General features: G+C 60.8%; 52 protein-coding genes, 1 other RNA gene and 1 pseudogene (2 of these 54 cut by a window edge). 36 read left to right on the top strand and 18 right to left on the bottom strand.

All coding sequences use genetic code 11. From position 1 onward, the window contains the following. Positions 1-231 carry the start of a hypothetical protein gene (locus tag APH28_RS11485; RefSeq protein WP_034023893.1) on the bottom strand. The gene continues 444 nt to the left of window position 1, outside the view, so 231 of the gene's 675 nt are visible here — the first part of the coding sequence; the start codon lies at positions 229-231; its stop codon lies off the left edge, out of view. A 219-nt stretch (positions 232-450) separates the two neighbouring features. On the opposite strand from APH28_RS11485, the gene APH28_RS11480 reads away from it, so the two are divergent. The 12 genes from APH28_RS11480 (at position 451) to APH28_RS11425 (ending at position 16700) form a co-directional block, all read left to right on the top strand. Continuing rightward, positions 451-1758, top strand: coding sequence for a hypothetical protein (locus tag APH28_RS11480; RefSeq protein WP_034023891.1), 1308 nt, complete (start codon positions 451-453; stop codon positions 1756-1758). Between the two features lie 69 nt (positions 1759-1827). Further along, the gene (locus APH28_RS11475) at positions 1828-2058 is read left to right on the top strand and encodes an AlpA family transcriptional regulator (protein WP_009683504.1); all 231 of its coding nucleotides are present in this window, start codon (positions 1828-1830) and stop codon (positions 2056-2058) included. Positions 2059-2395: 337 nt separating this feature from the next. Then, positions 2396-3403: an inovirus-type Gp2 protein gene (locus tag APH28_RS11470; protein ID WP_034023890.1), complete on the top strand. Its 1008-nt coding sequence runs from the start codon at positions 2396-2398 to the stop codon at positions 3401-3403. A gap of 67 nt (positions 3404-3470) precedes the next feature. Next, positions 3471-4310, top strand: a complete 840-nt coding sequence (locus tag APH28_RS11465) for a DUF2950 family protein (protein ID WP_079279884.1) — start codon at positions 3471-3473, stop codon at positions 4308-4310. Positions 4311-4451: 141 nt separating this feature from the next. Beyond that, complete coding sequence (codB, locus tag APH28_RS11460; protein ID WP_023101490.1) at positions 4452-5717, top strand: cytosine permease; 1266 nt, start codon at positions 4452-4454, stop codon at positions 5715-5717. Beyond that, entirely contained in the window at positions 5714-6931 is a 1218-nt protein-coding gene (locus APH28_RS11455) for a PucR family transcriptional regulator (protein ID WP_023101489.1), read from the top strand. The genes codB and APH28_RS11455 overlap by 4 nt, the downstream gene beginning before the upstream one ends. Before the next feature lie 4 nt (positions 6932-6935). Further along, positions 6936-8177, top strand: a complete 1242-nt coding sequence (codA, locus tag APH28_RS11450; RefSeq protein WP_023101488.1) for a cytosine deaminase — start codon at positions 6936-6938, stop codon at positions 8175-8177. A gap of 210 nt (positions 8178-8387) precedes the next feature. Continuing rightward, complete coding sequence (locus APH28_RS11445; RefSeq protein WP_009683511.1) at positions 8388-9644, top strand: beta-ketoacyl synthase N-terminal-like domain-containing protein; 1257 nt, start codon at positions 8388-8390, stop codon at positions 9642-9644. A gap of 120 nt (positions 9645-9764) precedes the next feature. After that, positions 9765-11090 carry an MFS transporter gene (locus APH28_RS11440; RefSeq protein ID WP_009683512.1) on the top strand — a complete coding sequence of 442 codons (1326 nt, stop codon included), beginning with the start codon at positions 9765-9767 and terminating at the stop codon, positions 11088-11090. A gap of 117 nt (positions 11091-11207) precedes the next feature. Continuing rightward, positions 11208-13298: a hydantoinase/oxoprolinase family protein gene (locus APH28_RS11435; protein WP_023101487.1), complete on the top strand. Its 2091-nt coding sequence runs from the start codon at positions 11208-11210 to the stop codon at positions 13296-13298. A 17-nt stretch (positions 13299-13315) separates the two neighbouring features. Then, entirely contained in the window at positions 13316-15076 is a 1761-nt protein-coding gene (locus APH28_RS11430) for a hydantoinase B/oxoprolinase family protein (protein WP_009683515.1), read from the top strand. A 142-nt stretch (positions 15077-15218) separates the two neighbouring features. Then, a complete protein-coding gene (locus APH28_RS11425) occupies positions 15219-16700 on the top strand; it encodes an NCS1 family transporter (RefSeq protein WP_023101486.1) in 1482 nt (493 codons plus the stop codon). Here APH28_RS11425 and APH28_RS11420 read toward each other — a convergent pair. Next, complete coding sequence (locus tag APH28_RS11420) at positions 16691-17602, bottom strand: LysR family transcriptional regulator (RefSeq protein ID WP_052161962.1); 912 nt, start codon at positions 17600-17602, stop codon at positions 16691-16693. The genes APH28_RS11425 and APH28_RS11420 overlap by 10 nt on opposite strands. A gap of 124 nt (positions 17603-17726) precedes the next feature. Between APH28_RS11420 and APH28_RS11415 the strand changes: the two genes are divergently transcribed. Further along, positions 17727-18416 carry an isochorismatase family protein gene (locus tag APH28_RS11415; RefSeq protein WP_009683518.1) on the top strand — a complete coding sequence of 230 codons (690 nt, stop codon included), beginning with the start codon at positions 17727-17729 and terminating at the stop codon, positions 18414-18416. A gap of 151 nt (positions 18417-18567) precedes the next feature. Continuing rightward, positions 18568-18752: pseudogene (locus tag APH28_RS29475) on the top strand (transcriptional regulator); the annotation flags it as partial. 329 nt (positions 18753-19081) lie between these two features. Here APH28_RS29475 and APH28_RS11405 read toward each other — a convergent pair. From APH28_RS11405 to APH28_RS11385, 5 genes are all read right to left on the bottom strand, one after another. Beyond that, positions 19082-19270 carry a hypothetical protein gene (locus APH28_RS11405; RefSeq protein WP_009683519.1) on the bottom strand — a complete coding sequence of 63 codons (189 nt, stop codon included), beginning with the start codon at positions 19268-19270 and terminating at the stop codon, positions 19082-19084. Positions 19271-19326: 56 nt separating this feature from the next. Then, positions 19327-20220, bottom strand: coding sequence for a hypothetical protein (locus APH28_RS11400; protein ID WP_009683520.1), 894 nt, complete (start codon positions 20218-20220; stop codon positions 19327-19329). An 87-nt stretch (positions 20221-20307) separates the two neighbouring features. Continuing rightward, entirely contained in the window at positions 20308-21312 is a 1005-nt protein-coding gene (locus APH28_RS11395) for a YqaJ viral recombinase family protein (protein ID WP_034023887.1), read from the bottom strand. Positions 21313-21387: 75 nt separating this feature from the next. Next, positions 21388-22356 (bottom strand): DUF932 domain-containing protein, encoded by a 969-nt coding sequence (locus APH28_RS11390; RefSeq protein WP_033959465.1) that lies wholly within the window; start codon positions 22354-22356, stop codon positions 21388-21390. A 94-nt stretch (positions 22357-22450) separates the two neighbouring features. Then, complete coding sequence (locus tag APH28_RS11385; RefSeq protein WP_009681987.1) at positions 22451-22780, bottom strand: hypothetical protein; 330 nt, start codon at positions 22778-22780, stop codon at positions 22451-22453. A gap of 255 nt (positions 22781-23035) precedes the next feature. Here APH28_RS11385 and APH28_RS28050 point away from each other — a divergent pair. After that, a protein-coding gene (locus APH28_RS28050) for an IS3 family transposase (protein WP_099814507.1) occupies positions 23036-24186 on the top strand; the annotation gives its coding sequence in 2 pieces (ribosomal slippage) (positions 23036-23270 and positions 23270-24186; 1152 coding nt in all). Here APH28_RS28050 and APH28_RS11375 read toward each other — a convergent pair. After that, positions 24125-25069 carry an RES family NAD+ phosphorylase gene (locus tag APH28_RS11375; RefSeq protein WP_225317930.1) on the bottom strand — a complete coding sequence of 315 codons (945 nt, stop codon included), beginning with the start codon at positions 25067-25069 and terminating at the stop codon, positions 24125-24127. The genes APH28_RS28050 and APH28_RS11375 overlap by 62 nt on opposite strands. 171 nt (positions 25070-25240) lie before the next feature. Between APH28_RS11375 and APH28_RS11370 the strand changes: the two genes are divergently transcribed. The 10 genes from APH28_RS11370 (at position 25241) to APH28_RS11325 (ending at position 34821) form a co-directional block, all read left to right on the top strand. Continuing rightward, positions 25241-26383, top strand: coding sequence for a hypothetical protein (locus APH28_RS11370; RefSeq protein ID WP_052161961.1), 1143 nt, complete (start codon positions 25241-25243; stop codon positions 26381-26383). A gap of 151 nt (positions 26384-26534) precedes the next feature. Then, positions 26535-27452: a LysR substrate-binding domain-containing protein gene (locus tag APH28_RS11365; RefSeq protein ID WP_009681612.1), complete on the top strand. Its 918-nt coding sequence runs from the start codon at positions 26535-26537 to the stop codon at positions 27450-27452. Between the two features lie 245 nt (positions 27453-27697). Next, entirely contained in the window at positions 27698-28729 is a 1032-nt protein-coding gene (locus APH28_RS11360) for an ABC transporter substrate-binding protein (protein WP_009681611.1), read from the top strand. A 40-nt stretch (positions 28730-28769) separates the two neighbouring features. Beyond that, positions 28770-29840 carry an ABC transporter ATP-binding protein gene (locus tag APH28_RS11355; RefSeq protein WP_009681610.1) on the top strand — a complete coding sequence of 357 codons (1071 nt, stop codon included), beginning with the start codon at positions 28770-28772 and terminating at the stop codon, positions 29838-29840. Then, entirely contained in the window at positions 29833-30702 is an 870-nt protein-coding gene (locus APH28_RS11350; protein WP_009681609.1) for an ABC transporter permease, read from the top strand. Before APH28_RS11355 ends, APH28_RS11350 begins: the two co-directional genes overlap by 8 nt. 11 nt (positions 30703-30713) lie before the next feature. Next, positions 30714-31508 carry an ABC transporter permease gene (locus APH28_RS11345; protein WP_197844851.1) on the top strand — a complete coding sequence of 265 codons (795 nt, stop codon included), beginning with the start codon at positions 30714-30716 and terminating at the stop codon, positions 31506-31508. A 92-nt stretch (positions 31509-31600) separates the two neighbouring features. Continuing rightward, entirely contained in the window at positions 31601-32737 is a 1137-nt protein-coding gene (locus APH28_RS11340) for an FAD-binding oxidoreductase (RefSeq protein WP_034023886.1), read from the top strand. Further along, entirely contained in the window at positions 32727-33062 is a 336-nt protein-coding gene (locus APH28_RS11335; RefSeq protein ID WP_009681606.1) for a (2Fe-2S)-binding protein, read from the top strand. The genes APH28_RS11340 and APH28_RS11335 overlap by 11 nt, the downstream gene beginning before the upstream one ends. After that, positions 33055-34425 carry an FAD-dependent oxidoreductase gene (locus tag APH28_RS11330; protein ID WP_009681605.1) on the top strand — a complete coding sequence of 457 codons (1371 nt, stop codon included), beginning with the start codon at positions 33055-33057 and terminating at the stop codon, positions 34423-34425. Before APH28_RS11335 ends, APH28_RS11330 begins: the two co-directional genes overlap by 8 nt. Positions 34426-34461: 36 nt before the next feature. Next, positions 34462-34821, top strand: coding sequence for a RidA family protein (locus APH28_RS11325; RefSeq protein ID WP_009681604.1), 360 nt, complete (start codon positions 34462-34464; stop codon positions 34819-34821). A 249-nt stretch (positions 34822-35070) separates the two neighbouring features. Here the strand turns inward: APH28_RS11325 and APH28_RS11320 are convergent, their stop codons facing one another. After that, positions 35071-35373 (bottom strand): DUF3077 domain-containing protein, encoded by a 303-nt coding sequence (locus APH28_RS11320; RefSeq protein WP_009681603.1) that lies wholly within the window; start codon positions 35371-35373, stop codon positions 35071-35073. Between the two features lie 200 nt (positions 35374-35573). On the opposite strand from APH28_RS11320, the gene APH28_RS29150 reads away from it, so the two are divergent. Beyond that, positions 35574-36173: a hypothetical protein gene (locus tag APH28_RS29150; protein ID WP_225317809.1), complete on the top strand. Its 600-nt coding sequence runs from the start codon at positions 35574-35576 to the stop codon at positions 36171-36173. A 185-nt stretch (positions 36174-36358) separates the two neighbouring features. Here the strand turns inward: APH28_RS29150 and APH28_RS11310 are convergent, their stop codons facing one another. From APH28_RS11310 to APH28_RS11285, 6 genes are all read right to left on the bottom strand, one after another. Then, entirely contained in the window at positions 36359-37615 is a 1257-nt protein-coding gene (locus APH28_RS11310) for an integrase domain-containing protein (RefSeq protein WP_009685259.1), read from the bottom strand. Between the two features lie 184 nt (positions 37616-37799). Beyond that, positions 37800-38191: a transfer-messenger RNA gene (ssrA, locus tag APH28_RS11305) on the bottom strand. 102 nt (positions 38192-38293) lie between these two features. After that, on the bottom strand, positions 38294-38587 hold the full coding sequence (locus APH28_RS11300) for a hypothetical protein (protein WP_060509394.1): 294 nt from the start codon (positions 38585-38587) through the stop codon (positions 38294-38296). A 201-nt stretch (positions 38588-38788) separates the two neighbouring features. Further along, a complete protein-coding gene (locus APH28_RS11295; protein WP_060509392.1) occupies positions 38789-41599 on the bottom strand; it encodes an FAD-binding and (Fe-S)-binding domain-containing protein in 2811 nt (936 codons plus the stop codon). 75 nt (positions 41600-41674) lie between these two features. After that, the gene (lldD, locus tag APH28_RS11290) at positions 41675-42820 is read right to left on the bottom strand and encodes an FMN-dependent L-lactate dehydrogenase LldD (RefSeq protein WP_060509390.1); all 1146 of its coding nucleotides are present in this window, start codon (positions 42818-42820) and stop codon (positions 41675-41677) included. Positions 42821-42881: 61 nt separating this feature from the next. Beyond that, positions 42882-44552, bottom strand: coding sequence for a lactate permease LctP family transporter (locus APH28_RS11285; RefSeq protein ID WP_060509388.1), 1671 nt, complete (start codon positions 44550-44552; stop codon positions 42882-42884). Between the two features lie 255 nt (positions 44553-44807). On the opposite strand from APH28_RS11285, the gene APH28_RS11280 reads away from it, so the two are divergent. Next, positions 44808-45575, top strand: a complete 768-nt coding sequence (locus APH28_RS11280; protein ID WP_060484221.1) for an FCD domain-containing protein — start codon at positions 44808-44810, stop codon at positions 45573-45575. A gap of 124 nt (positions 45576-45699) precedes the next feature. Here the strand turns inward: APH28_RS11280 and smpB are convergent, their stop codons facing one another. Beyond that, positions 45700-46182, bottom strand: coding sequence for an SsrA-binding protein SmpB (gene smpB / locus APH28_RS11275; RefSeq protein ID WP_027917703.1), 483 nt, complete (start codon positions 46180-46182; stop codon positions 45700-45702). Positions 46183-46345: 163 nt separating this feature from the next. Here smpB and APH28_RS11270 point away from each other — a divergent pair, with 163 nt between their 5' ends. Together APH28_RS11270 and APH28_RS11265 are read left to right on the top strand one after the other, a co-directional pair. Continuing rightward, positions 46346-46786, top strand: a complete 441-nt coding sequence (locus APH28_RS11270) for a type II toxin-antitoxin system RatA family toxin (protein WP_060509387.1) — start codon at positions 46346-46348, stop codon at positions 46784-46786. Beyond that, positions 46773-47063, top strand: a complete 291-nt coding sequence (locus APH28_RS11265; protein WP_256249162.1) for an RnfH family protein — start codon at positions 46773-46775, stop codon at positions 47061-47063. The genes APH28_RS11270 and APH28_RS11265 overlap by 14 nt, the downstream gene beginning before the upstream one ends. 61 nt (positions 47064-47124) lie before the next feature. Here APH28_RS11265 and APH28_RS11260 read toward each other — a convergent pair whose 3' ends face one another. Then, positions 47125-47658: an outer membrane protein assembly factor BamE gene (locus tag APH28_RS11260; RefSeq protein ID WP_060509383.1), complete on the bottom strand. Its 534-nt coding sequence runs from the start codon at positions 47656-47658 to the stop codon at positions 47125-47127. 97 nt (positions 47659-47755) lie between these two features. Between APH28_RS11260 and fur the strand changes: the two genes are divergently transcribed. After that, entirely contained in the window at positions 47756-48160 is a 405-nt protein-coding gene (gene fur, locus APH28_RS11255) for a ferric iron uptake transcriptional regulator (protein WP_008096237.1), read from the top strand. A 65-nt stretch (positions 48161-48225) separates the two neighbouring features. On the opposite strand, the gene recN is transcribed toward fur, so the two are convergent. Next, entirely contained in the window at positions 48226-49899 is a 1674-nt protein-coding gene (recN, locus tag APH28_RS11250) for a DNA repair protein RecN (RefSeq protein ID WP_060509381.1), read from the bottom strand. A gap of 191 nt (positions 49900-50090) precedes the next feature. On the opposite strand from recN, the gene grpE reads away from it, so the two are divergent. The 6 genes from grpE to carB all read left to right on the top strand — a co-directional run. After that, positions 50091-50645, top strand: coding sequence for a nucleotide exchange factor GrpE (gene grpE / locus APH28_RS11245; protein WP_060509379.1), 555 nt, complete (start codon positions 50091-50093; stop codon positions 50643-50645). A 104-nt stretch (positions 50646-50749) separates the two neighbouring features. Then, entirely contained in the window at positions 50750-52675 is a 1926-nt protein-coding gene (dnaK, locus tag APH28_RS11240; RefSeq protein ID WP_060509377.1) for a molecular chaperone DnaK, read from the top strand. Between the two features lie 197 nt (positions 52676-52872). Further along, positions 52873-53991, top strand: a complete 1119-nt coding sequence (dnaJ, locus tag APH28_RS11235) for a molecular chaperone DnaJ (protein WP_060509376.1) — start codon at positions 52873-52875, stop codon at positions 53989-53991. Between the two features lie 14 nt (positions 53992-54005). Further along, positions 54006-54809, top strand: coding sequence for a 4-hydroxy-tetrahydrodipicolinate reductase (dapB, locus tag APH28_RS11230; RefSeq protein WP_060509374.1), 804 nt, complete (start codon positions 54006-54008; stop codon positions 54807-54809). A gap of 224 nt (positions 54810-55033) precedes the next feature. After that, positions 55034-56170: a glutamine-hydrolyzing carbamoyl-phosphate synthase small subunit gene (gene carA, locus APH28_RS11225; RefSeq protein WP_060509372.1), complete on the top strand. Its 1137-nt coding sequence runs from the start codon at positions 55034-55036 to the stop codon at positions 56168-56170. A gap of 106 nt (positions 56171-56276) precedes the next feature. After that, positions 56277-57020 carry the beginning of a carbamoyl-phosphate synthase large subunit gene (gene carB, locus APH28_RS11220; protein ID WP_060509370.1) on the top strand. It continues 2478 nt past the right edge of the window, so only the first 744 of its 3222 coding nucleotides appear in the window; the start codon lies at positions 56277-56279; the stop codon falls past the right edge of the window.

The following is a 57020-nucleotide window of genomic DNA, read 5'->3' as shown; positions in this document are numbered from 1 at the left end:
CCGCCTTTGTCTGATGGCGTTTCTCAATCGCTCGATGAGCTTTACACCTTCAGCCTCGGATTCGAGGGCATGGATCGATCTGACCAGATGGCTGAAACCACTGTCGGCAAGGAAGCTGATCTTGCCTTGCAGCGACGGAGAGCACCGGCTCGATAGGTAACTTGCTGCCCATTGCCACTCTCCTCTGTCCTTCTCGTTCAGCCAGCCTGGTGCTGCTTCGGTCTCGCTCATTTTCGAGTTTCCTTCTCCGTCGCCATATTCAGGGTGCGATCAGTCGCCTCACTACTGGACGGTGTTACATGACCTGATGGTAGGTCTGTTGATCAGAATTTTTGTAAATGTTAGCGGTCATGTTATCGACGTAGTTAACAGATACGTTACATGATATTGATAAGCTGATTTTATAGGGTATAAAACGTGATCTAAATTTCCAGTTTTTCGGTAGGTGAAATGGCTAATCTTCTGGCTTTTTATGAAGACCTAGAGGTTGGTGCAGAGTCTAGGTTTTTCCTGCAAGCCCTGATATGCCGAGAGCAGGCACTCTTGACCGCCTCGTTCAAGGTCAAACCAGTTGCGAGACTCCTCTGCTTGACGGATAGATTGGTCAGAGACGCAGTGCGGGAGTTAGCCGAAGCTGGGCTGTTAGTGGCCAAAAAACAGGCTGACAAGGTGGGTCGTCCGGGGCAGGAATATGAGGCGTCGCAATACCTCCTCGATCTGCTTGCCCAGCCAAGAGGTAGTTCGCTTACTCATCGGGACCTGGTCCTGCGTCTCTTTAATGAGCCGGAGATTTATGCCGAGGGACCTCGGCCTGAAACAGATATCGGGAGCGAGAAGGTTGCGCGCAAACAGGTATGCAAGGACGGGCGGCCGGCAGCACCTGGGGCTTGTGGACGCCTGGGGACAGCCACGAGAGTGCTTTTGGCTGCCCTTTTAACCTTTGCCGATCAGTGCGGGGTTGTGGCCGGGGTGGGGGAGGCGAAGCTTCGTGCAATGACGGGCCTGAATCCGATTGCGCTCAAACATCAGGTGAGGCGACTAGTCAGCCTGGGCTTCATACGTGTTCATGTGCCGGGTGTATCCAATGGTTTCTTCGTTGGAGCCAAGGTTCCCAGTACCTACTACCTGAACCTTGACCACACGCAGATGGGGGCGCGGCGCCCTCATTGCGCAGTGCTGGTTTACGCGGAAGCTAAGCAGTCCCGTTATGAACGGTTGACCAGCGGGCTTACGCAGCCTGATGTAGCAAGAGCTCTTCTCGCTTTGGGACCTGCTGCGCTGGATGTCCTCTATCACAAGCTGGCCTGGTACACGTCGCATCTGCTGTCCCTGACATGGGGAAGGCCAGGCGAAAGGTACGGCGAAATTCCTGCTTCTCTGGAGGGCATGATTGGTCGAGAGTTAGATCAACTGAAGGTCGGTAAGCCGGGGCAGGACGAGGCTGGCTACTACTGGCCTGGAGTGCTCGATCACTTTTTTGAGGTGGCGTTTGAGTGGGCCGAGCATTTGAAGCAGAAGTTCAATGGCAAGGCATGGTCGGGGTACCAACCCCAGGTGATTAGGCTGATACCTGTGCCAAAGCCAGAAGGGCGCGATGATGCCTTGGAGGTCGTTTCTCTGATCGTCTATCCGGCTCCCGAGAATCAGAACTGCTGCATTGTGTACAAGGATGTCCGGGGCGGGTTTCTTCGTGAGTTCGACAGCGAGGCTGACCTGGATGTGTGGAACCGCTATGAGTTTGGCTTGCTAACCGAGTAGGTGACGGGGCTTCAGGTTATTTCTTACTGCTCCTGCAGATCCTCTGAACGAATATGAGGAGCCCCGTTCATGAGGATCATTCGCCTGAAAGAAGTCATCGATTCGACTGGTCTTGCCCGATCGACCATCTACAAACACATCTCGGAAGGTACCTTCCCGAAGCCGGTCTCGTTGGGCGACCGCTGTGTCGGCTGGGTCGATAGCGAGGTGCATGACTGGATCCTGGCAAGGATCGAGGAGCGGGACCTGGCAGAGGGGGCTGCGGTGCGCCCCACCGGCCACCTGAGTATGGCTAGCTAGAACTATCACCTACGCCATGACCGGCTAAGGCTGGTCATGGCGTTTATGCCGCTTGGAAAGTCCAGCGCTCTCAGCTAACTCTCCCAGGATGCGATTGGGTGAATCTCTCGGCAGGCTCGGTAATGTTGCTCCCCATTGCCAGGCCAGCCTGGGGTGATCGCTGAGTCTTGGAGCGGGATCTAGTTATATAGTTCTAGGCTATCACCGTGTCAATACTCGATAGGCTGAGTTTTTAGTAACCACACCGGCACTATCACCCTGCCTCCGGGTTAGGTCATCGGTTAATAAATACACATCCCGTACCTGGTATGCGAAACCACTCACCAGGTACAGAGCCATGACCAAACAAAACGCCAACACCCTCCAATCCCAGTCCGATATCGCAATTCGAATTGAGCGCCTCATCAACGCCATCCAGCGTACAGATAGCCAGGCCTGCCGAATCTCATATTCAAAGCATGGAGATGAACAGGTCAGAGAAACCATGCTTTCAAAATACTTCGATGGGATCGTGCAGATGGTCGCGCTGCTCGACGGAGATGTGGCGTATCAGTACAGCTGGCACTTGAGCCTTCTTCAGGAAGCCTGCCAGGCCATTGGGATTGAGCGCAGCCCCTTTGGCATCACCTGCTTGAACGAGGGTGAAACGCGCTATCTGAGCACCAGTGACACGCTGAACGAGCTGACCAAGTGCATCCGTACACTCCTTGCCCAAAAGAGATTCAAGCGTAGGGAGCACGATCAGCGCTACCAGGCGATTCAGCAAGAGGTCGAAGTCGATCGCTACGTTGATGCCATGTTTGATCGCTACGCCCGGATCTGCGTGATCAGGGTTGATCTGTATTACCGTGCAGAGGTCCAGGCGAGGTTGCGTGTGGAGCGCGTATTCGACGATCTGAATCGGCTGATAGCTGAGCGTGAACGCAACCTAATTTTCGACCATGAAATTGGCTACATTTGCAGCGTCGAGCAAGGCGAGGACCGGGGCTATCACATCCATGCAGCGTTCTTCTTTAACGGTGCTGAAGTGAGTGCCGATATCTACAGGGCTCAGCGGATCGGTGAGCTATGGGAGCGTATTACCCGTGGTCAGGGCTACTTCCACAACTGCAACCTCGAAAAAGATAAATACCAAGACAGGCTGGGGCTTGGCCTGATCCACAGGCGGGACCTGAATGGGCGGGCTAACGTGCTTTGCGCCATGCGTTACCTGGTCAAGAATGATCAACATCTGCGGCTCAAACCGGTAGGAGCTCGTTGCTTGCGCAAGGGTCAGGCAAGGAAGGTTTCCGGGATTCCTAATCGATCCATTCCCCTGCGAGGTGCCGAACAAACATGTCGATGAGCCCAGCCTGCCGGCCGATCACCCGTTCAGCGAAACCAACCTGAACCCTGGCCTAAATGGTCGCGACATGCGCAAGGTGTCCGACACAGATGCTGGGACAGTGGCTGCACTCGCTTTGAAACGGTCATTGGAGACGATTCGCGCTGAGGCAAGTACTGTCGGCCGCATTCGGCCGCTACTGGATGCTACGGTCGGGAAGCTAGCTGAGCGTGCATCTGATGCAGAACTGGTTCGGCTGACCAAGGCTACCAACGGCTGGCGCTTCGACCGCAAGGCCGGCAGCGCCGAAATCCACGCCCGGCGCATCGGCCGTAACGAGCTGGCTGCATTGCAGTCGGTCCTAGCCTATCACGACGCGCAGATGGACTACGCCTCGAAGGACCGCAACAGCAACGGCGCGCTGGAATATGCCCAGCAGATCTTCAGCACGCCCGGCAAGCATGACGGCCTGTTCTGGGAGGACGAAGAGGGCGGCGAGATCAGCCCGCTGGGGCCGCTGTTCGGCAAGGATGTGGTGGGCGATGCCTGGTACGGCTACCACTTCCGCATCCTTGATGGCCAAGGCTCGTCGGCCCCGGGCGGCGCCTACAGCTACCTGATCGGCAACCAGATGAGCCGCGGCTTCGCCCTGGTCGCCTGGCCGGCGAAATACAACGATAGCGGTGTCATGAGCTTCATGATCAGCCACGACGACCAGGTGTTCGAGAAGGATCTGGGGCCACAGGGCGACAAGATTGCCAAGGCCATGAAACGCTTCGATCCGGATGACAGCTGGAAGAGGTGGATGTCAGCGCCAGCGAATGACGGCCGGCGCGCACCGCCGACGGCAGGCTGCGTGGAAACTATCCAGTGCTGTTCCGCGTTGGTGCGCGCCCGCATCAAAACAGGTCTTAACGCACAGGTTTAATTCATCAATTCGGCAAAATAGTGTGCAAGGTGAACAGGTAAAGTTGTGCCGATTGCCCGCAAATTTCCTGTTTTTCGCGCTTGGCAAAAGCGGCCCGCATATTGCTCCCCTAGTCGCAACGACAACCCGGAGCACCGTGCCATGAGCTCACCTACCGAATTCCCGCTTTGCGAAGCCCCGCCATCCTCGCGCAAAGGGCTGCTGCCCATTGCCATGGTGTTGTTCAGCTTTACCTTCTTCACCGGCACCATGTTCGCCGGTGGCAAGCTGGGCATGGCCTTCAACTTCGTCGACATGCTGTGGGTCGCCGCCATCGGCAACACGCTGCTGGCGTTGTACGCGGCGGCCTTGGCCTTCATCGCCTCGCGCAGCGGCTTGAACAGCGTGCTGATGGGGCGCTTCTGTTTCGGCGAGGCGGGCAGCCGGCTTTCCGACTTCATCCTGGGCTTCGCCGAACTTGGCTGGTACGCCTGGGGCACCGCGACCGTGGCGATCGTGCTGGTCAAGTTGCTGGGCCTGGCGGGTGGTTTCACCGTGCCGCTGATGGTGCTGTTCGGCCTGGGTTTCAGCATTACCGCGATCATCGGCTTCAAGGGCCTGGACCTGCTGTCGCGGGTGTCGGTGCCGCTGATGTTCGCGCTGCTGCTGGTTTCGATGTATATCGCCACCGCCGATGCCGGGGGCTTTGCCGGCCTGGCGGCGGTGGTGCCGCATGAAACCATGACCTTCTCGGCAGCGGTGACCATGGTCTTCGGCACCTTCGCCAGCGGTGCCACCCAGGCCACCAACTGGACCCGGTTGTCGAGCAGCGGGCGGGTGGCGGTGGTGGCCAGCATCGTCGCCTTCCTGCTCGGCAACGGCCTGATGGTGGTGGCCGGGGCCTGGTGCGCGATGGTCTACCAGCAGGCCGACATCGTCGAAGTGATGATGCTGCAAGGCCTGTCGTTCGCGGCGGTGGTGATGCTCTGCCTGAACCTCTGGACCATCCAGGGACCGACCATCTACAACGTCTCGGCAGCGGCCTGCCACTTGCTGCGCAGCGAGCGTCGACGCATCGCCACGCTGGTCGCGGCAGCGGTGGGCATCGTGCTGGCGATTGGCGGGATGTATGAAATGCTGATCCCGTTCCTGGTGCTGCTGGGCTCGATCATTCCGCCAGTGGGTGGGGTGATCATGGCCGACTTCTGGTACCGCCACCGCGGCAAGTACCCGGCGCTGGCCTCGGTGCAGCTGCCGCGCTACAACTTCTTGGGCCTCGGGTCCTATGCGCTGGGTGCGGTGCTGGCCTACGCCTCGCCGTGGGTCGCGCCGCTGGTGGGCATTGGCGCCTCGGCCCTGTGCTACATCGTCATGCTTGAACTGAGCGGCCGGCGCCGGGCGCTGGGCCAGGCGGGTGTCGAACCGTGAGCCTGGCGCTGGACGAAATCCTGCACCTGCCCGGCCTGCAGGACATGACCGTCCGGGCCGGCGCGCGCAACCTGCAGCGGCGGGTGCGCTGGCCGTATGTGGCCGAGAACGAAGGCATTGCCGAGTGGGTGATGGGCGGCGAGCTGGTGTTCGTCACCGGCATCAACCACCCACGCGGCGAGGCCAACCTGCTGAGCCTGGTGGAAGATGGCGACGCCGTGGGCATTGCCGGCATGGTGATCCTCACCGGCGGCACGTTCATCCACGGCATTCCGCCTGTAGTGATCGAGCGCGCCGAGCAACTGGGGCTGCCGCTGATCGAGCAGCCGTATGCGCTGAAAATGGTGGTCGTCACTCACCTGATCGGTACGGCCCTGGTGCAGATGACCCAGGTGCGGCGCTCGCGCAATGACATCCTCGGCCAGTTGCTGACCGGCGACTACCCGAGCCTGGCCATCGCTCGGCAGCGGGCCGCGCACCTTGAGCTGGCGCTGGACGAGCCACGGCGCCTGGTGACACTGCGGCTGTCTGGCGTCGATGGATTGTTCGAGCGCCATGGGCTGGCCCAGGGCGAGCGCGTGTGGCAGGGCATTCGCCAGGCGCTGGAAGATCAGCTTGAGGCCTGGTGTCGTGGCAGGCCGGGGACTGTGACCGCGCAATTGCCGGGTGACCTGTTCGTGTTGTTACTGGCCGATGCCCACGGCCTGCACGCCACCCTGGCCGCGCTGCACCGGCAGTTGGCGGGCGTGGTCGGTGAACTGGGCCTGTTCATGGGCCTGTCGCGCCTGGCCGAGGATTGCGCCCACTACCGCCAGGCGCTCAATGAAGCGCGCCAGGCTTTGGAAGTGGCGCAGAACCTGCGCCCGGCCACCGGTTTCTGCGACTTCAGCGAGTTGGGCGTGCTGCGCCTGCTGCAAGGCATCGTCGATCGCTCGCTGATCGACGACTTCGTCGCCGAAACCCTTGGCCCACTGATCGCGCCCGGCCGCAAGCACCCCCATGTGCTGGTGCATACCCTCGACGCCCTGCTCAAGGAAAACGGCAATGGCCTGAAGGCCGCCCAGCGTCTGGGCCTGCACCGCAACACCATCAACCAACGTATTCAACGTATCGAACAACTGAGTGGGCAGTCACTCGACGACCCGCTATTTCGTATGAACGCTTCGGTCGCCATGCTGGTATGGCGCATGAGCGAAGCCCAATGCAAGGAGTAACAGCATGAACATCATCAACGCCCGTCTGCGTGGCAAGTCGGGCCTGTTTCGTATCGAACTGAACGGCGACCGTATCGCCGCCATCGAGCCCCAGGCCGATGTGGCGGTGCTGGCCAACCCCGACGACCTGGACGCCCAACAGAACCTGGTGGTGGCGCCCTTCGTCGAGCCGCACATTCACCTGGACGCCACCCTCACCGCCGGCGAGCCGAAGTGGAACATGAGCGGCACCTTGTTCGAAGGCATCGAACGCTGGGCCGAGCGCAAGGAAATCACCACCCACGACGACATCAAGCAGCGCTCGAAGAAGACCATCGACATGCTGGTGGACCATGGCATTCAGCACGTGCGAACCCATGTGGATGTGACCGACCCCAAGCTCACCGCGCTCAAGGCCATGGTCGAGGTGCGCGAGGAAGTACGCCACCTGGTTGACCTGCAAATCGTCGCCTTCCCCCAGGAGGGCATCGAGTCGTTCGCCAATGGCCGGGCCCTGATGACCGAAGCGGTGGCCATGGGCGCCGATGTGGTCGGTGGCATTCCGCATTTCGAGAACACTCGCGATCAGGGTGTGTCGTCGGTGAAGTTCCTGATGGAGCTGGCTGAGCGCACCGGTTGCCTGGTGGACGTGCACTGTGACGAAACCGACGACCCACAGTCGCGCTTCCTCGAGGTGCTGGCCGAAGAGGCCCGGGTACGTGGCATGGGCGCTCGGGTCACGGCGAGCCACACCACGGCCATGGGCTCTTATGACAACGCTTACTGCTACAAGCTGTTCCGCCTGCTGAAAATGTCGGGCATCAACTTCATCTCGTGCCCGACCGAGAGCATTCACCTGCAAGGGCGCTTCGACACTTACCCCAAGCGCCGCGGGCTGACCCGCGTGGCCGAGATCGACCGCGCCGGGATGAACGTGTGCTTCGGCCAGGACTCCATCGTCGACCCGTGGTACCCGCTGGGCAACGGCAACATCCTGCGCATTCTCGAAGCCGGGCTGCACATCTGCCACATGCTCGGCTACGAAGACCTGCAACGCAGCCTGGATCTGATCACCGACAACAGTGCCCGCACCCTCAACCTTGGGGAGCGTTATGGCATCGAGGTCGGGCGGCCGGCCAACTTGCTGCTGCTGTCGGCGCCGGATGATTACGAGATGGTCCGCAGCCAGGGCCACGCACTGGTTTCGGTGCGCAACGGCAAGGTGTTGATGCGCCGCACGTCGGCGCAGGTCGAACGCTTTGCCTGACGCCACCCTCTAGCAACGGCATTCATCATGCCCCGCCGGCTTTGGCCGGGCGGGGTGCTTTGCCATGGGCGCAGGATAATTACTGATGCCAAATTCGGTATCAATGGCTAACGAAATACGAATTATCAGAATCAAAGCCGCCCCTTAGACTCGAGTCCATGGCAACCCAGCCAGGTTGCCCGGACAGTTCTGAACCTGTGGAGTCAGTGCATGTTATCGAAGCAGACAATCGGGCTACGCCGCGTGGTCGTGACCGGCATGGGCATCGTCTCATGTCTGGGCAACAGCCCTGCGCAGGTCCTCCAGGCATTGCGCCAGGGGCGCTCGGGAATCGCCTTCAACCTGGCCTATGCGCAAGCGGGGCTGCGCAGCCATGTCAGCGGCCGGCTGGAGGTCGACTTTCAGCGCATCGACCGGCGCCACCGGCGCTTCATGGGCGATGCCGCAGCCTATGGCTACCTGGCCATGGCCGATGCCATCGCCGATGCACGGCTGACGCCCGAGCAGGTGGCCGACACCCGCACCGGCTGCGTGATGGGCTCGGGTGGCGGCTCCAGCGAAGACATCGTCGAGGCCAACCAGCTGCTGCACAGCCAGGGCGTACGCAAGGTGGGGCCGTACCGTGTACCCCGTACCATGACCAGTACGGTCTCAGCGTGCCTGGCCAGTTTCTTCGGCATCAAGGGCCTCAACTATTCCATCGCCTCGGCCTGCGCCACCAGCGCCCATTGCATCGGCCACGCCTTCGAGCAGATCCAGTTCGGCAAACAGGATGTGGTGTTTGCTGGCGGTGCCGAAGCCGAGCACTTCAGCCAGAGCTGCATGTTCGACGCCATGGGCGCGTTTTCCACCGGCTACAACGACCGGCCGGCCACTGCCAGCCGCCCTTATGACGTGGCCCGTGATGGCTTCGTTATCAGCGGCGGGGCAGGGGTGCTGGTGCTGGAGGCGCTGGAGCATGCCCAGGCGCGCGGGGCGACCATCCTCGCCGAAGTGATCGGCTATGGCACTGCCTCCGATGGCCAGGACATGGTTTCCCCCAGCGGCGACGGCGCACTGCGCGCCATGCAGATGGCCCTGGCCAGTTGCGCCGAACCGGTGGATTACCTCAATACCCATGGCACCAGCACCCAGGCCGGCGACCTGGTGGAACTGCAGGCGGCACTGGCTGCCTTCGACGGTGAACTGCCGCCGTTCAGCTCGACCAAGTCGCTGAGCGGGCACGCGCTGGGGGCGGCCGGGGTGCACGAGGCGATCTATGCGTTGCTGATGATGCGCCACGGTTTCATGGCGGCTTCGCACAACATCGAACAGCTCGACCCGCAGGTCGAGGGGCTGCCCTTGGTACGCAGCGTGCGCGAAGGGCAGCAGGTGAATTGCGTGATGTCCAACAGCTTCGGTTTCGGCGGGGCCAATGCCTCGCTGGTGTTCAGCCGTCGGGGGCTGGAGGCGCAGGGCGCACATTGACGGTGACGGCCCACCAGAGGCCCGCCCGGACTGAGCTTGAGGGCTGCGCCTGCAGCCCACTCGCTGCGTGAAGGTTTCGAACTGCCAATCGCTTGTTCTCCAACAGACAGTGAGGTGGATATGTCGGGTACGTCGCAGCAGCCGGTCGCGCCGGAGCAATTGAAACGCGTGGTCTGGGCCGCGTCCATCGGCAACTTCGTCGAGTGGTTCGACTTTGCCCTGTATGGTTTTCTGGCGACCACCATCGCCCAGTTGTTCTTCCCCTCGGGTGACAGCACCACGGCGCTGCTCAAGACCTTTGCCGTGTTCGCCGTTGCCTTTGCTTTCCGCCCGCTCGGCGGGCTGGTGTTCGGCATGCTGGGGGACCATTTCGGGCGGCGCCGGGTGTTGTCGATCACGATCCTGCTGATGGCCGCAGCCACCACCCTGATCGGGCTGCTGCCGACCTATGCCAGCATCGGCCTGGCCGCCCCGTTGCTGTTGACGCTGATCCGCTGTGTGCAGGGTTTTTCCGCCGGTGGCGAATACGCCGGTGCCTGCATTTACCTCATCGAGCACGCCCCGGCCGGGCAGCGCGCCCGCTATGGCAGTGCCGCGCTGGTGTCGACCTTCGCCTCGTTCGCGGCCGCCGCCATCGTCACCTATGCCCTGAACCGCTGGCTGACAGCCGAGCAGATGGCAACCTTCGGTTGGCGCCTGCCCTTTCTGATCGCCGCGCCCCTCGGGCTGGTGGGCCTGTACCTGCGCTGGCGCCTGGACGAGACGCCGGCGTTCAAGGCGCTGGCTAGCGCCGAGCGTGCCGTGCATGCACCGCTGGGCCAGACATTGCGCGAGCAGGGCGGGGCGATGTGCTGCCTGGCGGCGTTCATCTCGCTGACCGCGCTGTCGTTCTACATGTGCACCACCTACTTCGTGACCTACCTGCAACTGCAAGGCGGCCAGCCGCAGCCCACAGCGCTGTTGATCTCTTTGCTGACCTTGCTGTTCGCCGCAGCCTGCTGCCCCTTTGCCGGACGCTTTTCCGACCGCGTTGGCCGGCGCCCGACCATGGTCACGGCTGCCGCCTGGCTGGTGCTGACCATTTACCCGGCGTTTCTGCTGGCGCGCTCCGGGTTGTTCTACCCAGCATTGGCGGGGGCATTCCTGTTGGCCATCGGCGCGGTGCTGTGCGGTGTGGTCACGGCCGTGCTGTTGTCGGAAGTGTTCCCCACCCGCAGTCGCTACACCGCCTCGGCCATCACCTACAACATGGCCTACACGCTGTTCGGCGGTACCGCGCCGCTGATCGCCACCTGGCTGATCGAGCGCAGCGGTGACCCGCTGTCGCCGGCCTATTACCTGGCCGGTATCGCCCTGTTCGCCCTGGCGGGCGGGCTGTCGTTGCCGGAGACGGCGGGGCGCCCCTTGAGCCACGCCGCCGATCAACCCGCCAACCCCTTGGCATAAAAAAAACAGGCCCCGCTTGGGGCCCCCGCACCTCAACAACAACCATAAGACCCACGTGCGAATCGGCTCGGCGGCGCAGTTGCCGAGTGCATTCGCGATCACCAGGAGTGACGCAGAATGGCCCGTATAGGCGTAGATGTCGGCGGTACCAACACAGACCTGATCCTGGAAACCACGGAGCGCGACTCCATCGGCCGGCGGATCTTTTCCCACAAGGTCCCCACCACCCTCGAAGACCAGTCCATCGCTGTGATGCGCGGGATTCTCGAGCTGTGTGCCAAGGCCGGAATCGGCGCCGAAGAAGTGGACCTGATCGTCCATGGCACTACGGTGGCGACCAACATTTCCATCGAACACAATGGCGCCGAGGTGGGCATGCTCACCACCAGGGGCTTCCGCGACATTCTGCACATTGGCCGGCACAAACGGCCCTACAACTTCTCGCTGCAGTTCGATGTGCCATGGCAGAGCACACCGCTGGTGCGTCGGCGTAACCGCATCGCCATCAACGAGCGCATCCTACCGCCCCATGGCCAGGTCGAGACGCCGCTGGACGAGCAGGAAGTCCGCGAGGCCGCGCAGTTGCTCAAGGCCCGTGGCGTGCAGGCCGTAATCATCGGCTTCATGTACGCCTTCCTCGACCGCTCCCATGAGCTGCGCGCCAAGGCCATCGTGCAGAAGGTGATGCCCGAGGCGTTCGTCTGCTGCTCCACCGATGTGGTGGACGTGATGCGCGAGTACGAGCGCTTTTCCACCACGGCCATGAACGCCTACGTCGGACCGCGCACCGCCCACTACCTGACCCACCTGGCCAGCCAGCTGCGTGAAAACGGCATCCAGGCCGACCTGCGCATCATGCAGTCCAACGGCGGTGTGGCCACCGTTGAAAGCTGCTGCGAGCGGCCGGTGAACATCCTCATGTCCGGCCCCGCCGGTGGCGTGATGGGCGGGCATTACTTCGCTGGGCTCGACGGTGAGCGCAACATCATCACCGTCGACATTGGTGGTACCTCGGCGGACATCTCGACCTTGGTCGATGGCCAGATCAAGGTGATGAACCCGCGCGACTCCTACGTGTCCGGGCACCCGGTGCTGGTGCCGATGATCGACCTGATCACCATCGGTGCCGGTGGCGGATCGGTGGCCTTCATCGACCCGGCCGGTGGCTTCCAGGTCGGCCCACGCTCGGCCGGTTCCAACCCCGGCCCGGCCTGTTACGGCCGCGGTGGCGAGGAGCCCACCGTGACCGACGCCAACATCGTGTTGGGCCGTCTGGACCCGGACCAGATGCTGGGCGGCGACCTGAAGATCGACCCGGCGCTGTCGTTCCAGGCCATCGAGGCGAAGATCGCCAAGCCGTTGGGCCTTAGCGTGCACCGGGCGGCCCTGGGCATCCTGCGGGTGGTCAACAACAACATGGCCCTGGCCATTCGTTCCAACTCGGTGGCCCGTGGTATCGACCCCCGCGATTTCGTGCTGATGCCGTTCGGCGGGGCAGGGCCGGTGCATGGTCCGGCGCTGGCCGATGAGGTCAATGCCAAGTCGGTGCTCATCCCGCCAGCGCCGGGCATCACCGCCGCCGCAGGCCTGCTGACCACCGACCTGCAGTACGAGGCCCTGCGCTCGTTGCTGTGCACCCTGAATACCATCGACGACACGCAATTGAATCGGCTCGAAAGCGCCTTGCAGGAACTGGAAGCCAATGTTCGGCAACAACTGCGCAACGATGGCGTGGACGATGCCTGCATGCAGCTGACCCGCATCGCCGAATGCCGCTACGACGGTCAGGGCTTCGAGTTGCGTGCCCTGATCCCTGGCGGCAGGGTGGACCACCAGGCCATTGCCCAGGTCATGGCGCATTTCCACCAAGTGCATGAGCAGGACTACGGCTATTGCTACGCCGATGCCCCGGTGGAAGTCGTCAGCCTGCGTGTCATCGGCCATTCCCAGTCCGAGAAGCTGGCCTGGCAGCCGCTGCCGGCGGCGGTCGACAGCGACACCGGCCAGGCCTTCCTTTACGAGCGCGACACCTGGTTCGACGATGGCCAGTGCCTGCCCACGCCACGCTATGACCGCAGCAAGCTGCACGCCGGCCAGTACATCGAAGGCCCGGCCATGCTCATGCAGCACGACTCCACCTCGCTGGTGCCGCCGGGTTGGGTGGCCAGGGTGAGCGCCCACGGCAACCTGATCATCTCCCGCCAGTAACGCCAGAGGACACAGCCATGAATACGCAACCGGTCGATCCGATCACCCTGCAAGTCATCAGCGGCGCCTTGAAGACCATCGCCGAAGAGATGGGCCACGTGCTGTACCGCATGTCGTTCTCATCGATCATCCGCGAGTCCCAGGACATGGGCGCCGGGCTGTTCGACACCCGCTACCAGACCATCTGCGAGTCCGAATCCACGCCGATGCACATCGGCTCGATCCCGGCCTACCTGCGCGGCATCGAGGCCACCCTGCAAGGTGGCGCCTGGCACGAGGGCGATGTGGTGGTGCACAACCATCCCTATCACGGCTCCAGCCACAGCCCGGACCTGGCGGTGATCGTGCCGATTTTCCATGAAGGCGAGCTGGTGGGCTTTTCCGGCAACACCGCGCACCACATCGACATCGGCGCAGCTACGCCGGGGTTGATCATCGACGTAGGCGACGTGTACGCCGAAGGCATGCTGATGGCCGGGCTCAAGCTCTATGAGCGCGGTGTGCGCAACGAAGCGCTGGTGCAGATGTTCCGTTACAACAGCCGTGCATCCGACCAGCTGATTCGCGACATCGAAGCCCAGGTGGCCTCGGCGCAGCTGGGCGCCCGGCGCTTCAAGGAACTACTGACCCGCTACGGCAAGGACTTCAGCTTTACCGCGATCAACCAGTTGATCGACTACGCCGAAACCATCATGCGCCAGCAGATCGCGCAGATTCCCGATGGCGACTACCGCGCCGAAGGCTTCCTCGACGACGACGGCCGCAACCGCGAGCGGCGCCTGCCGGTGGTGGTCACGGTAAAAGTGAGCGGTGATGCCCTGGAGGTGGACCTGACCGGTTCGGCGTTGCAAACCGAAACCGCCTATAACGTGCCGTTCGAAGGTTCGTGCAAGGTGGCCGCCTACGCCGCCTTCCGCAAGCTGCTGCTCGACGCTGCCACGCTGCCCAGCCCGGTGCCGTCCAACGAGGGGTCGTTCCGCCCGATCAGCGTCGTGGCGCCGCTGGGCACGATTTTCAACCCAGTGTTCCCAGCCGCTGCCGAGGCGCGCTTCACCCAGTGCAACCGGATGATCGATCTCATCATCAAGGCCCTGGCCCCGGTGCTGCCGGAGCGGGTGATCGCCGGCAGCTCGGCGTCGATCTCCTTCGCTGCCTATTCCGGGGTGAAGGCCGATGGCGACTATTGGGTATTCCTCGAAGTCAACGAAGGGGCATACGGCGGGCGGCCGAAATCCGACGGGCCCGATGCCATCGACAACCTGATGGCCAACACCCGCAACAACCCCATCGAAGACCTGGGGATGCACCTGCCGATGATCTGCGACCGCTACGAGCTGCGTGACGATGTGCAGCCAGGCGCTGGCAAGTACCGCGGTGGCATCGGTGTGGTAAAGGCCCAGCGGGTGCTCACGGCGGGCTTCATCACCCACGAAAGCGAACGGCATTTCGATGTGCCCTGGGGGGTGTTCGGTGGCTGCGACGGGGTGGTAGGCAAGACCGAGATCTACAATGTCGCCAGCCCCGGGCAGGTGGTGTCGATGCCGTCGAAGTTCTCCGGGTACGCGTCCAAGGCGGGGGATGTGATGGCCTACTACTCGCCCTGTGGCGGTGGCTATGGCAACCCGCTAGAACGCAGTGCCGAGCAGGTGCGCGAAGACGTGCTGGATGACTTCTGCAGCCTCGAACAGGCCTTTGAGGTGTACGGAGTGGTGCTCGACGAGCAGGTGCGCCTGGACATCGAGGCCACCCGCGCCCGGCGCCAGCAACTGCAGGGCTGACCACAGGTCTGCCCGCCGCAGCCTTTGCTGGGTTGCTATTCGCCAGCAAAGGCCGTTGCCCACGTTCGTTCCTTTCCCCAAGAGCCTGCGGCCATCGCCATGGCAGGTAGGTTGCGCCTTCCATTCATGCACAGGTGCTTCGATGAACAGCCCCGAATTGACTTCTGTCTCACCGACTCCGGCCGTCTCCCGTCACAACCTGTTGGAACCGTCGATTCTTCCGGTACAACGACGACATCGCTCGATCGGTACCCTGGGTTTCACCTGGATCTGGATCGGTATCGCGTTCATGATCGCCACCTTCCAGCTGGGTGCTACGGGTGTTGCCGGCCTGCCGCTGCCACAGGTCGTAGCGATCATTCTGCTGGCCAACATCGTCCTGGCGCTACTGATGACCCTGACCGCGGACATCGGTACCGAACATGGTTTGTCTTTCGCGGTGTATTTGCGAGCGCCGTTCGGCGTGCATGGCACACACATTCCGTCATTGTTTCGCGGCCTGGTCGCGGCGATCTGGTTCGGTATCCAGACCTACCTCGGCGCCCTGGCCCTGAGCGGTATCGTCGAGTACTTGACCGGGTTCGACAACTGGGCCTTGTGGTATGTGATCTTCGCAGTGGTGCAAATCATCAATACCGCGCTGGGTATCAAGGCGGTAGAGTTTCTCTCGTCCATCGCAGCGCCGGCGATCATTGCCATCTCGGTTTGGATGTACCTGACCCTCGATGTGCTGGCAGTCACCAAAGGGGTCAATATCTGGACGTTCGTCGGCGACAAGCAGCTGACCATCATTACCCTGTTCCTGGCTAACGTGGCTTTCTGGTCGACCTTGGCCATCGACATTCCCAATATCACCCGTTACGTGCGGACACCAGTCAATGCTCGGGGGTTCCTGTCTCGTAACCGGCATATCTTTCTTGCTCAACTGGTCGCATTACCGCTGACTCAGACCTGGATCGCGGTCATTGGCGCGGCATCTTTCGTCGCCGCCGGAGACTGGAATCCAATCAATGTCATCCAGGCCCAGAGCACCGGGCTGAGCCTGGTCGTGCTGATGGTCCTGGTGGTGCTGGCACAGTGGTCGACCAATACTGCAGCCAACCTGATCCCGGCGGCGCTGACCTTCGTCAATGCTGGAGCACCACGAGTCAGATACCCGACTGCAGTGATGATCGCGGGAGTCATCGGTACACTTTCGATGCCGTGGGCCATCCTCGATAACCTGTTCGCCTTCCTGTTTTCGTATGGATCGTTCCTCTCGGCAATTGGCGGGATCATGGTGGCTGACTATTACCTGATTCGGCGACGCCGGTTGAACGTGCCGCAGTTGTATGAGCTGCAAGGGCAATTCCACTATTGGCGCGGTTTCAACCCTGCCGGCTTGTTAGCGTGGGCTGCGGCCAGCGTGTTGGCGTACTGTTCCGGTGACTGGGCATTTGTAGTCGGTTTCGTCAGCGGTTTGGTGATCCATGCCATGCTGATGAAGTTCTGGATCGTTCGGCGCTATCCCCAGCAAGAGCTCACCGGCAATGGCGCGCAGTGGCTGGCCAGCAGTGTCGGCCACGACTGGCGCTACGATGCCAGTACCGATCGCTTCGGCCTTACGCCATCAGATCAGGCGTGAAGCTCCGCAGCTCGGTGCCCTAGTAGGGCTTTGAAACGCGCGGCGGTAGGGCTCTGGTATTCCTCGTTCCACGCGGCGATGGTCTGCACCTGGGCATGCTCGTCCTGCAGCGGCACGATGACCACGCCTTCGCGCTGGATCCGGTAGGCGCATTCCGAATACAGCGACACCCCCATGTTGGCCGCCACCAGCCCGAGGATACCGATGCTGGTGGTGGCCTCCTGGTGAATGTTCGGGCTGAAACCGGCGCGCTGGCACAGCTGAAACGCCTGGTCGCGGAACAGGCTCCAGCCACTGGGCGCACCGAAGATGAAGCGCTCGTCGCGCAACTGTTCGATGCGCAAAGTGGCCTGTCCGGCCAGCGGGTGCCGTGACGGCAGAATTGCCACCATGCGTTCCTGGTTCACCGGCAATGAGGCGATGTCCGGCTCGGTCATTGGCCCCAGCAGGAACCCCACGTCGATCAGGCTATCGCGGATCGCCTTGTACTGCTCGTGAGAGGGCATGTACAGCAACTCCACGGTCACATCCGGGTGCAGGTCCTTGAAGCGCTCGAGAATGCCCGGCAGCGCGCCGTTGATGGCGAAGTCGTTGTAGGCCACGGTCAGGTGGCCGATGTCCCCCGCCGCGGCGCTACGCGCCAGGTCGATACCGCGTTCGATATGGCGGAACACCTGCTGGCATTCCTGCAAGAACAGCCGACCGGCCTCGGTCAGCGCCACATGGCGCGTGGTGCGCATGAACAACTCCGCCCCCAGCTCGCTTTCCAGCGCCTTGATCAGGCGGCTCAAAGCCGGCTGGGTGATGAACAGGGCATCGGCGGCGCGCTTGAAATGCAGCAGTTGCGCGACGCGGACGAAGGCTTTTATCTGCTTGAGATCAAAGCGGATATTAATGCTCATTTTGGTATCAATGCTCGCCAACAATGAATTGGATGTCATCAGTGGCCGAGATTATCGTGAGTTCCAGGTCAAGGCAAACCTTCCTTGCCGAACCGCTCACAACGACCCACTGGGGAGATTCACTATGTCGCAAGACCTGATGACCATGCTCGAACGCGCCTTCGAAGAATCGACCAAGCTCTACAAGGAGCGTGGCTTCCAGCGCCGTATCGGCTTCGGCAAGCGCCCGGCGCTGATCAACGTCGACCTGGCCAACGCCTGGACCCGCCCAGGCAACCCGTTCACCTGCGAAAAGATCGACGACGAAATCATCCCCGGCGTGCAGCGCCTGATGAAGGTGTTCCGTGCCAACCACTTCCCGATCGTCCACGTCACCACCTGCTACCAGAACACCGACCGCCATGACCCCAACACCGACATGGGCCAGTGGCACAACAAGATCCCGGTGGACGTGGTCAACCAGGCCGATGAGAACCTCTGGGCGATCGACTCGCGCATCGCGCCAGTCGATGGCGAGTTCGTGCTGGTGAAGAAGCGCGCCAGTTCGTTCAGCGGCACCTCGCTGGCCGGGTACCTGCGCTCGGCAGGGGTCGACACCATCCTGGTGACCGGCGTGACGGCCTCGGCTTGCGTGCGTACCACCCTGTGCGACGGCCTGGCCGAAGGCTTCCGCACCATCGCCGTGAAAGAGTGCATCGGCGACCGGGTACCGGGCGCGGTGGCCTGGAACCTGTTTGACATTGATGCCAAGTTCGCCGACGTGGAAACCGTCGACAGCTGCCTGGATTACCTGGCTAGCATTGGCAAACGTTGACCGCCCGGGTGTGACCCGCGCCATGCTGAAGCCGGGCTTCAGCATGGCGCGTTGCGTTTGTCCAGCCGCATGGCTGAAACACACCTGTACGCCAGGCTCATTGATTGCAAGCTAAGCGATTGTTAAGGTCGGTCCTCCCAAGAATCATCATGAGCGTCTGGTCGAGCTGGCAACTATCTTCAACTGCGAAACAGCCGACCTGCTGACCGAGGGAGCTCCCGCCCGGAGGACCAGGCCCGCAGGCTCCATGACCTTCTTTCCCGGCTGACAGCGGCAGACCGTGAGCTTGTCATGGACATGGTGGAGCGCCTGGTTGCCCGGCTCGGCCAGGACTGAGCGCTGAATCATGGCGACTACATGGCGGGCTCGGACGCCTCCTCTGTACCCGGCTCATCGAACAGCGATCCACAGCGCAGGCACAAATACCTGAACCCTCCGAAGTGATATTTGGCGACCCCAGGGTTGGGGTATCTGTGTCCGCCTCCTGAGCCCCCTGCAATGCACTGTCGGCCAGGCTGACCAGCAGGGCGATGCCCTTGGCAACGTCCCGCGTCAGAATGGCCTTGGACTCGCAGATTAAGCATCTGATCATGGTTCCTCGTGGTAATAACGGCCGAATGCACAGCCGCTGGTGATGACTGGTTGGCGGTTGTCGCTGGGGGTTTTCAGCAGGGATTGCCCGGGCGTGGGCAGAGCAATCTGAGCAGGCGATTCAGCATCCAGCAGGCCAGGACCACGGCGAGCAGCAGCGGCGGGAAGCGCAGCATGAGCAAGATGCTCAGCACCACCGTAGCAGCGGCCGCGAGCGCGCCGATGAAGATGAGCAGGTGGAGTAGAAATCGAAGTAGAAGCATAGTGAGTCTCCAAGAAAACCTGCCTGGCCGATGACGGCAGCGCAGGCAGGTGGGATTCAGTGGGGCTGTGAGGCGAGGGCTTCCAGTTTGTCTGCGAGGAATTTGGGCGCCGCCTGTGAATCAACGGGGGCGGTCGAGCTGGCTGGCTCTGGGGCGGTGAAGAACTCCTCGATCACAGCGTGACTGTCTTCTTCGCTGTCCTCAAAGGCGCCATTGCCGAAGCCCCGGCGGGCTGCCTCATCCAGCGCCCCTTGATCGAAGCCGGCGGTTTGCCGTTGCGCCGCGAGCTCGCCCGCCTGCTGCAGAGCTTCAGCCATGCCCATGCCGTTGCGTACCGTGAGGTCGACGTAGAAGATCGGGGTGCCGTGGCTCTGGCGCGTCGACTTGCCGCGTAGGCGCAGCTCCAGCGGCAGGCAGGCCAAGCGATTGCCGGAAATGGCCTGGAAGTAATGTAGCCGGGCTGCCAGGGTGCGGATGCTGTTGAAGCCGGTGGTGCGGAACACGAAGGTGCCCAGCGGATCCTCCTCGCCAATGACCACGTTCAGCCGGCCATAGGGCCTGCAGGCATTACCCTTGGCCAGCGGGCAGGCATCCGGCGAAGGGCAGGGCAGCGATTGCATACCGTCCTGAGTGACGCGCTTGCAGGTTTCGCCATTACCGACGCACAGTGGCCGTCCCGACTGCCGGTCGAACAGGGTGTAGTCGGCGCGAAAGTTCAATTCCGGTTCGTTGAACAGCAGACGTACCGGGATGCTACGCAGCTTGTCGTCCTTGCCCTGACGCAGTTCATCGTTGAGCGGGTGCAACAGCCAGCCATCCCGGCCCTGCACTTGGGACGTGATGGTGAACTGGTCATCCTTCTCCGGAAGACGCTTACCGTTTTTCTCGACGACCTTGCCAATGGAGATGCGACCGAGTGCGGGAGGGATGAGTGCGAGACCTTTCAACATGGTGGTGCTCCTGGAAATGAAAAAGGCCAGCCACGCAGCGCGAACTGCATGGACTGGCCAAGGGGGAAGGGGTGATGGAGGAGGAAATCAGCCGACCAGGAAGCGCCGCGCACCGGGCTTCAGCAACGGATACTTGGCCTGCAGGTACGGCTTGTCCTTGAGCAGTTGCGCGACATCGAAACCGATGTTGTCCTTGGCCTTGCGCCAACTGACGTAGCCGCTGGAGAACTCCGCGCGACTGGCGTCGCCCATGGCCTGCTGCAGCATCTGCTTGAGCTCGGCCTCGCGCTTTTCCTTGTCGGCCATCGACTGCCGCAGGGCCTTCAGTTCGATATAGGCGGCAGTCAGCCCAGCATGGCTGCTGAAGTTGACTACCTGACCGTTGTCCTCCGGATACAGGCAGCGTAGCGCTGCCTCCGCGGATGCCGTCCCGTCGGCTGGCGGTGGTGTGTCGGTCTCCACGTAGCGCCAGAACTTGCACTCCAGCTCGATCAGGCGAGCAATCATCTGCTCGTCCCGCTCAATGCGGTGGATCTCCAGCGTCTGGCCACCAAGCAGCACGGCTACATCCGCAGCCTGCTTGCCAGTGACGGCGAGCTGGTGCATCACCTGAAGCTCGACATACTCGGGGATGCCTTCCTTCCAGAGACGTGCCCCGTTTATGCCGGCGGTCTTGCATTCGAGGATCTGCACATCGTCGGCACCGATTACCTCACGGTCGATGTTGGCCAGCATCCAGGGCAGCTCCGGATCCGGATGCTGTAGCACGGCGTTAATGCGGCGGACCTTGTTCTTGGTGCGCTTGCTGTAGTGCCAGGCCACGATGGGTTCCAGGACGTTGCCCCAATACATCGGGCTTTCCTCATCCTGGGTATCGCCCTTAGGCAGCGCAGTGTCGCGGCCGGTCTTCTCCAGCCACAGTTCGAGCTGCGATTTGTAGGGATTCAGTCCCACGGCAGCCGCGGCATCCGAACTGCCGATGCCTTGTTTACGGATCTGCAGCCAGTCCTCGCGCGGAAGCTCCTTGGTGCTGACCAGGCGCAGGGCCGGGCGGGCTTTGCGGGAGCTGCCGTTCAATGACGTTGCTTTCATGGTATTCACCTGCAGACATGAAAACGCCCGACCAGCACAAGGCTGACCGGGCGCGAGGGTTGAAGTAAGTGAGGGCTAAGCGGCGAGCTGTAGCGCGGCATCCAGAGCGCGTTGCTTGATCTGTGCCCCCTGGCCGAACCAGGCCGAGTCCATGCGGTACTCGTTGCTGCGGGCACGACGTTCGTGGTCGACGTACTCGGTCACGGCGTTGAGTAGGCCCCAAGCTGTGCCACGTGCAGAGTCCAGCTGGCTACCGCGACCACGGCCTTCGTACAGCTCCTGGGCTTTGCGTAGCGCACGCTCGTTGGGCAGTACCTCCGGTAGGGCGCCGGTCGGGCTGGTCTCGCACAGCACGCCCATAAAGAATCCCAAAGCCTCATGCCACTGCACCTTGCGTTCGGCCAGCGCGCGCATGCGGTACATGAAGTCATCCCACTGGGATACGGCGATACCGAGCTGTTTCTTCACTGCTTGCGGATCGAAGCGGGTGTTGTGCGGCACCTTGATCGCGCGGCTGGTGCCGTCCAGGGCGATGGTCAGGGTGTTGTTGCACACCACGCGCACAGTGGTGGGTGTGGCAGTGGTGGCCAGGGTGCCGTCGCAGGATGTCGCGAGCAGCAGATAGCCGTTGACCTGATCATTACCCTTGATCGCAGCGCCTTGCCCGGTACGCGCCAGCGCCCAGAACTTGCGCCCGCCCTTGAGCACGCCAGCGGTTTCCAGCTCGTAGCCGGATACCTCGGTGAGGTCCCGGTAAAACTCGAGCACTTCCCGAGGCTGCACGGTGTGGTAGCGCTGCGAGACCACCGACAGCGGGGTTTTGGTGTCCGAACGGAACAGCACCTTCTGTTCGGGGAAGGAGTGAATTGCGCCCAGATGGCCCGTGACCTCTGATTTGAAATGCACGGGACTTTCGAGGATCTGCCAGTCCATCCCGGCTTCACGCTGCCAGACTTCGATGGGTTGTTTCTGAGTGAGCTGATTGCCCAGGCCATGCCACGGAGTAGCGCCAGCGTAGGCCATGGTTTCGACGAGATGTGCCATGTGAGCGATTCCTTTGGGTGCAGGCCGGCATAAAGCGCCGCGCCAGGCGCAGCACCGACCGGACGATTGAAATGAGAGGAGAGAAAGGGCCGGATCAGACTGGCAGGTTGAAGCGATGACCGCAGAGCAGACAGAGATTGTGGGCCAGGACGTGGCGGTCGAGCGACTCGCCAAGCTGGGCGCCTAGCGCACACCCGCCTACGCCGCCGGCCAGGCCGGCGAGAATGGCACCAGACACGGAACCTAGGGTGATACCGACAGGTCCGGCGAACGCGCCGATAGCTGCGCCAGCTTGGCCACCTCCCAGGGCTGCGCTGACGCTACGTGCAATACCGCCAAGGGTGCCGACGGCGGCGCCGACTCTCATGGCGTGATGGAAGGAAGCGATTTTTGGGGAGTGACAGCGAGGGCACTGCAATGACATGGGGCTAACCTCCTTGGTGCTTATGTCATCGCGATAATGTGTGGTTGAGATTTTTTCGAGTCGAATGGTCGCATTTCAGAAGCGAAACCAATGACGTAACGAGCCACAATCGGCAGAGACAGGCCGGGATTAGTGCTGATAGCTACTGCTCGCGTAGCGTCGCTCAAACTCCATCGTGCAGAGATAGCCCTTTGAATCGCCCCTGGTTTCGTAGACACCTCCAAGCCTCATAATGAGGCCCAAATAGGAGGTGCCATGAGTCGTCAGCGTTACCCCGAAGAGTTCAAGATCGAAGCGGTCAAGCAAGTGACCGAGAAAGGCAAACCCGTCGCCGATGTCGCCCAGCGCCTGGGCATGTCCGTACATAGCCTTTACGCCTGGATCAAGGTCTACACCAAGCCCCAAGAGCAGCGTCAGCAAGACGACGATCAGCAGGCCGAATTGCGCAAGCTACGCGCTGAACTCAAGCGCGTGACTGAAGAGCGAGACATCTTAAAAAAGGCCGCCGCGTACTTTGCCAAGGAGTGCGGCTGAAGTACGCCTTCATCAAGAAGCACTCGACTGATTACCCGGTGCGGCGCCTTTGCCAAACCCTCAAGGTGCACCCCAGCGGCTACTACGCCTGGCTGGCCGAGCCTCAATCTGCCCGAGCAAAAGAAGATCAACGTCTGCTTGGCTTGATCAAGCACGCTTGGCTAGAAAGCGGAGGTGTATACGGCTACCGCAAAATTCACGATGACCTACGTGAGCTGGGAGAGGAATGCGGACGAAATCGAGTCGGGCGCTTGATGCAGGCGGAGGGGCTACGTTCGCAAACGGGCTATCGGCGGCGTCCAGGGTTTTACGGTGGAAAACCAACAGTGGCCTCGCCCAACCACCTCGCGCGGCAGTTCAAGGTCAGTGAGCCGAACAAGGTCTGGGTGACAGATATCACTTACATCCGCACCTATGAAGGATGGCTCTATCTAGCGGTAGTGCTGGATCTGTTCTCACGCCAAGTAATTGGTTGGTCAATGAAGCCAAGGATGTGCAGCGACCTGGCTATCGACGCAATGTTGATGGCTGTGTGGCGACGCAAGCCACAGCAGCAAGTGATGATTCACTCAGATCAAGGTAGTCAGTTCAGTAGCTCAGATTGGCAAAGCTGCTTGAAGGCTAACAATGTAATCAGCAGCATGAGTCGGCGGGGAAACTGCCACGACAATGCCGTAGCCGAGAGCTTTTTCCAACTTTTGAAGCGGGAGCGCATCCGACGAAAGATCTACACAACCCGTGAAGAAGCCCGAAGTGATATTTTCGATTACATCGAAATGTTCTATAACCCTAAACGCCGACACAGCAGTGCTATGCAGCTGTTTCCAATAGAGTATGAGAAACGCTATTTCCTGAGCTTGGAGAGTGTCTAGGAAACCAGGGGCGATTCATGCGGTGTACCGTCTCACGAAACCCTACGTCCAGGAGCGACAGATCCGGAGGTTCAAGCTGTTCTAGAGCTGTGAGGTCAAGGAGCTTCAGCTCGGCGACTGGAGTCAGCGCCGTACTCACCACATGGTCCCCGGTGATGGAGCGTATTTCGCTCAGGCAGGTCTCTCGCTCCAGCGCGCAGTACAGAGCAGAGATACCGTTCGGCGTCATCCTTTGACTGCTTGCAAGGAATGTCGGAGTAGGGCCGAATTGGCCTGCGGGATCATTAATTATCTTCTCCGCATCGCTGAAACCTTTAGCAAGGCGCGCACGGTACATCAAGTCGCCATTGGCCATGGTCCGTATAGCTTCAGACTTAAGGCGCTCGTTATCGGCGACCAGCAGGGAGAAAATCGAGTCGAGAAATCTTCCGGCATTCGCGTTGAAGAACCGGTGCGTGTATTGCACACCCTCAACGAACTGGTTCCAAGGACCCTCGTAGAGGTTTACTTCCATCGCGTCGTCTTCGCCATAAAAGTGCGTAGTGTCGCCGGCGTCATCTAGATTGAATTCGTCTGGAACACCGCTACACAAATCGTCGAAATATGGTTCGTTGCCGAGATCAAACCATTCTGAGAGAACAATATCTATTTCTGCAATTGGGAATAGCTCAACCCTAGCCCCATACAACATGCCAATCTCGTAGTCCGAGAGATTCTCCTTACGGGCAGTATTCTCACGGACCCGGGCATAGACGTATTCAAATAGAATCTGGGATTCAATTGCGTTGCCACGGCGCTGGCAATACTTGCAGCCAGCTTCCTGCCCGTGCGCATCGAACAGCTTCTTGAGAGGTTCCGGAGTGACGCATTCAATACAAATCATCGCTTCTTCCTGAAGTTTCTTTTCTCATGCATAGGGCTGGAGCCATCTATTTAGCAACGCTTGCAGCGCCCATGTAGCCCCAAAAAAGTAGCAGCTGATTGCACTGTACCATTAAGGTAATCTCCATCAGGGACCATTTGAACAGATATTCCAGGGAGGGTCGAGCCACTCATGTCCGCAGATAAATCTCTTGTCGCTGCCCTTCAAGCGCTGTGGGACATCCCGCCACCTGGCTCGCAGAATCTCTGGAGCAGCCGCGAGTTCGTCGCACTGAAGGAGTTGCTCACCAAACGCTACTACAGCGGAAAATCCACCTTCGGGCTGGAGGTCTCCATCGGCAATGCGCTTAGGTCGCTGGGGCTGCCATGCAGCACCCCTCATCTGTCTAACCCGTCCATGCCAGACATGGCTAAGGTGGCTGGCCTGTTGGCTCATGAGTTTCAACGTACCACCACTAAGCGGCGTTACCTCTGCCCGCTCGATATGGCCGATGAGCTCCCGTCCTTCCAGTTTGGCAATGCCCGGATGGGTCGATTCGCCGATACCGAACTTGAGGTTTTGTTCAATGCGCCCCGCTTAGAGCGCTGCTATCCAGACATGCAGCTGGACGCTCAGCGCCTGTCCCAGTTTCATTGGATGGTCGTAGAGGAGGACGTATCTGTTCGCAGCGAATCGGGCAATCGCCAGTTCTCCTGGCTGGATTTCCCCATCGGAAAGGATCTGGGCGAGATTGTTCCCCACAGCGGGCGCTTCCCCGCTGCGGTAGAACGTGCACTGTTTTTCCTGCTACTGGCGCCATGGGAAGACTGGGCCGAGATGACCGAAGTGGACTGGCGGGGTTTCCGGCTGCCTTGGGTCTATACCCTCGACGATGACCTGTGCGCTTTCCCGCACCCGCCGCCCCACCCTGAGCGGCTGACGTGGGAGCCGTGCTCCTTCCAAGTGGACCACGACGAGTGGGAGGAAGCCGAACGCCCTATGTGGCTGCGAACTTGGGCAACCGCCGAGGATGTGCGGCAGGCACTGGAAGCCAGGTGGGAGCTGCTGCGTGTAGCTAGCCCCCAAGCGTCGGAGCTTTTCTCAACTCCTGTCGAACACTTCCTGGTCCGTGCGTTTCTTTCTGACGGCATCGATGAAGTGATGGCGCACCTCATCATGATTGAGGCCGCGTTTGGCGCCGAGGAAGACCACAGGCGTAAGCTGCGACTAACAGGTGATAATTACGACGAATCGCCGACGCGCAGGGTTGCTGCAAGACTGAGCGCCGCCATCGTCGAGCCTGGCGCAGCGAAGGAGCATCCCGTCGCCGTGTGATGATGGACCTGGGGTACATTAAGCGTTTAACGCAGCGCTGCGCGAGTCCTGCATTGGGGGTGATTGCTTTGAGAGAGGCTGAAACACTGATTCGGCATACCGGCAAGCTGAATATTGGCGCTGTGGAGAAAGCGATATTGGAGACTTTTCCATGATGAGGTTCTCTGAAATTGAGGCGTTCAGGGCCGTCATGTTGTCGGGCTCAACCACTGCGGCCGCGCAGACGCTGCACACCTCACAACCTAATGTGAGCAGAGCGATTGCGCTGCTTGAACAAAAAACCGGCTTGAAACTTTTCGAGCGATTGCCAGGGCGACTGGTGCCCACCAGTGACGCCCGGTCCTTCTTCAAGGAGGTACAACGAAGCTTTGCGGGGCTGCACCATCTGGACGAAGCCGCCAAGCGGATCAAGCGGTTCAGCGGTGGCGCGCTGACGGTCGCCGCAGTACAGATGCTTGCGCTGGGCCTGGTGCCCAGGGTGATGCAGCAGTTTTGTCAAAATCTGCCCGAAGTCAGCGTGTCCATCCATACCGGCCACGCAACGACAGTGGCACGCTGGGTTGAAGATCAAACCTGTGATGTCGGCTTGGTCTCCCAGGTCAATAACAACTATGGCCTGGCCTATGAGCACCTGTATGAGGTAGACGCCGTCTGCGTGATGCCTGCAGACCATCGGCTCGCACGCAAGGACGTGATAACCCCCCAGGACCTGGCGAATGAGCCTTTCATCTCGCTGCCCCGCACCGAACATGGCTACTCACTGGTCGACACCCATTTTGAAAACGCCGGTATTGACCGGCACATTCGCCTAGAGACCTCTTACAGTTCAATCACCTGTTCGCTGGTCATGCAGGGGCTAGGCCTATCGATCGTGAACCCGCTCGCCTCATTGGATTACCGCCATTCGGGCATGGTGACGCGGCCTTTTCTGCCCACCGTAAAACATCAGGGGTACATCATCTACCCCAAAGAGCGCGCGAACGATCGGTTGATTTCAGACTTCGTGACGACCGTCAAAGACGTGCTGGCCCGCGAACTCGAGAGCCTCGGGTGTAAAGCGCCGGCGTAGGGATTGCTCCCGGGAGGGGGGGTATATCACCAGTGCATAGGCCAAGGCGATATTCTATTTGCTTGTCCACCGCTGCTCCCCTTAACGTTGTGTTCAGCCGGAACTGGGGCGCTAAGCGTCTCCTGGAAGACAACAATTATAGTCCGTGCATTGAAGCTGGGCTTCTGCCGACTGATGTTACCCAATTGAGTCAAAACAGAGGCGGACCACTGCCTCGTTAACTCGCGTGAGGAGGGGAAGCTGACATGAAAAAAATCAACACCTTTGCATTGGCCAGCGCCATTACGCTTAGCAGCGGCGCGTATGCGCAAGACACGCTCTATTTCGCAGGGTATTCCGGCGACTTTCAAAAGACCTTTGAAACGGTCATCCTTCCCGAGTTCGAAGCCAAGCATGATGTCAACGTCGTTTATGTGCCGGGCAGCTCGAGTGAAAACCTTGCCAAATTGCAAGCGCAGCGAGCCAGTCAGCAAATCAACGTTGCCTTGTTTGACGACGGCCCCATGCATTACGCCGTGCAATTTGGCCTGTGCGATAACTTGGCGCAGTCGCCGGTGTATCAGGACATCTACGATATCGCCGCAGCCTCGAACTTCAAGGGTAAGGCGGTCGGTATCGGGCTGGTGGCGACGGGCATTGCCTACAATAAAGCAGTCTTCGCCAAGAATGGTTGGGCGGCGCCCACATCGTGGTCCGACATCGCGGACCCCAAATATGCCAAGCGCGTCGCCTCCAACCCTATCTCCGGTACGTTCGGCCTAAATACCTTGATCATGTTCTCCCGCATCAACGGTGGCGGTGAGCATGATATGGACCCAGGCTTCAAAGCCGTTCGTGAAAATGTCGCGCCCAATGTATTGGCGTGGACCTCTTCGAATGCCCAATTAGCGCAGATGTTCCAGAGCAACGATATCGATATTGCTGTCTGGGGTAGCAACCGTGCCGTGGCGTTGAAAAAAACAGGCTTTCCTATCGAGTTTGTTTATCCAAAAGAAGGCACACCCGCCATTATTGCTTCGGCCTGTGTAGTTTCCGGGAATAAGCTCGCAGAAAAATCTCAAGCGCTGATTCAATACCTGGCGTCTCCCAGTGTGCAGGCCAAGTTCGCCACCGAGGGCTTCGGCCCCGTCAACCGGCAAGCCAAGCTCGAAGAGGGTTTGGCCGAAGAGGTCCCTTATGGCGAAGAGAAGCTTGCGCAGCTGGTGCCGATAGACTGGGACACCGTTAACCGTAAACGTGCTGAATGGACAAAACAGTGGAGCCGTACCGTTGAGTGAGCGCTTTTCTCGACGATGATAATAATAGTGAGTATTGGCCATGAGTAATTTGATTATCCGAGGGCTCTCGAAAACCTATTCGGGCGGCTTTACCGCTGTGCGCAACTTGGACCTAGAGGTTAAGAGCGGTGAGTTCATCTCGCTGCTGGGTGGCTCGGGATGCGGAAAAACGACGACACTTCAGATGGTCGCGGGATTTATTTCCCCTACCACGGGTTCTGTCCATCTCGGTGGCAACGACATCACCAGCATGCTGCCTGAAAAACGTGACATGGGCATCGTATTCCAAAGCTATGCACTGTTCCCGCATATGACCGTTGCCGAAAACGTCGGCTTCGGGTTGCAGATGCGCAAAGTGCCTAAACAAGAGCTGGCGACGCGTGTCGAAGAAGCGCTCGCGATGGTCCGTCTGTCGGGGCTCGGGGCGCGTTATCCACGGGAGTTGTCCGGTGGCCAACGGCAGCGTGTCGCTATCGCACGGGTTTTGACGATCCGTCCGAGTGTCTTGCTGCTCGATGAGCCTATGTCGAACCTCGACGCTAAGCTCAGGGGTGAAATGCATGTTGAGCTCCGGGCGCTCCAGCGCCGGCTCGGCATTACTACTATCTTGGTCACCCATGACCAAGTCGAAGCCATGACAATGAGCGACCGAATCGCTGTGATGGCCGACGGTTGCATCGCAGAGCTGGGTAAGCCTCAAGATGTCTACGACCAGCCCACCTCCAGCTTCGCCATGCGCTTCCTGGGTCAGACCAATATTCTCATGGGCAAGGTGAAGTCCATCTCCCAGGGACAGGCATTGGTCCACCTGGACGGCATCGTCGTGCCCGCGAACCGGCAGCAGCTCAAGGTGGGCGACGACGCCATGCTGTTCATCCGGCCTGAGCGCATCCGCTTCACCCCGCCCGGCGTTGGGAAAGCCGAGGGGCGTATTGCATCACGTTTGTTCCTCGGTGGCCTGTGGTATTACGAAATCGAAAGCGCCTTGGGCGCGTTGAAGATGACAGCACCGAACAATGGCGAGCGCCAGCCTCAAGAAGGCGAAACGGTCGGCATCGGTTGGGGCGACGGCGACCTGCAGGTCGTATCCGCGGAGGCCGCCCATGGCTGACACTACCTACCGCGCCAATGGTGCTCAGTGGGTACTCTCGCTGCCCGCGCTCCTGTTGTTTCTAGGGTTGCTCGTCGTACCCATCGCATTGACTGGCATGCTTTCATTCAATGTGTTCGACGCCATGAGTGGCACTCAAAACAGTTATACCTTGGCCAGTTACCTGGAGGTACTCAGCGACAGTTTCTATTACGAGCTGTTTGCCCGTACCGCTTTGATGTCACTGGGCGTCACCGCCGTCTGCATTGCCATTGGCGTTCCTGAAACGCTGATCCTTTCGCGCATGCGGCCCGCATGGCAAGGTGGCTTTTTCGTCGTGATACTCGGCCCGTTACTCATTTCCGTGGTGGTACGGACGTTGGGATGGTCGCTGTTGTTGGGACGTGAAGGTTTTATCAACTCAGCGCTGATGGCACTCGGTCTGATCGACCAGCCACTACAGCTCATGTTTACCCTGACCGGGGTAGTGATTGCCCTGACCCATGTGATGATGCCTTTCATGGTGATCTCGGTATGGAGCACGCTGCAAAAAGTCGATGGCCAGATTGCCCATGCGGCCCGCTCCCTCGGGGCCGGCCCGGTGACCACCTTCAGGCGCGTTGTGCTGCCGCAGCTGATGCCGGGTATTTTGTCTGGCGGGATCATCGTCTTTACCTTGTCTGCCTCGGCCTTCGCCACGCCGGCGATGATCGGCGGTCGCGGCGTCAAAGTCGTCACCACGGCGATCTACGATGAATTTCTCTCCACGATGAACTGGCCATTGGGCGCTTCCATTGCGGTGCTCTTGCTTATTGCCATTGTCTTCGTGGTGATCGGCAGCAATCGATTGATCGAGCGAAAATTCAAGCAGGTGTTCGTATGAGTGATCGCAGCCTGGAAAGTAACGGACCCTTTGCAATACTCTTCCACACACTGTTCGTCAGTTTCATTGTGGCGCCGCTGTTGATCATTGTATTGGTCTCTTTCTCAGACAAGGGCTATATATCGATGCCTTTCGACGGCGCCTCGTGGCGGTGGTACAAAGCCATTTGGGACGCCCCGGAGTTGATCAATGCGTTTTGGCTCTCGGTGTGGCTGGGGCTTGGCGCGGCGACGATTGCGTCCATTGTCGCGGTACCCGCCGCGATAGCTATTGCCAAATACCGTTTCGCCGGACGCGAAGCACTTACATCATTGATTCTCTCCCCCTTGATGATTCCTCATGTCGTGCTTGGTGTAGCGTTTCTCAGGTTCTTTTCAGTGGCGGGGATTTCGGGTTCGTTCATCGGGCTGTTATTGGTGCATGCATTGATCGTCACGCCTTACTCACTGCGGCTTACCCTGGCGGCTGTCATCGGGATTGATCGCGATGCGGAACTGGCGGCACGCTCACTCGGCGCCTCTAAATATGTGTCCTTTTGGAAAGTGTTGTTTCCCTTGATTCTCCCAGGCGTGGCCGGCGGTTGGTTATTGGCCTTCATTCAAAGTTTCGATGAAGTCACCATGACGATATTCGTCTCCACCCCGGGTACTACGACACTTCCGGTTGCCCTGTATGAACGGATCGCATTGATGACCGACCCGGTGACGACTTCGGTTTCCACGGTAATGATTGTGGGAACGATGATCCTCATGTTTTTGCTAGACCGTATTGTCGGTTTGGACAAAGTATTAATCGGTAAAAAATAGGCCCAGGTGCACTTTTCGCTTCCAAAGACTTTGGCAGCGAGGAGCCGCTCGCCCTTTTTTCAAGAGCTGCCGCACAGTTGCGGAGGTGAAGTATGAGCAAAGAACACATGATCGTAGTGGGCGGTGGACTCGTCGGCGCGGCAATTGGCTACGGTGCCGCGCGCAGGGGCCTTAAGGTCACCGTCCTCGACCAAGGGGATGCCGCATTACGCGCCTCTCGGGGAAATTTTGGCCTGGTCTGGTTATCGAGCAAAGGTGGTGGGATGCCCCGCTATGCGCAATGGACGCGCGATGCCGTAAGACAGTGGCCGGAACTGCACCGGGAATTGCTCAGCCTGACGGGTGTCGATACGGGGCTTGAGCAAACGGGCGGCTTCTGGCTTGGGTTCAGCGAAAAAGAGGTACAAGCGCGGGCGGACTTGCTTGAGAAAATCAACAAAGCAGTGGGTGATATCCCCTATCAAATGATGGGCCCTGCAGAGCTGAAGCAGCATTTGCCTGGGCTAGGCCCCAAGGTCGTCGGCGGAAGCTTCGGTACTCATGATGGCCACGCCAACCCCTTGATGCTGCTCAGGGCACTGCATGCGGGTCTGAAAATGAAGGGGGCAGATATCATTTCTGGCGTTGACGTTGTTGCGGTCTCGCAGGACCCCGGTACCGGTAAATTCACGGCGCGTTCCCGGGATGGCCAATCCTGGAACAGCGACAGGCTCGTACTCGCCGCCGGTATCGGGATCTCCGAGTTGGCATCGCAAGTGGGGTTGCATGCCCCAACCCGCCCGACGCGCGGGCAAGTGCTGATCACCGAGCGGCTCAAGCCGTTTATCCCCTACCCGACGAACAAGGCGCGGCAGACCAAGGAAGGGTCGGTGCAGATCGGCTCGACTTCAGAAGATGTCGGTCTGGATGATCGCACGACACCTGACAAGATCAGCTGGCTCGCCGAACGGGCTGTAGATACGTTTCCCGCCCTCAAGGATGTGAGGCTCGTTCGAGCATGGGGCGCCATTCGGCCTTTAACCCCCGACGGCTACCCGGTGTACCAGAGTTCGACGACGTGCCCAGGGGCCTATGCCGTTATTTGTCATAGCGGCGTGACACTGGCGGCAATCCACGCCTACGTCATCGGGCCCTGGGTCGGGGGCATAACACCCTCACCCCCGAACTTCGAAGGGTTCCACAGCGACAGATTCCTAGACCCCAACGCGAGTTTTACCCATGACCACTAAGCCGCTTTTTTCTGTTTCGAACGCGCCTGCTGGGCGGACGGTAAAAATCACATTCGAGGGGCAAGAATTGCGCGTCGCCGAGGGCATCAGTGTGGCTGCCGCGTTGCTGACCCAAGGCGCCCGTGATTTCCGCTCCAGTATCGTCGGTAATGTTTCCCGCGCTCCGTACTGCATGATGGGTGTTTGCTTTGAATGCCTCGTTGAAATCGACGGCGTACCCGCACGGCAAAGTTGCATGGTCCCGGTGCGCGACGGCATGCATATCAAGCGTCAACTCGGCGCTGTGGCACTGGACCTCGGCGAAATGGGAGGGTGCCATGAATAATGTCCCGGTAGACCTGGTGGTCGTCGGTGCCGGCCCAGCTGGAATGGCCGCAGCCTGCCAGGCACGCGCCCAGGGGTTGACGGTGGTCGTGCTGGACGAGCAACCAGCGCTCGGCGGCCAGATCTATCGGCGGATCGAGTCCGCTCCTGAAGCCATACAACACATCCTCGGCGCGGATTACGTCGCAGGCCGAGCCCTTGCTCGTGAATTCAAAGCCAGCGGTGCTATCCACATCACCGGTGCGGTGGTCTGGAACGTGGCCGCTTCGGGGGAAATCAATTACATCGCCAATGGCCATAATGAAGACATCGTCGGCAAGTATGTCGTACTGGCCAGCGGCGCCATGGAGCGACCATTCCCCATCAAAGGCTGGACGTTACCTGGTGTAATGGGCGCGGGTGCCGGTCAGATCATGCTCAAAGGGGCTGGTGCACTGCCTACCGAGCCCGTTGTCCTCGCCGGTTGCGGTCCGCTGCTCTACCTCTTGGCTTGGCAATACCTCAGGGCAGGCGTGGCGATCAAGGCGTTGGTGGACACCACACCACAGTCGGCTTATGTCCGGGCGTTGCGCGAAGCGGCTGGTGCGCTCAAAGGCTGGCGTGATCTTGCCAAGGGCATGAAGCTGCTCGCGTCGATCAAGCGTCACGGGGTCAAGGTTTACTCGGGCGCTACCGACCTGGCAATCGTGGGGGACCATGCGGCCCAAGGCATTCAATTCAAACATCGCGGGCAGCGCACGTCCGTCGCGTCTTCTCTGGTGTTACTGCATCAAGGGGTGGTCCCGAATGCGCAACTCAGCCTCTCGACGGGCGCCGCGCACTATTGGAGCCCCGAGCAACTTTGCTGGTTGCCGCATACCGATGAGCATGGACGCCTGGGCGACACCGTGATCTACGTCGCCGGTGATAGCCGAGGCATCGTCGGCGCCAAGGCATCTGCTGTACAGGGACGCTTGGCGGCCTTGGCAATTGGGGCGCAGCTTGGAAGTTTGCAGGGCTTGGGACATCAACTGGCCGGACTGGCTCAGCAGTTGGAAAACGCTACGAGCATCAGAAAGTTCCTGGATGTTCTTTATCGCCCCCAAGAGGAAAATAGAATTCCCGCAGACGATAACGTGCTGGTGTGCCGCTGCGAGGAAGTGACTGCTGGGCAGATTCGCAGCTATGTAGCGTTGGGCTGCCATGGGCCGAATCAAACCAAGGCATTTGGCCGCTGCGGCATGGGGCCATGCCAAGGACGTTTCTGCGGTTTAACCGTCACCGAAATTATCGCGAAAACGCGCAACGTCGATCCTAACGAGGTCGGCCACTACCGCGTTCGCGCCCCTATCAAACCTATTTTACTGGGCGAACTTACACATTAGTTCGCCCGTTCTTCATACTAAAATCCAGGAGCCTATATGAGTGATATCGTTCGCATCGAAACTGACCCGCGCCGTAGCCGGGTCGTTATTTATAATGGTGTGATTTATGTCGGCGGGATGACCGCCGATGACCGCACTCAAGATATCGCCGGCCAAACACGCGATACATTGGCGAAAATTGAAGCTTATCTTGAGAAGGCGGGCTCAGACAAAAGCCGGGTGCTGACAGCGCAAATCTGGATCAAAGACCTGGCCCGTGACTTCGACAGCATGAATGAGGTCTGGAACGCCTGGACCGCACCGGGTTGCGCCCCCACGCGCGCCACCGCCCAGTGCGACATGGGCGCGCCGGATGTGCTGGTCGAGATCATCGTGACCGCCGCGGTTGCTGAGTAAGCCGCCTCGCAGTACTACAGCTAAACCGGTCTGTACGGTGTTCACGGCACCGCGCAATGTGATGAGGCGTTTCAACTACAGCTTCTGACTGGCGTGAGCGCGCGCACCGGCGCAAGGTGCGCCGCTGCGCCCACGGCTTACCAATCAGCCGGGGGGATATCCGCGGCTATCGCACCCGGCATGCCATCTACGGCCGCTACGCGCCCGATCGCGCAGCCCAGCGGGCTGAGTGGACTCCCCACAGGATTTCTAGGCCTTCAGAACAGTCTTCTCCCGCTTGTTCCGCATCCGCCCAGCCTCCACATCCGCGAGAATCGCCTGGGCAAGCCCACTCAGGTAATAGGCGGCCCAGATCATGTCGCCATCTTCATCCACAGCCCCCGCGAGGATCAGCTTGTGCACGCACCCCAACAGGGTCGAGGCCTGTTCCAGGGCATAGTCGCAGGGCACGCCAGGGCTGATGTGGAACAAGTCCATGGGCGGATTCTGGTTCGTGATGAAGCTCGTCACATCTGCGGTAGTGGCCTTCTCGGCCTCGGGAAGCGCGCTCATGTCATCACCTCCTGGCGCTCACTGGCCTGCAGCTTGGCGAGCGCAAGTTCGATCAGCGCCTTCTCCTAAACGAGCTTGCTCAGCTTGAAGCATGCGTAGATATTGACGGTGCCGTAAACGAGTTAAAGGTCACAGAGGTATTTCGTCGGTATGGACGCCTCGACAACCTACCGGAGGAATGTGTCTCACGAGCGAGTCGCGTGGAGGAGATGCTGAATGCCATCACTGCATTTGCCACCGCCTGCGGCAATTCAAACTCAACTATTGCAGAAGTGCTCGCACCAGTCTTGAGCGCACACTTATTTGAAGTCGATCATCGCCTCTCGGAAGCATATGCGGACAAGTCGCCACCTCTTCCGGCACCGGGCCGGGGGGAAGAGGAATCCAAACAGGCCAGGATGCGGCGTGGGTGGTGTGCGCTGTTCGCCGCACCTTGGAGTCAACTCAGACTTTACCGAACTTACCTCGCCGGGAATTCAGTTCTTGCAACGCATCAGGTGGTGAAAGGTTCTGAGTTTATGCACGTCATGGTTGTTATGGATGATGCTCTTGCTGGTGGTTTCCTTATTTCCTACGACAAGATTTTTGGTGGTGTGGAGCTTAGCAAGCGGGACAAAGAGAACGCAGAGCAGGGCAAAGAAACGACTATCGACCGCACCTTGCGGTTGTTTTACGTAACCTGCAGCCGCGCTCAGGAGTCGCTTGCCCTGGTGCTCTGGTCGTCCGACCCAGCAGCGGCACTTGATAGAATCAAGGAAAGCAACTGGTTTACCATAGACGAGGTAGAGACAATACCTTAGCTAATCCGATAGGTAACAAAGGTGCGCCGGTCAACCCTGATGTAGAGGGTCCTTAAAGAAATGACGGGTCTCCAATAGCGGCGTGCTATCGGGCTAAATCCGGCACATCCGTATTCCGTGCAAATGTCTGCGAATAGTAGTTATTTGTCTATTGCAAACGACTACTTTTGGGCAGTGTTTGTTGGTCAACGTATCGAAACGACTTTTTTGTCCCTATTCTCCTGGATAGCTGATACCGACAGATTGCCCGTTGCTGCTCCCTGGATGTGCTCACTCCACCAGGTCATCATCGGGCGTCTCCGCTCGATGTAGTCCGCACGGTTGTAGGCACTGCGAACCTCGTCTTTATCGACGTGGGCCAGTGCTACCTCGATCAACTCGGGATCCCAGCCATGCTCGTTGAGGATGGTGCTACCCATCGAGCGCATGCCGTGGCTGACCAGGCGTCCCTCGAAGCCCATTCGTTTCAGCGCCATGTTGGCGGTCTGGCTGTTGCAGTGGGTGCGGGGGTTTCGGTCTGCGGGGAACACATACTCCCGATGTCCACTGTAAGGTTTGATAGCTTCCAGGAGCGCGAGAGCCTGCTCCGTGAGCGGGACAATGTGCGTGCGGCGCTTCTTCATACGCTCCGCAGGGATCGTCCAGATCTTCTTCTCGATGTCGATATCTGCCCAGCGGGTGGTTGCTGCCTCGATTGGTCGAGTCATGGTGTGGAGCTGCCATTCGATCAGGCAGCGGGTTGTTCTTTTTATGCTGGCATTGGCTATTGCCACCATGAGCTCTTTCAGCTCATCGGGGGGTAGTGCCGGCATGTTTTTCTTTTTCGGTTTCTTGAAGACGGAGCGGATGCCGCTAAGGGGGTTCGCGTGAATCAGTCCCGAGTTGACCCCGTAGGTCATGATCTCGTTGAGTCGCTGCGTCAGCCGCTTCACAGTCTCAAGGCTGCCCTTGGTTTCGAGTGGTCGGAGCAAGTTGATAACCTGAGGGGCGTTGATGGCTGAGATCGGAGTGGTGCCCAAATCAGGGAAGATGTGTAGCGTGAGGGAGCGCCAGATGTCCTCAGCGTAGGCCTGTGTCACCGAGTCCTTTTTCAGCTCATACCAAGCCGTCGCGATGTTCTGAAAGGTATGTTCGGTCGCGGCTTTTTTCGCCTGACGGTTAGCGTTGCGCTGTTCCTTCGGATCGACTCCTTGGGCAACAAGCTCCCTAGCCTCGACGGTTCGCTTGCGCGCCTGAGCCAGGCTCACTTCAGGGAAAGTTCCTAGACCCATGTTTATCCGTTTCTTCGTTACGGGATGGATATAGTTAAAATTCCACAGCTTAGAGCCATTGCTTCTCACTCGCATCTGGAGGCCGTTGCCATCAGTTAGTGTGTAGTCCTTTTCACTAGGCTTGGCGGTTTTGACTTTGAGGTCAGAGAGGCGAGTAGCTTGGGCACCCATGATGTATTCCAAAGCTGGTTGTGTATTCCAAAAAATACCAGCTGAGTGCTTGGAATACCACGTGGAATACACGAAAACATAGATGCTGCTGGACGCTATTGGATCGCCATGGCGCTGAAAGCCCCGTATTTGCTGAGTTTCAGGCACAAAAAAAGACGTCCGTGGACGTCTTTGATTGATCATTTGGTGGAGCCGGGGGGATTTGAACCCCCGTCCGCCAGTACTCCGCTGTCGGTACTACATGCTTAGCCGTGTCTACTGATTTAATCCGCAGCCGCCCGACGGGCAGGGTGCTTTGGATGAGTTGGGTAAGTTTTAGTCGCTTTGCCCCCAACGTGCTACACGACGATCCTGTTCTGTATGACAATCATTTCGGGTTTACAGGCATCCCCTGATGATTGCTGGAGCCGAAGCTACCAGGAGAGCGGGCTCAGCTGCTTACGCAGCGAGAGCGTAACCCTCGTAGTTTTCGTCATTGGCAACTATAGAAAGTTGCAACAGTGGATTTACGAGTTCTGTTACCAACTCGGCATGCACCTAGAGTTTCGCTACCGGCGTCGAATCCTGATCGGCCCCACACTAGCTCTTGGCTAACGCACCTTACGGCACGTGAGGTGGAGTATACGCCATTGCGCGGGCGACGTCGACAGCCGGTCCTGTCACCCGCGTTGCGAGGGCTCAAGCACCGCTGCCGCCGGCTGAACCGCTGCCTTTCTCGGTTTTTTCCAGGCGCTCCAGCACTTTGCTGGTGATCGCGATGCAGCCCTTGGTGTCGCCTGAAGCCTGGGCGGCTTTGGCTTTGTCGACCTGCTCGGTCAGGGCCTTGTCCAAACCTTCGGAGGTAGCACCGGCGGTGGCCATGCTGTCGTCGATCTTCTGCAGGTTGGCGGTGCACAGGTCATCGGCGGCGAAGGCCGGCGATGCCAATAGGGTAGCGGCCGCGAAGAGGGCCGAAAGCGCGGTACCTTTCATGGGTGTCTCCTTTTATGGCCGCTGGGAGGTGGGCCTATAAAAGTGGACTGCTGTGATTTGGCGGGGGTTCAATTCGAGTGGTGGCATGTGGGAGCGGGCGCGCCCGCGAAGCAGGCGCTGCATTGGATGGCACGGGCTTCGCCCGTGTTCGCGGGCGCGCCCGCTCCCACAGGTTTTTGCGCCGCCTGTAGTTATTGAGGGTCAGATGCTGCGTGGACGGGTAACGCGGTCTACCAGGTAGACCAACCCGTGATAGTCGATGCCGCTGTGGCTGGACAGACCGATTTCACAGGTGCGGCTGGTGGAGATGCCTTCGCTGCAATACTGCACCGCATCCTTCAGGCTGCGCAGCGAGTGGGCGTTGAGCTCGGGGGTGGTGAAGCCCTTGTCGCCGGCAAAGCCGCAGCAGTGAATGCCCTCCGGGATCACCACCTGCTTGCTGCAACGGCGGGCCAGGTCGATCAGCGCCTGGCTTTCGCCCAGGTGCTGGGTGCTGCAGGTCACGTGCACGGCCACCGGCTCGTCCTGGGGGGTGAACTCCAGTTTGTCGACCAGGTGGGTGCGGATGAAGCGCACGGGGTCGTACAGGTCCAGCCGGGTTTCGCCCAGGTCCTGCACCAGGCGCAGGGTGCAGGGGCTGGTGTCGCAGTAGATCGGGTCGAGGCCGCCGCGGCTGGCGTGGAGCAGGGCGTTGATCAGCTCCTGGCGCTTGTGTTCGGCCTGCTCGGGGTAGCCCTTGGAGGCGAACGGCTGGCCGCAGCAGAGGCTGTCGGCGTTGCCCGGGAATACGATCTGGTAACCGGCTTTTTCCAGCAGGGCGCGGGTCTTGTCCAGCAGCGAGCTTTGCTCGCGGTCGGCGTAGGCGGGGCCCATCACCCGGGAAACGCAGGCGGCGAGGTAGACCACGCGGGGGCGGGCGTCGTTGCTCGCGGGGCCGAAATCCATTGTGCGCAGCGGCTGGGGCATGGCCGGGGTCCACTGCGGCAGGCGGCCTTTGCTGGCCTTGCTCAGTGATGCACTGAGGCGTCCCAGGCGTGGGGCGCCGAGCAGCTTGCGGGCGGTATTGGCGGCGGTGAGGGTGAAGCGGGCGCCGGCCAGGGCGGTATGGAAATGCTCGGCCAGCCAGTCGGCTGTCTTGGCGTGGTCAGCGGCCTGGCTGCGCAGTTTCTTCACGAGCTCGCCGGTGTTGATGCCGACCGGGCAGCGCTGGGCGCACAGGCCGGTGGCGGCGCAGGTGTCGATACCTTGGTACTGGTAGGTCTGCAGCAGCTCGCGGGTGTCGACGCCGGCGCGGTTCTTCGCCTGGATGTCGCGCCACATGACAATGCGCTGGCGGGGGCTGAGGGTCAGACCCTTGGAGGGGCAGACCGGTTCGCAGAAGCCGCACTCGATGCACTTGTCGACGATCTCATCGGCGGCGGGCAGCGGCTTGAGGTTTTTCAGGTGGATGTCCGGGTCTTCACTCAGCACCACGTCAGGGTTGAGGATACCGTTGGGGTCGAGCAGGCGCTTGAGCTTCCACATCAGCTGGTAGGCGTCATGGCCCCATTCCAGTTCTACGAACGGCGCCATGTTGCGCCCGGTGCCATGTTCGGCCTTGAGCGAGCCGCCGAACTCTACCGCCACCAGCTGCGCCACGTCGTCCATGAAGGCTTGGTAACGGGCGACTTCCTCGGCGCTGTTGAAACCTTGGGTGAAGACGAAGTGCAAGTTACCTTCCAGCGCGTGGCCGAAGATGATCGCCTCGTCGTACTGGTGCTTGTCGAACAGACGGATCAGACGGTTGACGCCTTCGGCCAGTTGCTCGACGGGGAAGGTGACGTCTTCGATGATCACCGTGGTGCCGGTCTGGCGCACGGCGCCGACGGCGGGGAAGGTGTCCTTGCGGATCTTCCACAGCTGGTTGTACACGGCTGGGTCTTCGCTGAACTCGACCTTCTGCTCCAGCGGGTAGTCGGCGATCGAGGCCATCACCCGCTGCAGTTGCTCATGCAGCAGGCTCTGGCTGGCGGCGCGGGACTCGATCAGCAGGGCGCAGGCGTCGTCCGACAGGCCTTTGACCCATAGCGGCATGCCCGCCATGTTCTGCACCGAGCGCAGGCTGCGGCGGTCGAGCAGCTCGACGGCGGACACCGGCTGGTGCTTGAGCACGGTGACGGCGCGGCAGCAACTTTCCACGCTGGGGAACACCAGCAGGGCGCTGGCCTTGTGCGGATGGTCGGGCACGGTGTCGTAGGTGACGGCGCTGATGAAGCCCAGGGAGCCTTCGGAACCGACCAGCAGGTGCTGCAGGATATCCAGTGGTTGGTCGTAGTCCACCAGTGCGTTGAGTGACAGGCCGGTGGTGTTCTTCAGGCGGTATTTGTGCCGGATGCGGTCGGCCAGTGCGGTGTTGGCGCGGGTTTCGCGGCCAAGGCGAGCCAGCGATTCGAGCAGTTCGGCGTGGCTGGTTTCGAAGGCCGCGACACTGGCCGGGTCTTCGCTGTCCAGGCGGGTGCCGTCGGCCAGCACCAGGCGCAGGCCGGCGAGGGTATGGTAGGTGTTCTGCGCGGTACCGCAGCACATGCCGCTGGCGTTGTTGGCAACGATGCCGCCGATCTTGCAGGCGTTGATCGAGGCTGGGTCGGGGCCGATCTTGCGCCCGTACGGGGCCAGCCACGCGTTGGCCTGGGCGCCGATAACGCCGGGTTGCAGACGGATCTGCTCGCCCTGACCGCGGATTTCCCGGCCGTTCCAGTTGTCGCCGAGCACGATCAGCACCGAATCGCTGATGGCCTGGCCGGACAGGCTGGTGCCGGCGGCGCGGAAGGTCACCGGCACGCGTTCGCGCTGGGCCAGTTGAATCAGCCCGACCACTTCGTCCTCGGACTCGACGCGCACCACCAGTTTGGGGATCAGCCGGTAAAAGCTGGCGTCGGTGCCGAAGGCCAGGGTAGAGGTCGGGTCGTCGAAACGGCGTTCGGCAGGGATCAGGCGCTCGGCATCACGCAGGAACGCAGCGGGCAGGCTCATGCAATCTCCTCGCGGGGCTGCGGCGTCTGGCGCGCGGCGTGCCCCGGTCATTCAGGCGGTACGGTGGGCAGGCGCTCAGGCGCCCAGTTCGCGGACCAGCGAATCGCGGGTGATCTCGCTGATCGACTTGGCGCCGGTCAGCACCATGGCCACGCGCATTTCCTTCTCGAACAGTTCGAGCAAGTTCTTCACCCCGGCCTGGCCATGTACGGCCAGTGCCCAGAGGAAGGCGCGGCCGATCAGCACGGTGTCGGCGCCGAGGGCGATCATGCGCACCACGTCGAGGCCGCTGCGGATGCCGGAGTCGGCGAGGATCTTCAGGTCACCTTTGACCGCATCGGCAATTGCCGGCAAGGCGCGGGCACTGGACAGCACGCCGTCGAGCTGGCGGCCGCCATGGTTGGACACGACGATGCCGTCGGCACCGAACTTGACCGCATCACGGGCGTCGTCGGCGTCGAGGATGCCTTTGATGATCATTGGGCCGTCCCAGAATTCGCGAATCCATTCCAGGTCCTTCCACGAGATCGACGGGTCGAAGTTGCTGCCCAGCCAGCCGATGTAGTCGGCAAGGCCCGTGGGGTTGCCGCGGTACTTGGAGATGTTGCCCAGGTCGTGCGGGCGGCCCATCACTCCAACATCCCACGCCCACTCGGGGTGGGTCATGGCTTGCAGCACGCGGCGCATCGGGCCGTTGGCGCCACTCATGCCGGAGTGGGCGTCGCGGTAGCGGGCGCCGGGTACCGGCATGTCGACGGTGAACACCAGGGTTTTCACGCCGGCGGCCTTGGCCCGCTCCAGCGCGTTGCGCATGAAGCCGCGGTCCTTGAGCACGTACAGCTGGAACCACATCGGCCGGTCGATGGCGGGCGCCACTTCTTCGATCGGGCACACCGACACCGTGGACATGGTGAACGGAATGCCGTGGGCCGCCGCCGCTCGCGCCGCCTGCACTTCGCCACGGCGGGCGTACATGCCGGTGAGGCCGACCGGGGCCAAGGCCACGGGCATGCTCAGGGTCTCGTCGAACAGCTTGGTTTCGAGGCTGAGCTCGGACATGTTCTTCAGCACGCGCTGGCGCAGGGCGATGCTGGCCAGGTCCGAAACGTTGTGGCGCAGGGTGTGCTCGGCGTAGGCACCGCCGTCGGCGTAGTGGAAGAGGAAGGGGGGCAGCTTGCGTTGGGCCGCGGCGCGATAGTCGGTGGAGGCGGAAATGATCATGGATTCTCGCAGCGTGGGTTGAAGGAGATGCCGGGCGCTTTGGCGCCCAGCTCCTTTCACTTTAGTGATGAACCAGCATGCCGGTCAGCCAATAGGCCTGGATCAAGGTGATCAGGCCGACGATGGTGGCGAAGAACAGGCTGTGCTTGACGGTGAAGCGGAACAGGTCGGATTCCTTGCCGACCAGGCCGGTAGCGGCGCAGGCCACGGCGATCGACTGTGGCGAGATCATCTTGCCGGTCACGCCGCCGCTGGTGTTGGCCGCGACCAGCAAGGTGTCATTGACCCCGATCTGGTGCGCAGTGGTGGCCTGCAGCGAGCTGAACAGGGCGTTGGACGAGGTGTCCGAACCGGTCAGGAACACGCCCAGCCAGCCGAGGAACGGCGAGAAGAACGGGAACGCGGCGCCGGTGCCGGCCAGGACCAGGGCCATGGTCGATGACATGCCCGAGTAGTTGGTGACGAAGGCGAAGGCCAGCACCATGCCGATCGACAGGATCGGCCAGCGCAGTTCCCAGAAGGTCTCTTTAAAAGTGGTCAGACCAGTTTTGAAGTTGATCTTCAGCACAGCCATGGAGATCAGCGCCGAGAGGAAGATCGCGGTGCCGGTGGCGGAGATCGGATCGAGCTTGAACACCGCTGGCATGGCGGTTGGCGCGGTGACGATCGGTGCGGTCTTGATCACCAGCTGGTCGAGGTGCGGGATGGCGAAGTTGAACACGAAGTTGTACATCGCGCCGCCCGGGGCGAAGGCTGCCTTGAACGGCTTGAGCGTCCAGATAGTGACTAGCACGGTAAGGATCAGGAACGGCGACCAAGCCTTGAAGATCTCGCCGAAGCTGTACGGGGTCGGCTGGCTGCCGCTTGGCTGCACCACGGCGGCGCCGACGCTGCCTTTGGCCTCGGCGAACGCGCGCTTGGGCTGCCAGACTTTCAGGAACAGGGTCAGGCAGATCAGGCTGGCCAGGGCCGAGGTGATGTCTGGCAGTTCAGGGCCGATGAAGTTCGAGGTGAAGTACTGGGTCACGGCGAAGCTCAGGCCGGCAACCAGGGCGGCTGGCCAGGTTTCTTTCACGCCGCGCAGGCCGTCCATCATGAACACCAGCCAGAACGGTACGAACAGCGACAGCAGTGGCAGCTGTCGGCCGGTCATGGCGCCGATGTGGAAGGCGTCGATGCCGGTGACCTGGCCGGCCACGATGATCGGGATACCCAGGGCGCCAAAAGCCACCGGTGCGGTGTTGGCGATCAGGCACAGGCCGGCGGCGTACAGCGGGTTGAAGCCCAGGCCCACCAGCAGCGCGGCGGTGATGGCCACCGGGGCGCCGAAGCCGGCGGCGCCTTCGAGGAAGGCACCGAAGCAGAAGCCGATCAGCAGGACCTGCAGGCGCTGGTCATCGGTGATCGACAGCACCGAGCTGCGGATCACTTCGAACTGGCCGCTCTTGACCGTGAGTTTGTAAAGGAACACCGCGGCAACGATGATCCAGGCAATCGGCCAGAGGCCGTAAAGGAAGCCATAACCTGCGGCGGCCAGGGCCATGTCGACAGGCATGTGGAAGGCGAAGATCGCCACCAGGATCGACAGGGCAAGGGTGATGCTGCCAGCCACGTGGCCTTTGAGGCGGAACACGGCAAGGGCCAGGAAGAAGAACACGATAGGGATGACCGCCGCCAGTGCGGACAGGCCGAGACTACCAAGCGGGGTATAGAGTTGTTGCCAGGTTTGCATATGGGGTGGCCCCTAATTGTTGTTGGTCAGGCACTGGCATTGGATAATTGGTAAGACCAATTTACAATGGCTGGTCGCTAGGTTAAAAGCGCTGTTGTGGGTGTGTCAATTTGTCCCGTGCAAAACTTTGGTCGCGGGTCGATGAACGGGCGGCTGCTTCCTGGTGAAAACCGTCGGCTGATGCGTGCTGGCGCGGCGTGGATCGGCGAGAATAAGCGCCCCCTGAATTGGCCGGGGGTTTGTGGAGAGCATGTGATGGTTTTTGATCAGGTCCGCCAACGGCGCCTGTCCGACGACATCGTCGATCGGTTGGAAGGGATGATTCTGGAAGGCACGCTGACCTCCGGGCAGCGGCTGCCTGCAGAGCGTGTCCTGGCCGAACAGTTCGGTGTGTCGCGCCCGTCACTGCGTGAGGCGATCCAGAAACTGGTGGCCAAGGGGCTGCTGGTGAGCCGCCAGGGTGGCGGCAATTACGTGGCCGAATCGCTTGGCTCGACCTTCAGCGACCCGCTGCTGCAACTGCTCGAGCACAGTGCCGAAGCGCAGCGCGACCTGCTTGAGTTCCGTCATACCCTGGAGGCGTCATGCGCCTATTACGCGGCCCAGCGTGCCACCGAGCCTGATCGTGCGCGGCTGAAGGCGGCGTTCGATACCTTGCAGGACTGTTATGCGCGGGCCGACGAGGTGACGCGGGCGGAGGAGGGGGCGGCCGATGCGCGTTTCCACCTGGCAATTGCCGAGGCCAGCCATAACGCGGTGTTGCTGCATACGATCCGCGGCTTGTTCGACCTGCTCAAGCGCAACGTGGTGACCAACATTGGTGGCATGTACCAGCAGCGTACGGAAACACGCGACATGCTGATTAGTCAGCACCGCGAGTTGTACCAGGCGATTGTCGAGGGCAGGGCGGAGGAGGCGCGCGAGGTATCCAGCCGGCACATTCTGTATGTGCAGGAGGTGCTGGAAGAGGCGCAGGATGAAGCGCAGCGGGTGGCGCGGGCTGAGCGGCGCAGCGGCCGTTGAGATCGGTGCTGGCTTCTTCGCGGGCTCGTCCGCTCCCACAAGTATTGCGCAGGTTTCAGACCCTGCGCAGTTCCTGTGGGAGCGGGCTTGTCCCGCGAAGAGGCCGGAACAGGCTAAAGAGTGATTACTCTTCCTTGCCCTTGTTCCGCACCGCACGTTGCAGCTCGCGGTTGGAGTCGCGTTCGCGCATGGTGTCGCGCTTGTCGAACTCCTTCTTGCCCTTGCCAAGCGCGATCTCGCACTTGATCAGGTGCTTGCTCCAGTACAGCGCCAGGGCCACACAGGTGTAGCCTTTCTGTGCCACGGCGGCTTCCACACGCTCGAGCTCGCGCTTGTTCAGCAGCAGCTTGCGGGTGCGCATGGGGTCGGCGATGACGTGGGTGCTGGCGGTGTTCAGCGGGGTGATGTGGCTGCCGAACAGCCAGGCTTCGCCATCCTTGAGCAGCACGTAGCTGTCGGTCAGGTGCGCCTTGCCGGCCCGCAGGCTTTTTACTTCCCAACCGGACAGGACCAGCCCGGCCTCGAACTTGTGTTCGATGAAGTAATCGTGTCGCGCCTTTTTGTTTTGCGCGATGGTCCCGGTCGGATGTTTCTTTTGTTTAGCCATAGGGGCGGCATTATAGGCAAGTCATCACGCGGTCGGCTATGGGATTTCGGTGTGCTTGAGCCACTGCAATGAATACCGGACAATACAAGGCCTGTTCTATGCACAGAACCTGTTTTCGGCACGCTGCGAAGCGTGGCCACCCAGACTTGGAAATGACGCCTGGATGACTACCCATATTCAACGCTCCGCCCTGCTACCGTACCCTGCCCAGGCGCTCTATGATCTGGTCAACGATGTGGCCAGCTACCCTGAATTCCTGCCTTGGTGCTCGGCGTCGACGGTGATCGAGGCCAGTGACACGCACATGCGCGCGAAGCTGGAAGTGGCCAAGGGCGGCATGAGCCAGCAGTTCGTCACCAGTAACGTATTGGTGCCGGGGCAGTCCATCGAGATGAACCTGGAAGAGGGGCCGTTCACGCAGTTGCATGGCGTCTGGGTGTTCAAGCCGCTTGGTGAAAAGGCCTGCAAGATCAGTCTGGACCTGACCTTCGATTATGCCGGCGCGATCGTGCGCGCCACGCTCGGGCCGCTGTTCAATCAGGCGGCCAACACCCTGGTGGATGCGTTCTGCCAGCGTGCCAAGCAGCTCAATGGTCAAGGTTGAAGTGGCCTACGCCACGGCCGAGTGCCAGTGGCTGTTGGCCTGTGACGTGCCGCATGGAACGACAGTCCGTGAAGCACTGCACCTTTGCGGGATTGCCGCGAAGGTTGGTGGGCTGGATATCGAGCATTGCCCGGTGGGCATTTTCGGCAAGCTGGTCGCCGATGCGCGCGAACGCCTGGTCGAGGAGGGGGACCGCCTGGAAATCTACCGGCCTCTGCTACTCGACCCGATAGAGGCGCGCAGGCAGCGCGCTGCAAAAGCCAAGGCCAAACGCTAGCTGTTCTGACTGACAATAAAAAGCCCGGACCATGGTCCGGGCTTTTTCATCTGGCCGGCAATTACTGCGGCGAGGTGTCCAGCGGTGCCGGCGTCGGCACCGGCGTGGTCTCGATGGTGTCGATCTCGCGCTGGATGGACTCTTCCGTCGAACCTGGCTTGGCCGGTTTTTCTTCCGGTTGCGGCTTGGCCTGCTCTGGCTGGGCTTCCGGGCTGACCGTTGTGTTGCTGCTGTCGCCGAGGATTTCCTGATCACGGCTCACGCCTGGCATGAAGTCACCCGACAGGCTGACCAGCTGGTCGCTGTCGTTGAAGAAGATGCTCATGCGTTCCTGCTGGCGTTTACCGCCACCAGGCTGCAGGCTGTACAGGTAGTCCCAACGGTTGGTGTTGAACGTGTCCTGCAGCAAGGGGTTACCCATGATAAACCTTACTTGCCGACGGGTCATTCCCGGGCGTAATTGGTCTATCATGTCTTGCGTGACGACATTGCCCTGCTGGATGTCGATTTTGTAAACCCCGGGAAACGAGCAACCGGCGAGTGCGAGCAGTCCCGCGAGGGCGAGGCTGTTTAGCAAGAGCTTGGTGTTTTGCATCGGTGGGCGACTTCCACTATCTTGGCTGGACAACGTAAACCCCGATCATACCCGTATTAAGAGAAGCTGCGAAGCAGCATCGGCGAGAAAGCTGACCATGGTTGAAAATAGCGAATTGCGCAAAGCCGGTCTCAAGGTGACCCTGCCTCGAGTCAAGATCCTTCAAATGCTCGACTCTACCGAGCAACGTCACATGAGCGCCGAGGATGTCTACAAGGCGCTGATGGAGGCTGGCGAGGACGTCGGTCTGGCAACCGTCTATCGCGTACTGACCCAGTTCGAAGCGGCTGGTTTGGTGGTACGCCACAACTTCGACGGTGGCCACGCAGTGTTCGAACTGGCTGACGGCGGGCACCACGACCATATGGTCAACGTGGAGACCAGTGAGGTTATCGAGTTCATGGATGCTGAAATCGAGCGCCGCCAGAAAGAGATCGTGGCCGAGCATGGCTACGAGCTCGTGGACCACAATCTGGTCCTCTATGTGCGTAAGAAAAAGTAACGATTTAACGCGTTATGAATAACAAAGGCGACCTTCGGGTCGCCTTTGTGCTTTCTGGGTGGGCCTCAAACCTTGCCGGAAACCACCATCTTGCGCGCATGTGCCAAGGATTCCTTGGTCAGGTCGATGCCGCCGAGCATCCGCGCCACTTCCTCGACCCGCTCGCGCTTGCCCAAGCTGGCCACCGCAGTATGGGTGGTGTCGCTGTTGCGCACCTTGTGCACGAACAGGTGATGGTGCCCTTGCGCGGCTACCTGAGGGAGGTGGGTCACGGTCAGTACCTGGCCGCGTTCGCCCAGGCGGCGCAGCAACTGGCCGACGATTTCGGCGGTCGGGCCGCCGATGCCGACGTCCACTTCGTCGAACACCAAGGTCGGAATGCGCGAAGTCTGCGCAGTGATCACCTGGATTGCCAAGCTGATACGTGACAACTCACCGCCAGACGCCACCTTGGCCAGGCCCTTGAGCGGCTGCCCTGGGTTGGCGCTGACCAGTAGTTCGACATGTTCCAGGCCATACGGCGACAGATCGTTGCCTTCGTTGGGCGTGAGTTCGATGCAGAACCGGCCGCCCGGCATGCCCAGGCGCTGGATCTCCTGCTCCACGGCGACGGCCAGCTGCTTGGCTGCCTGCTGGCGCAAGGCGCTCAACTCCAGTGCCTTCTCCTGGTAGTGCTGGGCAAAGGCGCCGAGCTCCTCACCCAGGCGTTCGACCGATTCGTCGCTGGCGTTCAGGCCTTCGAGTTCGTCCATCAGCTGTTGCTGCAGGTGCGGCAGTTCGGTGGGGTGCACGCGGTGTTTGCGCGCCAGCGTATAGATAGTGTCCAGGCGCTCTTCCAGGGCTTGCAGGCGCATGGGGTCGGCATCGAAGTTGTCGAGGAAGCGGTTGAGTTCGCCCATCGCTTCTTCTACCTGAATCTGTGCGCTGGCGATCATGTTCGCGGCCTCGCCCAGTGCGCGCGGGGCATTCGCTGCGGCGCCGAGGCGGTTGAGGCTGGCGGTGAGGGCACTGAGCACGTTGCCCGAATCGCTCTCGCTGCACTGGTCGATGACCTGGCGGCAGATACCGAACAGGGCTTCGGCGTTGGTCAGGTTCTTGTGTTCCTGCTCCAGTTGCTCCAGTTCGTTTTCGCCAAGGCCTAGGTTGTCGAGCTCTTCAAGCTGATAGCTGAGCAGCTGATGGCGCGCGCGTTGCTCGTCGCCGGAATTGCTCAGCCGTTCCAGCTCCAGGCGGGTCTGGTTCCAGCGCTTGGCGGCCAGTTGCACCTGGCGGGCCAGGTCGATGGCGCCGGCGTACTCATCGACCAGGCGGCGGTGGGTGTCGGTTTTCAGCAGCGACTGGTGTTCATGCTGGCTGTGGATGTCGATCAGCAGCTCGCCGAGCGCCTTGAGGTCGCCGAGCGGGCAAGGGGTGCCATTGATGTAGCCGCGGCTGCGGCCTTCGGCAGTGATAACGCGGCGCAAGATGCACAACCCGTCATTGTCCAGGTCGCGTTCGGCCAGCCAGGCATGGGCTTCGGGGATGTCCACCAGGTCGAAGGTGGCCAGGATATCCGCCTTGTCGGTGCCGGGGCGCACCACGCCACTGTCGGCACGGTCGCCCAGGGCCAGGCCGAGGGCGTCGAGCATGATCGATTTGCCCGCACCGGTTTCGCCGGTGATGACCGACATGCCGCGGGCGATTTCGAGGTCGAGGTGCTCGACGATGGCGTAGTTGTGAATGGACAGGTGCACCAACATGGGGGCGGCTCCCGAAGTTCAGATCTGGTTATTTATACAGTACTTTTTTCGGCCCTGCCAATGCCCTCTGGCGGATTCTGTTGCGGCCTGGAAAACACACTTGCCCCTTGAAGCTGGTTTTTCCGGCCCCATATAGCCGGCAGACACGGCGAGCTTTGCTCGTACAACAGAAATTGCGGAGGAGAGAACCCATGGCTGACGAACAGCTGAACGAGAAAGACCTTAACGCCGAAGAGGCTGGTGCAGTGAATGACGGCGCCCGCGTTCAAGAGCTCGAGGAGCAGCTCGCCGCCGCCAAGGATCAGTCCCTGCGTGTTGCTGCCGAAGCGCAGAACAGCGTTCGCCGCGCCGAGCAGGAAGTCGACAAGGCCCGCAAGTTCGCCCTCGAGAAGTTCTCGGGCGACCTGCTGCCGGTGATCGACAGCCTGGAAATGGCGCTGACGCACCTGAATCCTGAGGATGAACAGGTCAAGAAGACCCGTGAGGGCGTCGAGCTGACCCTGAAGATGTTCCAGGACACCCTCAAGCGCTACAACCTCGAAGCCATCGACCCGCACGGCCAGCCGTTCAACCCTGAGCATCATCAGGCGATGGCCATGCAGGAAAGCGCCGACGTCGAGCCGAACAGCGTGCTCAACGTGTTCCAGAAGGGCTACCTGCTCAACGGTCGTCTGCTGCGCCCCGCCATGGTGGTGGTGAGCAAGGCGCCGGCTGCCCCGCAACCTTCTATCAACGAGAAGGCTTGAAATCTGTCCGGGCATCCCCATCTAGGTGTCAAGCGTTCAAGTATTACCGCAGTTGGCCACGACAGTAGCCGCTGCCGCCAAATTCAAGTTTCGGGAGAGTAAACATGGGCAAAATCATCGGTATCGACCTGGGGACCACCAACTCGTGCGTCTCCATTCTGGAAAACGGTAACGTCAAGGTCATCGAAAACGCCGAAGGCGCGCGTACTACCCCTTCGATCGTGGCCTACGCCAACGACGGCGAAATCCTGGTGGGCCAGTCGGCCAAGCGTCAGGCTGTCACCAACCCGCACAACACCCTGTTCGCCGTGAAGCGCCTGATCGGCCGTCGCTTCGATGAAGAAGTCGTGCAGAAAGACATCAAGCTGGTGCCATACAAGATCGTCAAAGGCGGTAACGGCGACGCTTGGGTGCAGGCCAGCGGCAAGGACATGGCGCCACCACAGATCAGCGCCGAAGTCCTGAAAAAGATGAAGAAGACTGCCGAAGACTACCTCGGCGAGCCTGTCACCGAAGCGGTCATCACCGTTCCGGCCTACTTCAACGACAGCCAGCGCCAGGCTACCAAGGATGCCGGTCGCATCGCCGGCCTGGACGTCAAGCGCATCATCAACGAGCCGACCGCTGCTGCACTGGCCTACGGCATGGACAAGGCCAAGGGCGACCACACCGTCATCGTTTATGACCTGGGTGGTGGTACCTTCGACGTTTCGGTTATCGAAATCGCCGAAGTCGACGGTGAGCACCAGTTCGAAGTACTGGCCACCAACGGCGACACCTTCCTGGGTGGTGAAGACTTCGACATGCGCCTGATCGACTACCTTGTCGACGAGTTCAAGAAAGAGTCCGGCATGGACCTGAAGAACGATCCACTGGCCCTGCAGCGTCTGAAAGAAGCTGCTGAAAAAGCCAAGATCGAGCTGTCCTCGGCCCAGTCGACCGACGTCAACCTGCCGTACATCACTGCAGACGCCACCGGTCCGAAGCACCTGAACGTGAAGATCTCCCGCGCCAAGCTGGAGTCGCTGGTCGAAGACTTGGTCAACCGTACCATCGAGCCTTGCCGCATCGCGCTGAAAGACGCCGGCATCGACGTCAGCAAGATCGACGATGTGATCCTGGTCGGTGGCCAGACCCGTATGCCGATGGTGCAGAAGGCCGTTGCCGACTTCTTCGGTAAAGAAGCGCGCAAGGACGTCAACCCGGACGAAGCCGTGGCCATGGGTGCTGCCATCCAGGGTGCCGTACTGGCCGGTGACGTGAAAGACGTACTGCTGCTGGACGTCAGCCCGCTGACCCTGGGTATCGAAACCATGGGCGGCGTGATGACCGCGCTGATCGAGAAGAACACCACCATTCCGACCAAGAAGTCGCAGGTGTTCTCGACTGCCGACGACAACCAGGGTGCCGTGACCATTCACGTGCTGCAGGGTGAGCGTAAGCAGGCTGCGCAGAACAAGTCGCTGGGCAAGTTCGACCTGGCTGACATTCCGCCAGCACCACGTGGCGTACCGCAAATTGAAGTGACCTTCGATATCGACGCCAACGGCATCCTGCACGTCGGCGCCAAAGACAAGGCCACCGGCAAGGCTCAGTCGATCGTGATCAAGGCCAACTCCGGCCTGTCCGACGAAGAAATCGAGCGCATGGTGCGTGACGCCGAGGCCAACGCCGAGGAAGACCGCAAGTTCGAAGAGCTGGCCGCTGCCCGTAACCAAGGTGACGCGCTGGTGCACTCGACTCGCAAGATGGTCGTTGACGCCGGTGACAAGGTCACTGCTGAAGAGAAGACCGCGATCGAAGCTGCCGTGGTTGCCCTGGAAGCTGCTGTCAAAGGCGACGACAAGGCTGCCATCGACGCCAAGGTCGAAGAGCTGTCCAAGGTTTCGGCTCCAGTTGCTCAGAAGATGTACGCCGAGCAGCAAGCCGAACAGCCTCAGGGCGGCGCTCAGCAAGCCGAGCCGGAAGCCAAGCACGATGACGTGGTTGACGCCGAGTTCGAAGAAGTGAAAGGCGACGACAAGAAGTAATCGTTGCATGCTGTCGACCCGTTCACCGGCGTGTGCCGGTGAACTGGTAGGATGTCGCCGCGCGGGGGCTTGCTCCCGCGTTGGCGTATCTGGAATTCGAGATTTTTTACAGCATTTGTCTGAGCCATTCGTGGTGCGCAGGCAGGTGCTGACGGCGCGGCGCAGATGCCTGACGCCCCAAAAGGTGCAAATGACCTATGTCCAAGCGTGATTATTATGAGGTCCTGGGTGTCGAGCGCGGCGCCAGCGAAGCTGACCTCAAGAAGGCCTACCGCCGCCTGGCGATGAAGTACCACCCGGACCGCAACCCGGGCGATAAGGAGTCGGAAGACAAGTTCAAGGAGGCCAACGAGGCCTACGAAGTGCTGTCCGATGCCAGCAAGCGTGCGGCGTTCGACCAGTACGGCCACGCCGGCGTCGACCCGAGCATGGGTGGCGGCGGTGCCGGGTTCGGCGGCGCCAACTTCTCCGACATTTTCGGCGACGTGTTCAGCGACTTCTTCGGTGGCAGCCGCGGCGGCGGACGTGGCGGCGCCCAGCGCGGCAGCGACCTGCGTTACACCCTGGAGCTGAACCTGGAAGAAGCGGTGCGTGGCACTACGGTCAGTATCCGTGTGCCGACACTGGTCAACTGCAAGCCGTGCGACGGCTCCGGCGCGAAGAAGGGCTCGACCCCGTCGACCTGCCCGACCTGCGGCGGCATCGGCCAGGTGCGCATGCAGCAAGGTTTCTTCTCGGTGCAGCAGACCTGCCCGCGCTGCCATGGCCAGGGCAAGATCATCACCGACCCGTGCACTTCTTGCCATGGCGAAGGCCGTGTCGAGGAATACAAGACGCTGTCGGTCAAGGTGCCGGCGGGCGTCGATACCGGCGACCGCATCCGCCTGTCCGGCGAGGGCGAGGCGGGCACCCATGGTGGCCCGACTGGGGATCTGTATGTGGTGATCAACGTGCGCGAGCACGAGATCTTCCAGCGTGATGGCAAGCATCTGTATTGCGAAGTGCCGATCAGCTACACCGATGCCGCTCTGGGTGGCGAGCTGGAAGTACCGACCCTTGATGGTCGCGTGAAGCTGAAGATTCCGGAAGGCACCCAGACCGGCAAGCAGTTCCGCCTGCGCGGCAAGGGCGTTGCCCCGGTGCGTGGTGGTGGTGCTGGTGACCTGCTGTGCCGCGTGGCGGTAGAGACCCCGGTCAACCTGACCCGTCGCCAGCGCGAACTGCTCGAAGAGCTGCGCAGCTCGCTGGAAGGCGACAACTCGCCCAAGGCCAGCGGCTGGTTCGATGGCGTGAAGCGCTTCTTCGGCGATCTCTGACAAGGAATATGGCTATGCGACGTATTGCAGTGATGGGCGCCGCGGGGCGGATGGGCAAAACCCTCATCGAAGCCGTTCAGCAAGCTCCGGGTGCGGGGCTGACGGCGGCGATCGATCGTCCGGACAGCTCGCTGGTCGGGGCAGACGCGGGTGAACTGGCAGCGCTCGGCCGGATCGGCGTGCTGCTGTCCGATGACCTGGCCAAGGTTGCCGATGAATTCGACGTGCTGATCGACTTCACCCACCCATCGGTGACGCTGAAGAACCTGGCGTTCTGCCGCAAGCACGGCAAGGCGATGATCATCGGTACTACTGGGTTCACCGTCGAGGAGAAGCATTTGCTCGCTGAGGCGGGCAAGGACATCCCGATTGTGTTTGCCGCCAACTTCAGCGTCGGCGTCAATCTTAGCCTGAAGCTGCTGGACATGGCTGCGCGGGTGCTGGGTGATGATGTCGACATCGAGATCATCGAGGCGCATCACCGTCACAAGGTCGATGCCCCGTCGGGTACCGCGCTGCGCATGGGTGAAGTGGTTGCCAATGCGCTGGGTCGCGATCTGCAGGAAGTGGCGGTGTACGGCCGTGAAGGCCAGACCGGCGCGCGTGATCGCAAGACCATCGGCTTCGCCACCGTGCGTGCCGGCGATGTGGTCGGCGACCACACCGTGCTGTTCGCTGCTGAAGGCGAGCGCCTGGAAATCACCCACAAGGCCTCCAGCCGCATGACCTTCGCCAAGGGCGCGGTGCGTGCGGCGCTGTGGCTGGATGGGCGCGAGCCGGGCCTGTACGACATGCAGGATGTGCTCGAGCTGCGCTGATCAGTTCAAGTCCGCTGCGCCCTCTGTCGCAATCATGTGTTTAAGAGACACATATGCGGTAGACCGAAAACGCACTTTTCTGTAAGCTACAGCTTTAGTGTGTCCACTAAAAGCGCGCAGCGAATTGAATTCAGCACATGAAAGCGGGGTGACGTGTCCATACGTCACTCCGCTTTTTTGCAACCTGCGATCGCCCTTTCATGCTTGATTTACGGGAGGTCTTCTTGACAAAGCCAGCCATACTCGCCCTTGCCGACGGCAGTATTTTCCGCGGTGAAGCCATCGGTGCCGACGGTCAGACCGTCGGTGAGGTGGTATTCAACACCGCTATGACCGGCTACCAGGAAATCCTTACAGACCCTTCCTATTCGCAGCAAATCGTTACCCTGACCTACCCGCACATCGGCAACACCGGCACCACGCCGGAGGACGCCGAGTCGAACCGTGTCTGGTCCGCTGGCCTGGTCATCCGTGACCTGCCGCTGCTGGCCAGCAACTGGCGTAATACCCAGTCGCTGCCTGAATACCTGAAGGCCAACAACGTCGTTGCAATCGCTGGCATCGACACCCGCCGCCTGACCCGTATCCTGCGTGAAAAGGGCGCTCAGAATGGCTGCATCCTTGCGGGTGACAACATCACCGAAGAGCAGGCCATCGCCGCTGCCCGTGCCTTCCCAGGCCTGAAGGGCATGGACCTGGCCAAGGTCGTTTCCACCAAGGAACGCTACGAGTGGCGCTCCAGCGTGTGGGAACTGAAAACCGACAGCCACCCGACCATCGATGCTGCCGACCTGCCGTACCACGTGGTCGCCTTCGACTATGGCGTAAAGCTGAACATCCTGCGCATGCTCGTCGCCCGCGGCTGCCGCGTGACCGTGGTACCTGCCCAGACCCCGGCCAGCGAAGTGCTGGCACTGAATCCGGATGGCGTGTTCCTGTCCAACGGCCCTGGTGATCCGGAGCCATGCGACTACGCGATCCAGGCGATCAAGGAAATCCTGGAAACCGAGATCCCGGTATTCGGCATCTGCCTTGGCCACCAGCTGCTGGCCCTGGCCTCCGGCGCCAAGACCGTGAAGATGGGCCACGGTCACCACGGTGCCAACCACCCGGTCCAGGACCTGGACACCGGCGTGGTCATGATCACTAGCCAGAACCACGGTTTCGCCGTTGACGAAGCCACCCTGCCGGGCAATGTCCGCGCCATCCACAAGTCGCTGTTCGACGGCACCCTCCAGGGTATCGAACGCACCGACAAGAGCGCGTTCAGCTTCCAGGGCCACCCTGAAGCGAGCCCAGGCCCGACCGACGTCGCGCCACTGTTCGATCGTTTCACCGATGCCATGGCCAAGCGCCGCTGAGCATCCTGCATCAAGGCCCCGGGCCGGCTCGCGCCGCGCCCGGAAGCGCCTGACCCAGATTGTTCAAGACGGCTTGCCGACTGACCCGCGGATTTGAGTGACAACCATGCCAAAACGTACAGACATCAAAAGCATCCTGATTCTCGGCGCTGGCCCGATCGTGATCGGCCAGGCCTGCGAATTCGACTACTCCGGCGCCCAGGCCTGCAAGGCCCTGCGCGAGGAAGGTTTCCGCGTCATCCTGGTGAACTCCAACCCGGCCACCATCATGACCGACCCGGCCATGGCCGACGCCACCTACATCGAGCCGATCAAGTGGCAGTCGGTGGCCAAGATCATCGAAAAAGAACGCCCGGATGCGGTCCTGCCGACCATGGGTGGCCAGACCGCGCTGAACTGCGCCCTGGACCTGGAGCGCCATGGCGTTCTGGAGAAGTTCGGCGTCGAGATGATCGGTGCCAACGCCGACACCATCGACAAAGCGGAAGACCGTTCGCGCTTCGACAAGGCCATGAAAGACATCGGCCTGGAATGCCCGCGTTCCGGTATCGCGCACAGCATGGAAGAGGCCAATGCGGTCCTCGAGAAGCTCGGTTTCCCGTGCATCATCCGTCCGTCGTTCACCATGGGCGGCACTGGCGGCGGTATCGCCTACAACCGTGAAGAATTCGAAGAAATCTGCACCCGTGGTCTGGACCTGTCGCCGACCAAGGAACTGCTGATCGACGAATCGCTGATCGGCTGGAAGGAATACGAGATGGAGGTGGTCCGTGACAAGAAGGACAACTGCATCATCGTCTGCTCCATCGAAAACTTCGACCCGATGGGCGTGCACACCGGTGACTCGATC

The organism is Pseudomonas sp. NBRC 111124, from assembly GCF_001320245.1.
GTDB lineage: Bacteria > Pseudomonadota > Gammaproteobacteria > Pseudomonadales > Pseudomonadaceae > Aquipseudomonas.
Note: the sequence above shows the minus strand (reverse complement) of the source record. Positions and strands in the feature narration are given on the sequence as shown.

Bases quoted from the DNA above. Each gene is read 5' to 3' on its own strand.
- APH28_RS11480 (WP_034023891.1), top strand. From the start codon at position 451: ATGGCTAATCTTCTGGCTTTTTATGAAGACCTAGAGGTTGGTGCAGAG.
- APH28_RS11475 (WP_009683504.1), top strand. From the start codon at position 1,828: ATGAGGATCATTCGCCTGAAAGAAGTCATCGATTCGACTGGTCTTGCC.
- APH28_RS11470 (WP_034023890.1), top strand. From the start codon at position 2,396: ATGACCAAACAAAACGCCAACACCCTCCAATCCCAGTCCGATATCGCA.
- APH28_RS11465 (WP_079279884.1), top strand. From the start codon at position 3,471: ATGCGCAAGGTGTCCGACACAGATGCTGGGACAGTGGCTGCACTCGCT.
- codB (WP_023101490.1), top strand. From the start codon at position 4,452: ATGAGCTCACCTACCGAATTCCCGCTTTGCGAAGCCCCGCCATCCTCG.
- codA (WP_023101488.1), top strand. From the start codon at position 6,936: ATGAACATCATCAACGCCCGTCTGCGTGGCAAGTCGGGCCTGTTTCGT.
- APH28_RS11445 (WP_009683511.1), top strand. From the start codon at position 8,388: ATGTTATCGAAGCAGACAATCGGGCTACGCCGCGTGGTCGTGACCGGC.
- APH28_RS11440 (WP_009683512.1), top strand. From the start codon at position 9,765: ATGTCGGGTACGTCGCAGCAGCCGGTCGCGCCGGAGCAATTGAAACGC.
- APH28_RS11435 (WP_023101487.1), top strand. From the start codon at position 11,208: ATGGCCCGTATAGGCGTAGATGTCGGCGGTACCAACACAGACCTGATC.
- APH28_RS11430 (WP_009683515.1), top strand. From the start codon at position 13,316: ATGAATACGCAACCGGTCGATCCGATCACCCTGCAAGTCATCAGCGGC.
- APH28_RS11425 (WP_023101486.1), top strand. From the start codon at position 15,219: ATGAACAGCCCCGAATTGACTTCTGTCTCACCGACTCCGGCCGTCTCC.
- APH28_RS11420 (WP_052161962.1), bottom strand. From the start codon at position 17,602: ATGAGCATTAATATCCGCTTTGATCTCAAGCAGATAAAAGCCTTCGTC.
- APH28_RS11415 (WP_009683518.1), top strand. From the start codon at position 17,727: ATGTCGCAAGACCTGATGACCATGCTCGAACGCGCCTTCGAAGAATCG.
- APH28_RS11405 (WP_009683519.1), bottom strand. From the start codon at position 19,270: ATGCTTCTACTTCGATTTCTACTCCACCTGCTCATCTTCATCGGCGCG.
- APH28_RS11400 (WP_009683520.1), bottom strand. From the start codon at position 20,220: ATGTTGAAAGGTCTCGCACTCATCCCTCCCGCACTCGGTCGCATCTCC.
- APH28_RS11395 (WP_034023887.1), bottom strand. From the start codon at position 21,312: ATGAAAGCAACGTCATTGAACGGCAGCTCCCGCAAAGCCCGCCCGGCC.
- APH28_RS11390 (WP_033959465.1), bottom strand. From the start codon at position 22,356: ATGGCACATCTCGTCGAAACCATGGCCTACGCTGGCGCTACTCCGTGG.
- APH28_RS11385 (WP_009681987.1), bottom strand. From the start codon at position 22,780: ATGTCATTGCAGTGCCCTCGCTGTCACTCCCCAAAAATCGCTTCCTTC.
- APH28_RS11375 (WP_225317930.1), bottom strand. From the start codon at position 25,069: ATGATTTGTATTGAATGCGTCACTCCGGAACCTCTCAAGAAGCTGTTC.
- APH28_RS11370 (WP_052161961.1), top strand. From the start codon at position 25,241: ATGTCCGCAGATAAATCTCTTGTCGCTGCCCTTCAAGCGCTGTGGGAC.
- APH28_RS11365 (WP_009681612.1), top strand. From the start codon at position 26,535: ATGATGAGGTTCTCTGAAATTGAGGCGTTCAGGGCCGTCATGTTGTCG.
- APH28_RS11360 (WP_009681611.1), top strand. From the start codon at position 27,698: ATGAAAAAAATCAACACCTTTGCATTGGCCAGCGCCATTACGCTTAGC.
- APH28_RS11355 (WP_009681610.1), top strand. From the start codon at position 28,770: ATGAGTAATTTGATTATCCGAGGGCTCTCGAAAACCTATTCGGGCGGC.
- APH28_RS11350 (WP_009681609.1), top strand. From the start codon at position 29,833: ATGGCTGACACTACCTACCGCGCCAATGGTGCTCAGTGGGTACTCTCG.
- APH28_RS11340 (WP_034023886.1), top strand. From the start codon at position 31,601: ATGAGCAAAGAACACATGATCGTAGTGGGCGGTGGACTCGTCGGCGCG.
- APH28_RS11335 (WP_009681606.1), top strand. From the start codon at position 32,727: ATGACCACTAAGCCGCTTTTTTCTGTTTCGAACGCGCCTGCTGGGCGG.
- APH28_RS11330 (WP_009681605.1), top strand. From the start codon at position 33,055: ATGAATAATGTCCCGGTAGACCTGGTGGTCGTCGGTGCCGGCCCAGCT.
- APH28_RS11325 (WP_009681604.1), top strand. From the start codon at position 34,462: ATGAGTGATATCGTTCGCATCGAAACTGACCCGCGCCGTAGCCGGGTC.
- APH28_RS11320 (WP_009681603.1), bottom strand. From the start codon at position 35,373: ATGAGCGCGCTTCCCGAGGCCGAGAAGGCCACTACCGCAGATGTGACG.
- APH28_RS11310 (WP_009685259.1), bottom strand. From the start codon at position 37,615: ATGGGTGCCCAAGCTACTCGCCTCTCTGACCTCAAAGTCAAAACCGCC.
- APH28_RS11300 (WP_060509394.1), bottom strand. From the start codon at position 38,587: ATGAAAGGTACCGCGCTTTCGGCCCTCTTCGCGGCCGCTACCCTATTG.
- APH28_RS11295 (WP_060509392.1), bottom strand. From the start codon at position 41,599: ATGAGCCTGCCCGCTGCGTTCCTGCGTGATGCCGAGCGCCTGATCCCT.
- lldD (WP_060509390.1), bottom strand. From the start codon at position 42,820: ATGATCATTTCCGCCTCCACCGACTATCGCGCCGCGGCCCAACGCAAG.
- APH28_RS11285 (WP_060509388.1), bottom strand. From the start codon at position 44,552: ATGCAAACCTGGCAACAACTCTATACCCCGCTTGGTAGTCTCGGCCTG.
- APH28_RS11280 (WP_060484221.1), top strand. From the start codon at position 44,808: ATGGTTTTTGATCAGGTCCGCCAACGGCGCCTGTCCGACGACATCGTC.
- smpB (WP_027917703.1), bottom strand. From the start codon at position 46,182: ATGGCTAAACAAAAGAAACATCCGACCGGGACCATCGCGCAAAACAAA.
- APH28_RS11270 (WP_060509387.1), top strand. From the start codon at position 46,346: ATGACTACCCATATTCAACGCTCCGCCCTGCTACCGTACCCTGCCCAG.
- APH28_RS11265 (WP_256249162.1), top strand. From the start codon at position 46,773: ATGGTCAAGGTTGAAGTGGCCTACGCCACGGCCGAGTGCCAGTGGCTG.
- APH28_RS11260 (WP_060509383.1), bottom strand. From the start codon at position 47,658: ATGCAAAACACCAAGCTCTTGCTAAACAGCCTCGCCCTCGCGGGACTG.
- fur (WP_008096237.1), top strand. From the start codon at position 47,756: ATGGTTGAAAATAGCGAATTGCGCAAAGCCGGTCTCAAGGTGACCCTG.
- recN (WP_060509381.1), bottom strand. From the start codon at position 49,899: ATGTTGGTGCACCTGTCCATTCACAACTACGCCATCGTCGAGCACCTC.
- grpE (WP_060509379.1), top strand. From the start codon at position 50,091: ATGGCTGACGAACAGCTGAACGAGAAAGACCTTAACGCCGAAGAGGCT.
- dnaK (WP_060509377.1), top strand. From the start codon at position 50,750: ATGGGCAAAATCATCGGTATCGACCTGGGGACCACCAACTCGTGCGTC.
- dnaJ (WP_060509376.1), top strand. From the start codon at position 52,873: ATGTCCAAGCGTGATTATTATGAGGTCCTGGGTGTCGAGCGCGGCGCC.
- dapB (WP_060509374.1), top strand. From the start codon at position 54,006: ATGCGACGTATTGCAGTGATGGGCGCCGCGGGGCGGATGGGCAAAACC.